This window comes from Actinacidiphila cocklensis, assembly GCF_907177275.1.
GTDB lineage: Bacteria > Actinomycetota > Actinomycetes > Streptomycetales > Streptomycetaceae > Actinacidiphila > Actinacidiphila cocklensis.
The window spans coordinates 1-54810 of sequence record NZ_CAJSLV010000073.1 but is presented as its reverse complement, the minus strand read 5'-3'; the positions used below and the strand labels follow the sequence as shown (position 1 = coordinate 54810).

Here is a 54810-nt window from a genome sequence, read left to right as displayed (position 1 = left end):
CCCAGCTCAACTCGGCGTCGTGCAGGGTCAGTCCGAAACCGTCGACGCGCAGCCGGAAGGGCCTGCGCGACCGCCGCAGGTCCGCCGCGCCGCGGACGGCGCACAGCGCCGCGATCCCGAGGACGCACAGCGGCCCTGCGAGGCCGGACGGCATCCCGCGCACCGCCGTCCACCCGGCGAGCCCGGCGACACCGGCCCCCGCGGTGCACAGCAGCCCGGCGGCCCGTCGCCGCAGCCGCCCTCTGATCGTGAACTCCACTGCCCCGCCCCCTCGTTGACGCCCGGATTCCAGGATGCGCGGGCGCGGACCCGGTGGTCGGGGCCGTACGCCGTCCGGTGCGAGGACGGGACCTGCGTGCGGCGAAACGGTGAAGAAGTGAACGGCGGGCGTCCGACACGTGCGCGGAGCATTGACCACCGACTGACCAGTCAGTAACTTCTGCGGAGCAGCAGCGACTTCATCCGATCTCATCCGATACCCGCACCAAATCCCCGTGTGTCATGGCAGCGTCAAAGGAGACAGCATGTCGATGCGCATCCTCGCCCGGGGCGTGACCGCCGCCCTGGCCGCCGGCACCCTGGCCGTCCTCGGCCTGGGCGCCCCCGCCGCGCAGGCGTCAGCCCAGACGTCACCGCAGACGTCACCCCAGGCGGCGCAGACTTACGTGGCGATGGGCGACAGCTACAGCGCCGGCTCGGGCATCCTGCCGCTCGACCCGGCCGCCTCGCTGCTGTGCGTGCGGTCCACCGCGAACTACCCGCACGTCCTCGCCGCCCGCGCCGGCCTCGCCCTCAAGGACGTCACCTGCGGCGGCGCCCAGACCAAGGACTTCGCCGGGTCCCAGTACCCGGGCGTGGCACCCCAGACGGACGCCCTGAGCAGCAGCACGGGCCTGGTCACGATGACGATCGGCGGCAACGACAACAGCACCTTCATCGACGCGATCCTCGCCTGCGGCTCCGCGGGCGTGGCGACCCTCGGCTTCGGGCACCCCTGCAAGAGCCTGTACGGCAGCACCTTCACCGACCAGGTCGACACCGGCACCTACCAGGCGCTGAAGTCGGCGCTCGCGGACGTACGCGCCAAGGCGCCCAACGCCCGGGTGGCGATCCTCGGTTACCCCTGGATCGTGCCGGCCGCCGCGGTCCCCGGCTGCTTCGCCAAGCTGCCGATCGCCTCGGGCGACGTGCCCTACCTGCGGGACCTGCAGACCCACCTGAACGCGGCGGTGCAGCGCGCTGCCGCCGACACCGGCGCCACCTACGTCGACGTCTCGGGTGTCTCGGAGGGCCACGACGCCTGCCGGCCGATCGGCACCCGGTGGATCGAGCCGATCCTGTTCGGCACCAACTTCGTCCCCGTGCACCCCAACGCGCTCGGCGAGTCCAAGCTCGCCGACCGGACCGCGGCCGTCCTCGGCCTCGGCTGAGGCCCCCCGCAGGGCCACACACAGAGCCCCCCACAGGAAAGAGCCGCCCCGGGGAGACCCCCCGGGGCGGCTCGATGCCGCAACCGGCCGCTCAGCCTTCGAGCTTGGAGATGTCGCGCACCGCACCGCGGTCCGCACTGGTCGCCATCGCGGCGTACGCCCGCAGCGCCGTCGAGACCTTGCGCTCGCGGCCGCGCGGGGCGTAGACACCGCCGAGCGCCTCCCGGCGGGCCGCCAACTCCTCGTCGGAGACCAGCAGTTCCATGGACCGCCCGGGGATGTCGATCCGGATGCGGTCGCCGTCCTCGACCAGGGCGATGGTGCCGCCCGAGGCCGCCTCGGGCGAGGCGTGGCCGATGGACAGGCCCGAAGTGCCGCCGGAGAAGCGGCCGTCGGTGATCAGCGCGCAGGACTTCCCCAGGCCCCGGCCCTTCAGGTACGAGGTCGGGTAGAGCATCTCCTGCATGCCGGGGCCGCCGCGCGGACCCTCGTAGCGGATCACGATGACGTCGCCGGGGGCGATCTCCTTGCGGAGGATCTTCTCGACGGCCTCGTCCTGCGACTCGCACACCACCGCGGGACCCTCGAAGGTCCAGATGGACTCGTCGACGCCCGCGGTCTTCACGACCGCGCCGTCCACGGCGAGGTTGCCGCGCAGCACCGCCAGGCCGCCGTCCTTGGAGTACGCGTGCTCGACGTCGCGGATGCAGCCGCCCGCCGCGTCGGTGTCCAGCGTGTCCCACCGCTCGGACTGCGAGAAGGCCTGCGCCGAGCGGACGCAGCCGGGGGCCGCGTGCCACAGCTCGACGGCCGTCTCGGACGGGGAGCCGCCGCGCACGTCCCAGGTCTCCAGCCACTCCTTGATGGACCGCGAGTGGACGGTGTGCACGTCCTCGTTCAGCAGCCCGCCGCGGTACAGCTCGCCGAGGATCGCCGGGATGCCGCCGGCCCGGTGCACGTCCTCCATGTAGTACGTGCCGCCGGGCGCGACGTTCGGCGCGACCTTGGCCAGGCACGGCACCCGGCGCGAGACGGCGTCGATGTCGGTCAGGCCGTAGTCCAGCTCGGCCTCCTGGGCGGCCGCCAGCAGGTGCAGGATCGTGTTGGTGGAGCCGCCCATCGCGATGTCCAGGGCCATGGCGTTCTCGAACGCCGCCCGGGTCGCGATGTTGCGCGGCAGCACGCTCGCGTCGTCCTGCTCGTAGTAGCGGCGGGTCAGCTCGACGACCGTACGCCCGGCGTCCTCGTAGAGGGCCTTGCGTGCGGTGTGCGTGGCCAGCACCGAGCCGTTGCCGGGCAGGGCCAGGCCCATCGCCTCGGTCAGGCAGTTCATCGAGTTCGCGGTGAACATCCCGGAACAGGACCCGCAGGTCGGACAGGCGTTCTCCTCGATACGGAGGATGTCCGCGTCCGAGACGTTCTCGTTGACGGCGTCGGCGATGGCGTTGATCAGGTCGAGCTTGCGGACCGTGCCGTCGACCAGGGTCGCGCGGCCGGCCTCCATGGGGCCGCCGGAGACGAAGACCGTGGGGATGTTCAGCCGCAGCGCGGCCATCAGCATGCCCGGGGTGATCTTGTCGCAGTTGGAGATGCAGATCAGCGCGTCGGCGCAGTGCGCCTCCACCATGTACTCGACCGAGTCCGCGATCAGGTCGCGGGACGGCAGGGAGTAGAGCATGCCGCCGTGGCCCATGGCGATGCCGTCGTCCACCGCGATGGTGTTGAACTCGCGCGGCACCGCGCCCGCCGCCTTGATCGCCTCGGAGACGATCCGGCCGACCGGCTGGAGGTGGGTGTGCCCGGGTACGAACTCGGTGAAGCTGTTGGCGACCGCGACGATCGGCTTGCCGATGTCGGCGTTGTCCACGCCGGACGCGCGCATCAGCGCACGCGCGCCTGCCATGTTGCGGCCGTGGGTGACCGTACGTGACCTCAGCTCGGGCACGGTGTCCACTCCCTTGGTTTCACTCAGCTCGTACGAAGGCCGCGCTGCGCGGCCGTGCCGTCGAGGGTACGCCCGTCGCCCAGGATCCGGACACCTCGTCCGGATGACGGAACCCGTGTGCTACCCGCCGGCACCAGGGCGGACGTCCGGGTCGGTCAGGTAGCGCTGGATCGTCGGGGCGACCACCGCGACCAGGTCCTCCGCGGCGGCCGAGGCGATCGGCTCCACCTTCACCACGTACCGCAGCATGATGATCCCGACCAGCTGCGCCGCCGCGAGCTGCACCCGGAACTCCGGGTCCGGCACGCTCAGCTCCCCCGCGACCCGCGCCAGCACCCGGCGGCCGACCAGGCCGCGGAAGACCGCCGCGGCCCGCTCGTTGGTCACCGCCGAGCGGACGATCGCCAGCAGCGGCTCCCGGGTGACGGGGTTCTCCCACACACCCAGCATGAAGCGGGCCACCCGCTCCCCCATGCCGTCGGGGCCGCCGGCCGCCAGGGCGCCGGGCAGTTCCAGGGCCGGCCCGAAGGACAGCTCGATGGCGGCCGCGAAGACCTGGTCCTTGGTGCCGAAGTAGTGGTGGACCAGGGCCGCGTCGACGTCGGCGGCCTTGCCGATGGAGCGGATCGAGGTCTTGTCGTAGCCGTGGGCCGAGAACTCCTCGCGGGCCGCGGCCAGGATGCGCTCCCGGGTCCCGGCGGCCGCCCCCGTCCGCGTCCCGGCGGGGCGGCCGCGGCGGCGGCGGGGGGTGCCGTTCGACGTGTCGGAGGACGTACCGGCGGAGGGCGCGTCGCTCATGCGCGGACCGACGGGCGGGCGGGTGAGGCCGCCGCCAGGTGGCGGCGGGTGAAGGCCAGCGCCTCCGCGAGGTCGCCCTCGCGCTCGGCCGCCGACATCGCGCGCCGGGTGTTGACCTCGATCACCACGTGCCCGCGGTAGTCGGTCGCCGCCAGCGACTCCAGCAGCGCCGCACACGGCTGGGTCCCGCGGCCCGGCACCAGGTGCTCGTCCTTCGCGGAGCCGCTGCCGTCCGCGAGGTGGACGTGCGCGAGCCGGTCGCCCATCCGCCCGACCATGTCCAAGGTGGCGGTACGCGACGTCGCCGCGTGCGACAGGTCCACCGTGAAGTGCCGGTAGTCCTCCCGCGTCACGTCCCAGTCCGGCGCGTACGCCAGCATCTCGCGGTCGCGGTAGCGCCACGGGTACATGTTCTCGACCGCGAAGCGCACGTCGGTCTCGTCGGCCATGCGCCAGATGCCGCGGACGAAGTCCCTGGCGTAGTTGCGCTGCCACCGGAAGGGCGGGTGCACCACGACGGTCGACGCGCCCAGCTGCAGCGCCGCCTTCCTGGCCCGCTGCAGCTTCACCCACGGGTCGGTCGACCACACCCGCTGGGTGATCAGCAGGCAGGGCGCGTGCACGGCGAGCACCGGCACGCGGTGGTAGTCCGACAGCCGCCGCAGCGCGTCCACGTCCTGGCTGACCGGGTCGGTCCACACCATGACCTCGACCCCGTCGTACCCCAGCCGGGCGGCGATCTCGAACGCCGTCGCCGTGGACTCCGGATACACCGAGGCCGTGGACAGCGCGACCTTCACGCCGGGTACGCCGCCGGTTCGCTTCCTGGGGTCCACTGGTTCAGCCACGGGAGCCAGCGTACGGCCGGGGGGTGTGCGGACGGCCGAGTCAGCCGTCGCGGCGGGCCACGGTGGCGGCATTACCGCCTCCCGGCGGCCCGAAGTCGGGTGTGGCCTTGGCCACACTGCCGTGCGTGTCGCCCGCCAGGCCGCCGGCGGACGCGGCTCCCGCGGTGTCCGCGGCCATCACGTCGAGCTTGCGGAGGATCACACCCTCGCGCAGCGCCCACGGGCAGATCTCCAGCTCGGTCACCCCGTAGAGGTCCATCGCCCCCTCGGCCACCAGCGCGCCCGCGAGCAGTTGCCGCGCCCTGCCCTCCGACACCCCCGGCAGCCCGGCCCGCCGCTGCGCCGTCATCCCCGCCAGCCGCGGCACCCACTCCTCCAGCGCGCCGCGCCGCAGCACCCGCTGCACGTACAGCCCGTCCGCGCTGCGGGCCGCGCCGGCGATCCTGGCCAGCTGCCGGAAGGTCTTGGACGTGCCCACCACGTGGTCCGCGGGGCCGAGCCGGGCGAACTCCGCGACGGTCCTGGCGATCTCGGCCCGCACGTGCCGGCGCAGGTTCCGCACGTCCTGCGCGGACGGCGGGTCCCCCGGCAGCCAACCGCCGGTCAGCCGCCCGGCGCCCAGCGGCAGCGACACGGCCGCGTCCGGGTACTCGTCCATCCCGTAGCCCACTTCGAGCGAGCCGCCGCCGATGTCCAGCACCAGCAGCTTGCCCGCCGACCAGCCGAACCACCGCCGCACGGCGAGGAAGGTCAGCCGCGACTCGTCCTCGCCCGACAGCACGGTCAGCCGCACCCCGGTCTCCTGCTCGACCCGGGCGAGCACGTCCTCGCCGTTCGCCGCCTCGCGCACCGCCGACGTCGCGAACGGCAGCACGTCCTCCGCGCCCTTGTCCTCCGCGACCCGCAGCGCGTCCGCGATCGTCCCGACCAGCCGGTCGACCCCGTCCGCGCTGATCGCCCCGCCCTCGTCGAGCAGTTCCGCGAGCCGCAGGTCCGCCTTGTGCGAATACGCAGGCAACGGGCGCGCGCCCGGGTGCGCGTCCACCACCAGCAGGTGAACGGTGTTGGACCCCACGTCGAGCACTCCCAGTCGCATGGGGAGCACTTTAGGCCAGCCTCACGAGCCGCCGCCCTCTCCCCGGGCGCCCTCCGCAGCCACCACCTCCCGCATGTGCCGCCGCAGAGCCTCCTCGACCCCCACCCGATCCGCACCCCCGGGAACCGGCCACTCCCGCTCGTCGAGCCCTGCCTCGACCGCGGCGGCCACGACCTGTAAGTCGGCAGGCAGGCCCATCGTCGTCTCCCCCCGCAGAAGTCGCCCGTGGCTTTCAGCGGATGGCCGCAGGAGCGCTGCGCAGCAGGGTCGTGGACGATCGTGCGGGCCGGTGGCCGCATTCGGCGCATTCCGGTCTTACGCTGGGCGCGTGGCAAAGGCGAAGGCCCGCAAGGGCGGACAGCAGGACGGGCCGGCTGCGGCGGGCAGGGGCAGGCAGCGGGGCGTCGCGGTGGCGGCGGACGACGAGGCCGGTCTGGACTTCGCGCGCGCCTGGGTGGAGTTCGCCGACCCCGCAGACGAGGAGCAGGTCTTCAGGTGCGACCTGACGTGGCTGACGTCGCGCTGGACGTGCGTGTTCGGCAGCGGCTGCCAGGGCATCGTGGCCGGGCGCGCGGACGACGGCTGCTGCTCGCTGGGCGCGCACTTCTCGGACGACGACGACGAGAAGCGGGTCGCCGGGCATGTGGCCCGCCTCACCGCCGACACGTGGCAGTTCCACGGCCTGGGCACCGGCACCGGTGGCTTCTGGGCCGAGGAGAACGAGGACGGCGAGCGGCAGACCCGGGTCGTGGACGGCGCCTGCATCTTCTCCAACCGGGCCGGCTTCGCCGGCGGCCAGGGCTGCGCGCTGCACGCCCTGGCGCTGCGGGAGAACCGCGAGCCGCTGGAGACCAAGCCCGACGTGTGCTGGCAGCTGCCGATCCGCCGGACCTTCGACTGGGTCGACCGGCCGGACGACACCCGGGTGCTGGTCGTCTCGATCGGCGAGTACGACCGGCGCGGCTGGGGTCCCGGCGGCCACGACCTGCACTGGTGGTGCACCTCCGCCACCTCCGCGCACGGCGGCGGCGAGCCCGTGTACGTCTCCTACCGCGCCGAGCTGACCGAGCTGATGGGCGAGGCCGGCTACGCGGAGCTGTCCGCCGCGTGCGAGGCCCGCCTCGCCACCGCCCTCCCCCTCCTGGCCCCCCACCCGGCCGACCCCGCCTGACCGAGCCGGCCTGACCGACCCCACCCGGCCGACCCGGCCTGACCGACCCGGCCTGACCGACCCGGCCTGACCGACCCGGCCTGACCGTCAGGCCGAGAGTGCGGCCTGCGCCGACGCCTCCTCTTCCGCGTCCTCGGCGCAGGCGGTGACCAGGACGTCGAGGGACAGGCCCAGCGCGCCCGCGAGGGCTGCCACCGTGAAGAAGGCCGGGGTCGGGGCTCGGCCTGTCTCGATCTTGCGCAGCGTCTCCGCGGACACTCCCGCGGCCGCCGCGACCTCCACCATGCTGCGTTCCCCGCGCGCCTGCCGCAGCAGTGCGCCGAACCGCTCACCGCGCCTGCGTTCCCACGGGGTCAAAGGAGTCCTCACCATGCCTGTGATACTAATACCGGTATAAGAATTGGAGGAGGACCACCATGGTGGAGATCAAGAACGACGCCGCACTGGACGGGATGCGCGAGGCAGGACGGGTCGTCGCCCGGGCGCTGGCCGCGGTCCAGGCGGCCGCGGCCGTCGGGGTGTCGCTGCGCGAACTCGACGAGGCCGCCCGCGCCGTCCTCACCGAAGCCGGCGCCGGCTCGCCCTTCCTCGGCTACCGCCCGCCCTTCGCCCCCACCCCCTTCCCCGCGGTGATCTGCACGTCGGTCAACGACGCGGTCGTCCACGGCATCCCCACCGACTACCGGCTGCGCGACGGCGACCTGGTCAGCATCGACTGCGGCGCGGAACTCGACGGCTGGACCGGTGACGCCGCGACCACCTTCACCGTCGGCACCCCGCGGGCCGCCGACCTCGACCTCATCGAAGCGACCCGGAAGGCGCTCGACGCCGGCATCGCGGCGGCCGTCGCGGGCAACCGCGTCGGGGACATCTCGCACGCGATCGGCCGGGTCGCGCTCGCCGCGCGCTGCGGCATGCCCGCGGACTTCGGCGGCCACGGGATCGGCCGCCGGATGCACGAGGACCCGCACGTGCCCAACCGGGGCCGCCCCGGCCGCGGCTTCCCGCTCCGGCCAGGACTGGCCCTGGCGATCGAGCCGATGCTGATGTCCGGCGGGCGGGACGAGTACGTCACCGCCGCGGACGGCTGGACCCTGCGTACGGTCGACGGCAGCCGGGCGGCCCACATCGAGCACACCATCGCCGTCACCGCGGACGGGCCGCGCGTCATGACGGTGCCGTAGCCCCGCCCCCGCACCCGTCAGCCGAGGCCGCCCGGCACGTCGGGCGGCGCGGCCCGCCCGCGGTCGCCGACCAGGACGCTGCGCGGCGGGGCGCCCGGGTCAGGGCGTCTCGGCGGCGGTGGCGGTGTCGGTCGGGGTGGGCGTCCGGGTCGGGGGCTCGGAGGTGGGTGAGGTCTCGGTCGGCGTCGGGGTGGGGGTCGGCGCGGAGGTCGTGGGAGGAGGCGAGGCCGGGGGCGGCGAGGAGTGCCCGGAGGGCGGGGCCGAGCGGCGGGTCGAGCCGCGCAGGATCACCGTGGCGTCGGCCGGGGCGAAGGACACCGCCGCCGTCCACGAGCCGGCCGGGGCCAGCGCCCGTACGACCGAGATCGTGAGGGTGGCCGACTCGCCGGGGTGCAGCACCCCGGACGTCGCCGACAGCCGCAGCCACCCCGCCTGGGTCGACGCGGACCACCGCACGTCGGCGGTACCGCTCGCCGTGAGGGTGACCAGGGTGCGGCCCGCGGACGGGGCGGCCGCCACCGTCAGATAGCCGGCCCCGGGCGACGCCGGAGCCCCCGAGGGCGTCACCATCACCGCCGTGACGTCGGCGTCGGCGGCTGCGGGGCCGGCCGCCGGTGCGGCCGGCGGCCCGGACGCGGAGGGCTGCGGGCGCGAGGCCCCGGCCTTCTCGTACGGCAGCCCCACCCCGTCGGGCGCCCCGGCCGCCGCCCGCCCGCCGTGCGGCTCGTCGCCGCCCAGCGGCGTCGCCCGGTACGCGGCCCAGATCGCCAGCACGGGCGCGGCGACGACGGCCGCGACGACCGTGGTCGTCACCGCGCGGTGCCGCAGCTGCGCCCGCCGGGCCGCGCGGTCCTTGAGGTCCAGCGGGAAGCCGCGCCGGTCGAAGCGGGGCGTGCACTCGCGGCTGCGGCCGGCCCCGGTCTCCATGGCGTGCAGCAGCGCGGCGCAGGCGACCGCCCGCGGCGCCTCGATGAGGGCGAGCACGGCGGTGGCATCCGCGGTGGCGCCCGGCCACGGCCCGGCGGCGACGGCACGCTCGGCGTCACGGCGGCACACGGTGCACTCGTCCACGTGGCGCACGAGTTCGTCACGCAGCGCCGGGCCGAGCAGGACCCGGGTGTCACCGGCGAGCCGGGCGAGCGCGGCGCAGCGCCCGGTGTCGACGACGGCCAGCGCGGCCCTGGTCCGCTCGACCTCGCACGCGGCGCGGGCCAGCAGCCCGCGGGCGGCGTCCGTTTCGAGCCCGAGGACGGCGGCGACCTCGTGCGGCGGCAGCTGGTGGCGTACCGCCAGCTCCAGCGCCTCGCGCTGCTCGGGCGTGGTGCCGGCGGCCTCCGGCCAGGCCAGGGCGGCCAGTTGGGCGGCCCGCTGCTCGGCGACGGAGGCCGCGGCGCGGGCCGGGGCCAGCGGGGTGCCCGCGGCGAGCCGGCGCAGGCAGGACCAGCGGGCGAGCGCGTACAGCCAGGGGCGCCGCAGGGCGGGGTCGCGCAGCCGGGAGCGCTGGCGTTCGGCGAGCGCGAGGACCTCCCCGAGCGCTCCGGCGGCGGCGTCGTGCTCGCACAGGATGGACAGGCAGTACGTGAACAGGCCGTCGAGATACGGCTCGTAGTGCGCTGGCGGCACCATCGGCAGGGTGCCCTGGGGTCGGCGGCGCACCGCGTCGCCCTCCCGGCCGCCGTCGGCGGTCGAGCGTGCGGCGGCGCGCGCCGCGGAGCGCCCTGGCGCCGACGTCCGGGGCCTGCGGTGCGCGCCGGTCGTCTGCGGGGCGGGGGTGGGGGTCTCCTGCCTGCTCATCACCGGGTGACGGTAGGCCCGCGACCGCCCCCGGCTCAGCCGTCCTCGCGGCCGTTAATCCTTACGGGTAGCGATGCGCACCGAAAGGGGACGCTCCCGCCCCTCGTACGAGTGAATGTGCGCGCGCACGCTCGAAGCCCGCACCGCACGCCCCCGAGTGCGCCTACGGCCGGGCGGAGGTCCGGGGGGACGGCCGGGGCGGTCTGTCGTACCCGACCGCTACGGTGGCGCCATGGCCACCCGTAAGCCCGCCCAGAAGGACCGTCCCTCCTACCGCTGCACCGAGTGCGGCTGGACCACGGTCAAGTGGCTCGGCCGGTGCGGCGAGTGCCAGGCGTGGGGGACGGTCGAGGAGTACGGCGGGGTCTCGGCGGTGCGCACCACCGCTCCCGGGCGGGTCAGCTCGCCGGCCCGGCCGATCGGGCAGGTGGACGGCCGGCAGGCGACCGCGCGCTCGACCGGCGTGCCGGAGCTGGACCGGGTGCTCGGCGGCGGCCTGGTGCCCGGCGCGGTGGCGCTGCTCGCGGGCGAGCCGGGCGTCGGCAAGTCCACGCTGCTGCTGGACGTGGCGGCGAAGGCGTCGAGCGCGCAGAGCCCGGTGCTCTACGTCACGGGTGAGGAGTCGGCCTCGCAGGTGCGGCTGCGCGCGGACCGGATCGGCGCGCTCGCCGACCACCTGTATCTGGCGGCCGAGACGGACCTGTCGGCGGTGCTCGGGCACCTGGACGACGTCAAGCCGTCGCTGCTGGTGCTGGACTCGGTCCAGACCGTGGCGTCGCCGGAGATCGACGGCGCCCCCGGCGGCATGGCGCAGGTCAGGGAGGTCGCGGGCGCGCTGATCAGGGCGTCCAAGGAACGCGGGATGGCCACCTTGCTGGTCGGCCATGTCACCAAGGACGGGGCGATCGCCGGGCCGCGGCTGCTGGAGCACCTGGTCGACGTGGTGCTGAGCTTCGAGGGCGACCGGCACGCGCGGCTGCGGCTGATCCGCGGGGTGAAGAACCGGTACGGCGCCACCGACGAGGTCGGCTGCTTCGAGCTGCACGACGAGGGCATCACGGGCCTGGCCGACCCGTCGGGCCTGTTCCTGACCCGGCGCGACGAGCCGGTGCCTGGCACGTGCCTGACGGTGACCCTGGAGGGCAAGCGGCCGCTGGTCGCGGAGGTGCAGGCGCTGACCGTCGACACCCAGATCCCCTCGCCGCGGCGTACGACGTCGGGTCTGGAGAACTCCCGGGTCTCGATGATGCTGGCGGTGCTCGAACAGCGCGGCCGGATCAAGGCGATCGGCAAGCAGGACATCTACACGGCGACCGTCGGCGGGGTGCGGCTGACCGAGCCGGCCGCCGACCTGGCCGTCGCGCTCGCGCTGGCCAGCGCGGCGATCGACACCCCGCTGCCGAAGAACCTGGTGGCGATCGGCGAGGTCGGCCTGGCCGGCGAGGTGCGCCGGGTCACCGGGGTGCAGCGCCGCCTGTCGGAGGCGGCCAGGCTCGGCTTCACGCACGCGCTGGTGCCGAGCGACCCGGGCAAGGTGCCGGCCGGGATGCGGGTGATCGAGGTCTCCGACATCGGTGACGCGCTGCGCGCGCTGCCGGCCAGGGCGTCCCGGGGACAGGGCACGTCCTAGGACTCTCAGGCGCCCCGGTCAAGGGGGCGCACGCCGGCGATCGGCGGCCCGCGGCGCGGACGACGTAAACTCACTCCAAACCGCACCGACCGGAGGAACGCAGTGGCAGCCAACGACCGGGCAGGCGCCGCCCCGGCCCGCAAGGCAGCGGCGGACTCCGCCAGCAGGTCCGGCACCGGCCAGGACGGCGGGCTGATGCGCGCCTCGCTGAGCGCCGTGGCCCCCGGCACGGCCCTGCGCGACGGCCTTGAGCGCATCCTGCGCGGCAACACCGGTGGCCTGATCGTGCTGGGCATGGACAAGACCGTGGAGTCGCTGTGCACCGGCGGCTTCGTCCTCGACGTGGAGTTCACCGCGACCCGGCTGCGCGAGCTGTGCAAGCTGGACGGCGCGCTGATCCTGGACAAGGACATCACCAAGATCCTGCGGGCCGGCGTGCAGTTGGTGCCCGACCCGACGATCCCCACCGAGGAGACCGGCACCCGGCACCGCACCGCGGACCGGGTCAGCAAGCAGGTCAACTTCCCCGTGGTGTCCGTCAGCCAGTCGATGCGGCTGATCGCGCTGTACGTGGACGGGCAGCGCCGGGTGCTGGAGGACTCGGCGGCGATCCTGTCCCGGGCCAACCAGGCGCTGGCGACCCTTGAGCGCTACAAGCTGCGGCTCGACGAGGTGGCGGGCACGCTGTCCGCGCTGGAGATCGAGGACCTGGTCACGGTCCGCGATGTCACCGCGGTGGCACAGCGGTTGGAGATGGTTCGCCGGATCGCCACCGAAATCGCCGAGTACGTGGTCGAGTTGGGCACCGACGGGCGGCTGCTGTCGCTCCAGCTCGACGAGTTGATCGCGGGCGTGGAGCCCGAACGCGAGCTGGTGGCCAGGGACTACGTGCCCGAGCCGACCGCCAAGCGCAGCCGCACCGTCGCCGAGGCGATGTCCGAGCTGGACGCGCTGCCGCAGAGCGAGCTGATCGAACTCACCACGGTGGCAAGGGCGCTGGGCTACACCGGTTCGCCCGAGTCGCTGGACTCCGCGGTGTCCCCGCGGGGTTACCGGCTGCTGGCGAAGGTGCCGCGGCTGCCGAACACCGTCATCGAGCGGCTGGTCGAGCACTTCGGCGGCCTGCAGAAGCTGCTCGCCGCCAGCGTGGACGACCTCCAGGCCGTCGACGGCGTCGGCGAGGCCCGCGCCCGCTCGGTCCGCGAGGGCCTGTCGCGGCTGGCGGAGTCCTCGATCCTCGAACGGTACGTGTAACCGCCGTACTCCCAGGCGTCCGTGGCGCCCGGCGCCCGTCAGTCCTGCGACAGCACGAACGGCACGCTCTTCGTGCCGTAGCCCGGCAGTTGGGCCTGCGCCAGGTAGTTGCCGGGCGCGGCCTGCGCGCCCTTGGGGGTGGCGCAGTTCGGGGAGCTGGTCCTGCCGTTCCAGCGCAGCGTGTAGGTGGTGCTGCTGTGCGCGGGCACCTGGAGCAGATACGGCTGCGTGCCCGCGCAGTCGTCCGACGCCCACACATGGCTGTCGTCGGGTGTCTGGGTGATGGTGAAGACCGCGCTGCGCGGACCGAAGTCCAGCTTGCAGGTGACGGTGCCGGAGTTGGCGGCGCGCAGCTGGAAGACCGGGGTCTCGCCCGGCGCGTACGCGTTCTGCACGCTGACCAGCGACAGCGAGACCGTACCCGGCGAGCAGCCGGGCAGCGTCGAGCCGGCCGGCACCTGGTCGCCGCTGGTGCCCGTACCGGCGCTCGCCCCGGCGGAGGAACCGCCGGAGGACCCGCCGGTGTCGCCCGCGGACGTACCCGACGACGTCCCCGCGGTCGCGCCGGCCGACGTCCCCGCGGTGTCGCCGGCGGCGGCGCCCGTGGACGTGCCGTCAGAAGTCCCGTCGCCCGTACCGCCGTCGGCGTCGGAGCCGCCGTCGGCCGGGGTGGTGTCGCGGCCGCCCGGGCGGCCGCTGATGTGGGTGCCGCTCGGCACGGGACCCGGGGTGATGCTCGCCACCGGGGAGTGCGAACCGCTGGGCGCGGACGAGCCCTTGCCGCTTCCGCCGCCGCCCGACGTCACCGCCCAGATCACCAGCACGGCGATCAGCGCGACGAGCGCGAACACCACGACGCGCCGCCGCCAGTAGATGGTCGACGGGAGCGGTCCGACGGGATTGCGCAACGAGCCCACACCCGAACTCTAGGGGAGATCACCCGTGTGCCGTCGCAACACCCGCCGCTCGGTGCCCGCTCTTTGCCGATGATCACGTTTACGTCGGCGGCCGATCGCTGTGGGTGGCGTGTGCGAGGATCGCGAGGCGATGAGCACAGACCTCCACCACACCCCCGAGTCCGCTTCCACCACCACCACGCCCCGCGCGGCCGCGCTGCACGACCCGGTCATCGACTGGTTCGACGACCACGCCCGCGACCTGCCCTGGCGGCGCCCCGACGCGGGCGCCTGGTCGGTGATGGTCAGCGAGTTCATGCTCCAGCAGACCCCGGTGGTCCGGGTGCTGCCGGTGCACGAGCAGTGGCTGGCCCGCTGGCCGCGCCCCGCCGACCTGGCCGCCGAGTCGCCCGGCGAGGCCGTCAGGGCGTGGGGCCGGCTCGGCTACCCGCGCCGGGCACTGCGGCTGCACGCCGCGGCCGGCGCGATAGCGCAGCGGCACGGCGGCGAGGTGCCGCGCGAGCACGCCGAGTTGCTGGCGCTGCCCGGGGTGGGCGAGTACACGGCTGCGGCGGTCGCGTCGTTCGCGTACGGGCAGCGGCACATCGTGCTCGACACGAACGTGCGCCGGGTCTTCGCCCGGGTGGCGACCGGTGTCGCCCACCCGCCGAACGCAACGACGGCCGCCGAGCGGCGCACGGCCGAGGGCCTGCTGCCCGCCGACGAGGCGACGGCCGCGCGCTGGGCGGCCGCGACGATGGAACTGGGCGCCCTGGTCTGCACCGCCCGCTCCCCGCAGTGCGGGCAGTGCCCGGTCGCGGCGATGTGCGCCTGGCGGCTCGCCGGCTGCCCCCCGCACGACGGCCCGCCGCGCCGCGGCCAGTCGTACGCCGGCACCGACCGCCAGGTACGCGGCCGCCTCCTCGCGGTACTGCGCGCCTCACCGGGCCCCGTAGCCCAGGCCGCCCTCGACGCGGTGTGGCACGAGCCGGTCCAGCGCGCCCGCGCCCTCGACGGCCTGGTCGAGGACGGCCTGGTCGAGCCCCTCGCCGACGGCGTCTACCGCCTCCCGGTGTGACGCCCGGAAGCGACGAGGCGGCTGGTGAAGCCGCCGCGGACGAGGGAGGCGTACGCGGCACGCACGTCCTGCGGGACGTGCTCGCTAGAGTCGCGCCATGACCGACCCCGTGCCGTTCGCCATTCCCACGCGGTTCGCCGCGGACCCCGACCGGGTCGCTCTGGTCATCCCCGGCATGGGGTACTCGCCGGCGCGGCCGCTGCTGCACTTCGCCACCGCCGCGCTGCTCCAGCGCGGCTGGACCGTGCAGGAGTTGTGGTGGCGTGTTCCCGACGACCTCGGCCGGCTTCCGCTGGCCGGGCGGGCGTCCTGGGTGGCGGAACAGGTCGGGCACGCAGTCGACGCCGAGGGCGGGGCGTGCCGGCTGCTGGTCGGGAAGTCGTTGGGGACGTTCGCGGCCGCGCTCGCGGCCGACCGCTCGCTGCCCGCGGTGTGGCTCACGCCGCTGCTCACCCTCGCGGAGGTCGCCGAGCCGCTCCGCCGGGCGGCAGCCCCCGCGCTGCTCGTCGGCGGCACGAGGGACGACCTGTGGGACGGGCAGGTCGCTGCCGGGCTCCCGCACGAGGTGCTGGAGATCCCCGGCGCCGACCACTCCCTGGAGATGGACGGGGACGTCGTCGGCTCCGCCGCCGCGCTCGGGCAGGTCGTCGCGGCGATGCACGACTTCATCGCCCGGGTGTGACCGGGCGCTGCGGTCACCCCGCCTCGGCCGGCTCCGCGGCGTAGACGGTCATCCACTGGGGGTCGAGGCGGTAGTAGACGACCTCGGTCGTCCAGTCGAAGGCGTCGGCGCCGTAGAAGTCCTTGAGGTAGGCGAGCAGGTCGGGCCAGTCAGGGGAGGGCGCGGCGTCGAGGGGGTTGAGGGGCTCGGCGGTCCCGTGGGTGAAGACGCCGAGGGACTCACCGCGCATGTGGGCCGCGCTGGCGGCGGGGCGGGCGGCGAGGTGGCGGGCCTTGGCCGCGGTGCGGGCGGTGCCGAAGTGCCACCTGCCGTGGAGGAAGTGGCCGTCCACGCCGCTGATCCGCGGCTCGCCCTTCGCCGTCACCGTGGACAGCGCCAGCGTGCACATGCCGGTCAGGGTGGCGGTGAGCTGCTCGGCGGTCAGGGTGCGCTCGGTGGTGACGATCGAGCGGAGGTGGGCGGTGGAGCGGGACAGGGAGGCGTCGAGCAGGGCCTGCAGCTCGCGCATTTCTTCTGGCGTCTCACGCATCGGCCCACTGTAGGCAGAACGCGGCGTCCTAAGCCGCTTTCGGCGCCGCCGGCACGCACCGCCACGCGAGGCCCGCGGCGGTCAGGTAGGCCAGCGCGCCGATGGCCATGCTGTCGCGCAGCCCCGCGGCGGAGCCGGTGGCCGTGGCGAGCAGGCTGCCGCCGAGGGCGACCCCGGTGGCGCTGCCGATCTGGCGGGTGGTGTTGAACAGGGCGGACGCGGCACCCGAGTACGCCGCGGGCGCGGCGCCCATCACGGTGGCCGTCGAGCCGGTGAGGGCGAAGGACGTACCGAAGCCCGCGGCCATCATCGGGGCCACCAGCAGCGGGTAGGCCGCCCCGGCTCCCAGCGCGGCCCAGCCGGCCAGGCCCAGGGCGGCCAGGAGCATGCCGGAGACCACGAGCGGACGGTCGCCGGTACGGCGGCTCAGCCGCCCGGACAGGACGGAGGCGAACATGGTCACCGCGACCGCGGGGAAGAGTGCCAGCCCCGTACCGACGGCGCTGTAGCCGCGCTGGTGCTGGAAGTCCAGGCTGGCGGTGAACACCATGCCGTAGAAGCCGAAGTTGAACAGCAGGCCGATGACGGCTCCGCCGCCCATCGCGCGGGAGCGCAGCAGGCTCGGCGGCAGGACGGGGGCGGCGGCCAGCCGCTCCCGCACCGCGAACGCCGCGGCGGCCAGCAGGGCCAGGCCCAGCCCGGCCAGCACCGCCGGATCGGACCACCCGCGGCGGCCGGCCTCGTTGAGCGCCGCGGTCAGCAGTGCCACCGCCGCCACGACCGCGCACTGCGCCGGCCAGTCCAGGGCGCGGCCGGCGTGCCGGGGTGAGCGGGCCACGTGCCGCAGCGTCAGCGCGAGGCAGGCGACGCCGACGGGCAGGTTGATCAGGAACACCCAGCGCCAGCCCGCCGTGGAGACGAGCAGCCCGCCCAGCAGCGGGCCGGCGGAGGCGGCGATGCCCGCCATCGAACCCCACAGCCCGAAGGCCCGCGCGCGGGCGGCCGGTTCCGGGTAGGCCTGCTGGAGCAGGGCCAGCGAACCGGGCACGATGAGCGCCGCACCGAGCCCCTCCACCAGCCGGGCAGCGACGAGGAAGGGGGCGTCGGGCGCGAGCGCGCACGCGGCCGAGGACACGGTGAACACCGCCACGCCCGAGCAGAAGATCCGCCGGTTGCCCAGCCGGTCGCCCAGCGCGCCGCCGGTCAGCAGGAAACCGGCGAAGACCAGGGTGTAGCCGTCGGTGATCCACTGGATGCCGGTGAGCGAGGTCGACAGGTCCCGGCCGATCACGGGCACGGCCACGTTGATGATCGTCACGTCGAGGATGACCATGAAGTACCCGGCGCACACCGCAAGCAGCGGTGCCAGGGGGCGTCGTCCGGACTCCGGGGCGGGCTCGGGAGCGGGCGCGGCCCCGTCGCCGCCGGCCGGCTCCGCGAACGCCACGGCCCCACCCCTTCTGCGGACATTTGTCAGGAAAAGCCACGGTAAGGGATGAAGAGGGCGGTGCCTCTCAGGGGCGGCCGCTCAGCGCGGCAGCAGCAGTTGCGCGACGGCGCCGCCGCCGTCGGAGAGCGGGGCGTTGCGGAAGGTCAGGCGGGCGCCGAGGACGCGGGCCTGGCCGGTGGCTATGGTCAGGCCGAGGCCGTGGCCGGCGCCCGCGCGGTCGGTCGAGCCGGTGCGGAAGCGGCTGGGGCCTTCCCTGAGCAGGTCGGGCGGGAAGCCGGGGCCGTGGTCGCGGACGCGGAGGAAGGAGCCGTCGACCAGGACGTCGATCGGACCGCCGCCGTGCCGGGCCGCGTTGGCCAGCAGATTGCCCAGGATGCGTTCCAGCCGCCGCGGGTCGGTCTGGACGACGGCGTCCTCGGCCACGGTGACGGTGGCGCCGGGGGCCAGCACCGGCACCCGGCGGGACACGAACTCCGCGAGCACGACCTCCTGGAGGTCGGCCTGCTCCGCGGCGCCGTCGAGGCGTGCCACCTCCAGGACGTCCTCGACCAGGGTGCGCAGCGCGTGCACCCGGTCCCGTACCAGCTCGGAGGGGCGGCCGGGCGGCAGCAGTTCGGCGGCGGTGACCAGGCCGGTCACCGGTGTGCGCAGCTCGTGCGCGATGTCCGCGGTGACCCGCCGCTCCGCCTCAAGACGCAACTGCAGCGCGTCGGCCATCGCGTCGACCGCCCTGGCCAGCTCGTCGGTCTCGTCGCGGCCCCGCCCGCCGATGGCCTCGCGCACCCTGACCTGCGTGTCGCCGTCGGCGACCTTGCGCGCGGCGGTCGCCGCCTTCCGCAGCCGCCGCGACATGCGCCCGCCGACGAGCACGCCGATGGCGGTGCCGCCGAGCACGACGGCGACCGAGCCGAGCACCAGGGTCTGGTCCAGGTCGACGAGCACCGAGTAGCGGTCGGTGAAGCCGGTCTTGAGCGACAGCACCTTGCCGTTGCCCGCCGGTGTCTCGGCCCAGACGACGAGCCCCGAGCTGGTCTGCTGGACGAAGGTGGCGCGCTGGCCCTTGGCGGCGTAGTCCTTCAGCTCGGGAGGCAGCGCCGGGTCGTTGAGCGTGGCGTAGAAGACCAGCCGGCCGTTGGTCTCGTAGATCCGCAGTGCGGACTGGATGCGCTCGTCCTGGACGTCCCTGGCGCTGTTGATCATGCTGACCCTGGCGGCGTTGTGCACGACCAGGCTCAGCGCGACCACGACCAGCGCGGACACCACGGCGATGGCGGCGCTGAGCTTCCAGCGCAGGGTCAGGGTGGGGCGGAATGCCATCGGCGCTCAGGCCCGCAGTTTGTAGCCGAAACCGCGTACGGTCTCGATCCGGTCCTGCCCGACCTTCGCCCGCAGCCGCTGCACGTGCACGTCCACCACGCGGGTGTCGCCGCCCCAGTCGTAGTCCCAGACCCGGGCCAGCAGCCGGTCGCGGGACAGCACGGTGCCGGGCGCCGCGGCGAACTCCAGCAGCAGCCGCATCTCGGTGGGGGTCAGCGCGAGGCGTTCACCGGCACGGGTGACCTCCATGCCCTCCGGGTCGATCGCGATGTCGCCGAAGGACAGCAGGGCGCCGTCGTCCTGCGGGTCGTCGGCGGCGCTGGCGCGGAAGCGGCGCAGCACCGCGCGGATGCGGGCGACGAGCACCGCGCCGTCGAAGGGCTTGGTGACGTAGTCGTCGGCGCCGGCCTCCAGGCCGAGCACGACGTCGATGGCGTCGGCGCGGGCCGAGACCATGATGACCGGCACGGTCGACTCGTCCCTGATCCGCCGGCACAGGCTGACCCCGTCCAGGCCCGGCACCATCACGTCGAGCAGCGCCAGGTCGGGCCGCCGGGCGCGGAAGGCGTCCAGGCCGGTCAGGCCGTCGGGGGCGGCGGTGACCTGGAAGCCGTCGCGCTCCAGGGCGAGCGTGGTGGCCTCGCGGATGACGTCGTCGTCCTCGACGAACAGGACGTGGGTGGCGGCCATCGGCTCAGCGCCCGGCCGCGGGTGCCGACGGCGCCGCGGTCACGGCCGGCAGGTCGGGGTCGAGCGGGTCGGAGTCGGGGCGCGGCGCCGGCTCGGTGGACGTCGGCTCGGGCCGTACGGTCGGGGTGGGCGCGCCGAAGTCGGCATAGTTGCGCGCGACCTGTACGAAGCGGCCGTCGCGCCACGCGTACAGCACCGACTCCTGCCCGGTCGGGTACGACACCGGGTCGTCCACCTTGTACACCTCGTGGATGATCTGCAGTTGCCCGTCCTCGACGCTGCCGTACACCGGGGGGCGCTCGTCGGCGAAGACGTTCTGGTATTTCCCGTTCACCATACGGTAGACGTACGCGGCCACGCCGAGGCCGTCTCCGCAGGTCGTGACGTTGACCACCAGGTCGGGGCCGTCGCCCGCGGTGAGGTCGCCGGTATCCGTGGCCATCGGGTAGTCGTCGCCCGCGCACGGCGTCAGGTCCTCGCGCACACCCTGGCTGACGCTGCTGTCCCGGCGGACCATGGTGGCCAGCGCCTGCGGGTCGCGGGCGATGGCGGGGGCGGGGGCGGTGGCCGGCCTGCGCAGGCTGGGCGAGGGCGCCGGCCCCTCCTTGCGGGCACCGGTGCCGGTCGTACCGCAGCCCGTCACCACGACGCACGCGCAGGTCAGCGCGCCCATCGCTGCGGTGCCGGGTCTTATGCGGCGCACATCGCCTCCTCCGCCTCCGGTCGCGTGTAGCCGTAGCTGCCGTGCTCCAGCTCGTACCGCAGACGGGCGAGCGCCCGGTGCAGCGTGCTCTTCACCGTACCTGTGGACATGCCCAGGACCCGGGCGGTCTCCTCGGTCGTCAGCTGCCCGTAGTGGCGCAGCACCACGACCTGCCGCTGCTTGGGCGCGAGCACCCCCAGCACGTCCCGCAGCATCTCGCGGTCCGCCCGCTGCTCGCTGCCGTCCTCCACGCTGGGCTCCGGCAGTTCCCCGGTGGGCACCTCGTCGAGCTTGCGGTTGCGCCACCACTCGGTCCTGGTGTTGATCATCACCCGGCGCATGTACGCGTCCGCGAGGGTCTTGTCGGCGATGCCCTCCCACCGGGGGTAGGTGCGCACCAGGGCGGTCTGCACCAGGTCCTGCGCGTCGATCGGGTCCGGCACGAGGCGGCGGGCGCTGCGCAGCAGGGCGTCCTGCCGCGTCCTCACGTACTCCTCGAACTCCAACACCGCGCCGCTCGCCGCCATCGTTCCTCCACCCCGAAATCCGCCCACGCGCCGCCGGCGGGAGGTCAGTCCGCCGTGGTCGCGCCCGGGTCTTTCCCCCTGGCTGCGCCGAAGTTACGGACCGGATGTCAGGCTTCCGCGACTGCGAGCGCACAGCGGGCGCACAGCAACCCATCGGTTGTGTAACGGGCGCGGAGGAAACGGGCTAAAGGGGGTGAAGGGCCGCTATCGGGCCACGGCTGCCGCGCCTACGGGTGCCAGGGGTCGGTGAGCTGGTAGCAGTGCCCGCCGGGGTGCCCCGCGTACTGGCAGCAGGCCTCGTCGAGTGGGTCGGGCGCCGGGGCGCCGCAGTCCGGCAGGACGACGGGGCCGGGCGGGCCGTCGTCACGGTCCCACCGGCCCCACACCGAGCCGGTGTCCCGGCCGTCGAGGTGCATGACGTACGCGTGGTGCGCGCCCGCGGTGTGCGCCTGCAACACGCACCGCAGGTCGCGCTCGACGTGCTCCGGCTCCCCGGCGGCGGCCGGCGCCAGCGCCTGTGCGGCGGGCACGAGCCGCTCGGGCAGCGAGCGGCGGGCGCGGCACACGGGGAGGAGGGCGGGGACGAAGTCGGTCACCGCAGTCGCGGGCAGGACGGCCCAGGTGGTCTTCGTACCGTCCGCGTGCGGCATCCAGCCCCAGTCGCGGGCCAGTACGTCCACCAGGGCCAGCCCACGGCCGGTCTCTCCGTACGGATCGGGGTGCGGGTTCATGGCGGGAGGCTTCCGCGAGCCGTCACGTACTTCGAGGAGTACCTCGTCACTGCCCGTGGTCACGGTCAGTTCGGTGATCGAGCTTGGCGCGTGCCGTAAGGCGTTGCCGACGAGTTCGCTGAGCACCAGCAGCACGGAGTCCGCGGCCTCGTCCTGCCGCCAGGCGACCAGGCACTCACGCACTTCGCGGCGTGCGCGGCCGACCTCCGAGAGGTCAGAGCCGAGGCCGAGTGCGACCTGATGCCGTACCCGCATGGACGGCCGGGTGCGGGCAGTGACAGTGGCGCTCGGCATGTGCGATCTCCGATCCGAAAGGAGCCAGGGCTCCGGTGCTTACGGCATCGAGAAAAGCGGACGCCGGTGGGCGATCGCGTGGCCACCGGCATGTAAGAAGCATGCAATTCGCGCATCGGAGTCGCCCTCGACGGGCATGCAGCCTCCAACGCGCCCCCTCAGCGGCTACGTTCGGAACGTCCACGAGTTGTAGCGCCGGAGTCGAGATGACCGCAGACGCCACGCCCAACCCCGTCATCCGCGAGGTGCGCGAAGCGCACTTCCGGATGAGCCGCGACGAGTTCGCCCGCCACATCAACGCCACGGCGGCGGCGATGGGTGAGAACACCGGCTGCACGGCGCGCCTGATCGCCGCGTGGGAACTGGGCACGGTCGCCAGGCCCCGCCCGGTCTACGAACGCGTCCTCCACGAGATCACCGGCCGTTCGCTGGCAGACCTGGGGTTCGCTGCCCGTCGTGCGACACCCGCAACGGCCCCGGCCGCCTTGGCGGAGGCATACCAGCCGTACACGCGAAAGGCGGACGTCACCGAGGTGGAACGGCGCAGCTTCCTTCGGGACGGGGCAGGCTCGGTCACCGGCATAGCCCTGGGCCACCGCCGGCCGGACAGTTCCGGTCGCCGGATGGGCATGCGCGAGGTGCGCAGTGTCGTTGCGTCGACTCAGGCGCTGTACACGCACGACCACGACCACGGTTCCGCTGCTCTGCGCCGGGAGGCCGCAAGGGCGCTCCACACCAGCTACGAATGGCTGAACGAGGGTCGCTTCACCCACGCCACGGGGCGCCTCCTGCGTTCGGCCACCGGAGCCCTCTCCATTGCCGCGGGCTGGTTCTCGTACGACTCGGGGCTGCACGCCGATGCCAGGTCCCTTTACAACGAGGCGCTGGCTGCCGCTCGGCTTGCTCAGGATCCATGGCTGGAAGCACACAGTTTCGGTTGTCTGTCCTTGTTGGCCAAGGCAAGCGGACGCCCACGGGAAGCGGTGAGTGCCGCACAAGCCGCCGGCAGCGCTGCCGCTCCACTCGGTTCTCCCCGCATGCAGGCGCTGTTCGCCATGCGGGAGGCAAGCGGCTGGGCGCTTATCGGAGACAAAGGCGCATGCGATGCCGCGGTCATCACAGCGCACGCCCAATACGCAAAGGGGCCGCGCGACGGTGACCCTGCTTGGCTGGAGTTCTTCACTCCCGCAGAACTGGCCGGCCTCGAAGCTCTCTGCCGTGCCGACTTGGGCCAGCACGAGCGCGCCGCATACGGCGCCGAGCAAGCCGTGCTCCTGTTCGGCAGCGGCTTCGCCCGCAACCGCGCCCTTTACCTCGCCGATGTCGCCGTGCAGAACGCCGTCCGCGACAGACCCGATCTCGATGCCGCCGTGCCCGCCGCGCATGAAGTCCTGACGTTCGTCCCGGACGTGAGGTCTCGCCGCCTACTCGATGCGTTACGTGAGATCGAGACCGCCCTTCAGGGCCACGCGAAGGTCCCTGTGGCTTCTGAATGGCTGGCAAAACACCGAGCCCTGGCTCTTGACGCCGTCTGAGGAGAGGCCTGTGAGACCCACCGAGACAGCCCACGCCCCGGCCGTGGGTGGCGAGATCGTCATACGCGTCCACGCAGTGAGTCAGAGCCAGCCCCTGGTCGACACCCTGGCCGACGTATGGGCCAGCGCCCACCCCGAACTCGCCGCCGGCGGCGAGGACGGCCGCGTGCACGGAGTCGAGTCGCTCCGCCAGCAGATCAACGGCCATTTCCGGCATGCTGGTTTCACCCTTGCCGTCGCCTACGAAGCGGGCACGCTCGTCGGCTTCGGCTACGGATTCCCCTGCACCGCCGAGTATTGGTACGGCGAAGAACTCCTCCCTGATATCCCCGCAGAAGCCCGGGAGGATCTGATGGGCCTGTGCGAGTTGGCCGTCCGCCCCGGGTGGCAGTCACGCGGCATCGGAACCCGCCTCCACGAGCGCCTCGTGCAGGCCGTGGCCCCCCGCTGGACGTCCCTCCTCGTCAGTCCCGCCAACTCCCGCGGCCGTACCCTCTACGAACGTCTCGGCTACCGCTACGCGGGTCCGTACCGGAACGGGGACGATACCTACGACCTACTCATCGCCCGCGCCGGCTGAAGACGGTCGCGGGAGCTCAACGAGGAGTTGCATGACCTACGAGCCAGGGCGGGTCTTCCGCGAAGCGTGGATCACCGGCGTACAAAAGCACTTCCCCGGGGAGCCGAAGGCCGGCTACGTGGCGCCGTGGGAGGAGACGCCGCAGCGGGAGACCGACGCGGACATCTTCGAGGCGGTGCGGGATTCACACTGAACCGGGCAGGGAATCCGCGCTCGCGCCCGCGACCGGGGCGATGACGCTGCTGGCCGCCGCGGTCATCGTGCATGACCTGGAGCGGGAGCGGGTGGTGCTGCTGCGGCGGGGGGCGGGGGCCAAGTACGGGCGGGGGCTGTGGGATCTGCCGATCGGGAAGAGTGATCCGGGGGAGCCGGTCACCGTGACGGCCGTGCGGGAGCTGCGGGAGGAGACGGGGCTGGTCGTCAGGCCCGAGGCGCTGCGGCTGGCGCAGGTCGTGCACGGGGCGTGGGGCGTGGAGTCGCCCAACGGGTTCCTGACCGTCGTGTTCGTGACGCACGAGTGGGAGGGCGAGCCGGAGAACCGGGAGCCGGGCAAGCACACCGAGGTCTGCTGGACGCCGCTGGACGCCGTGCCCGGGGACTTCGTGCCCACGATCGGCATCGCCCTGCACGCCTACCTCTCCGGCGGCACCCCCGGCGTCACCCTCCGAGGGTGGGACTGAGCCCCCAGGGCAGCGATCAGCCCCCGGGCCGGCGAGGGCACGGGGGGCTGAGGGGCAGGGCGGGCGGAACCCGGCCGGAGGGTCAGATCGCGTCGGCCATCAGCGGCTCGTCCTCCAGCGAGGGAGCCTCCTTCGAGGCGGCACCCCGCAGCGGGGTCTCGACGATGAACCAGGCGGCCAGGAAGCCGAGCACCGAGATCACCGCGCCCCACAGGAAGACCGCGTGCGTACCCGAGGCCACCGCGTGGAAGTACGCGTTCTTCACGTCCGGCGGGAACTTCGCGATGGTCGCCGGGTCCATCTGGGCGCCGCCCTTCGTGGCGGCGGCACCGGCGGCGGAGGACTCCATGCCGTGCTGGATCTTGTGCGAGAACAGCGCACCGAACAGCGAGACACCGAAGGAGCCGCCGATCGTGCGGAAGAGCGTCGCGGACGACGAGCCGACGCCCATGTCCCGCATGTCGACGCTGTTCTGCGCGATCAGCATGGTGATCTGCATGATGAAGCCCATGCCCGCGCCCAGGACCGCCATGTAGATGCCGGAGGTGAGGCGGGTGGTGTGGACGTCCATCATCGACAGCAGGACCAGGCCGACGGTGATCAGGCCGCCGCCGATGATCGGGAAGATCTTGTAGCGGCCGGTGGAGGTGGTGACCCGGCCGGCGATCATCGAGACGACCATCATCGCGAGCAGCATCGGCAGCAGCAGCAGGCCGGAGTTGGTCGCCGAGGCGCCCTGGACGGTCTGCTGGTAGAGCGGCAGGAAGGTCATCGCGCCGAACATCGTGAAGCCGACCAGGAAGCCGATCGCCGAGATGAGCGAGAAGTTCGCGTTGCGGAAGATCCGCAGCGGCATGATCGGCTCGGGCGCGCGGGTCTCGGCGTAGACGAAGGCGGCCAGCGTCGCCAGGCCCAGCACCAGCAGGCCGATGATCTGCACGGAGCCCCAGGCGTACTGCGTGCCGCCCCAGGTGGTCAGCAGGACCAGCGAGGTGATCGCGACGGTGAGCAGGGAGGCGCCCCAGTAGTCGATCCGGCCTTCGCTGCGCTTCTTGGGCAGGTGCAGGACGATGGTGACCATCGCGAGGGCGACGACGCCGATCGGCAGGTTGATGTAGAAGCTCCAGCGCCATCCCCAGTTGTCGGTGATGGAGCCGCCGACCAGCGGGCCGCCGATCATGGCGATGGCCATGACGCCGGCGATGAGGCCCTGGTACTTGCCGCGCTCACGGGGCGGGATCATCTCGCCGATGATCGCCATCACGCCGACCATCAGACCGCCGGCGCCCAGGCCCTGGAAGGCCCGGAAGCCGATCAGCTGGTCCATGCTCTGCGCCATGCCGGAGGCCGCGGACCCGATCAGGAACATCACGATCGAGGTGAGGAAGATGCCCTTGCGGCCGTACATGTCGCCGAGCTTGCCCCAGATCGGGGTGGAGGCGGCGGTGGCCAGCGTGTAGGCCGTGACGACCCACGACAGGTGTTCGAGGCCGCCGAGCTCGCCGACGATGGTGGGCATCGCGGTGCCGACGATCATGTTGTCGAGCATCGCGAGCAGCATGGCGATCATCAGACCGACCATCACCACGCGCACGCTGCGCTGGCGCGGACCGTCTCCGGCGCTCCCGCCGGACGGGTCCGGCGACGCCGGCTTGGCTGTTTCGGTCTGGGACATGACCGGTTTCCTCCCCCGGGTGGGGCGGTTTTTTCAGTGGTACTTACTTGCCGCCCGGCTAGCAGATCTACGTAGCAGCAAGGTACGTTGTTTACTAGCCGGGCGTCAAGTAAGTGCGTAGCCTCGGAAGCAGGCCCTACGGTTAGGGCTTCTGGCCGGTCACACTCCCTGAAGTGGAGGTGACGTAGTGCAGCAGGAGAGCGACAAGGCAATGGGCACACCGCAGCAGCACCCGCAGCCGCGCAGAAGCGACACGCGCCGCCGTATCCAGCAGGTCGCCCTTGAACTGTTCGCCGAGCAGGGCTACGAGAAGACCTCGCTCCGCGAGATCGCCGAGCGGCTCGACGTCACGAAAGCCGCGCTGTACTACCACTTCAAGACCAAGGAAGACATCCTCAGCAGCGTCGCCGAGGACCTGGCGCAGCCGCTGCGGGACCTGATCGCCTGGGCCGAGGCCCAGCCGCACTCGCTGGCCACCAAGCAGGAGCTGCTACGGCGCTACAGCGACATCCTGTGGAGCTCCGTCGACCTGTTCCGCTTCATCCAGGAGAACCAGGCGACGGTGCGCGAGCTGACCGTCGGCGAGAACTTCCGCACGAGCATGAAGGCGCTCGGCGAGCTGATCAAGGACCCGGCGGCACCGATCGCCGCGCAGGTCCGCAGCGTCACCGCACTCTTCGCGATGCACGCCGGCATGTTCGTGACGCAGAACGTCGAGGGCGACCCCGAGGAGAAGCGCGCGGCCATCCTCGAGGTCGCCCTCGATCTCGTCGCCCAGGCCGAGGCCGAGGCGAGCATCCTTACGGGTTGACTCGCCCGGCGGCCGGTTGACGCTTTGCGCTGTGCTGCTTACGGGTTCACGCCGTGGGCGCGCAGGAAGTGCAGCGGCTCGACGGAGGAGCCGTAGACCGGGGTGGTGCGGACCTCGAAGTGCAGGTGCGGGCCGGTCGAGTTTCCGGTGGAGCCGGACTTGCCGATCTCCTGGCCGGTGATGACGTTCTGGCCGAGGTGCACACCGATCTTCGACAGGTGGCCGTACTGGGTGTACAGGTGCGCGCCGTGCTTGATCACGATGTTGTTGCCGTACGCGCCGCCCCAGCCCGCCGTCACGACGGTGCCGGTGTGCGCGGCCCGCACCGAGGTGCCGGACGGCACGACGAAGTCCTGGCCGGAGTGGGTGTTGATCCAGTGCGAGCCGACCTGGTGGTAGCCGGCGCCGAGCACGTAGTGGGCGGCCGGGGTCATCCAGCCGGCTATCCGGGCCTTGCGGTCGGCGGCGGCCTTGACGGCGGCGCGCTTCTTCGCGTCCGCGGCGGCCTTCACCTTGGCCTTGGCCTGCGCGGCGGCGTCCTTCTGCGCGGTCGCCTGCTTGGCCAGCACGTCGGCGACGCTGCTGGTGCTCGCGGTGGTGGTGGTCGAGGCGGGAGCCGCCTCGTGCGCGCCGCTCGCGGCGAACGCTGCGGTCGAGCCCAGCGCGAGCGCCGCGACCAGTCCTCCGGTCACCACGGCAGCCCGGCGGCGGTTCACGGACTTCGGGGTGCGGTTCTTCATCGTCGAGTTCTTACGCATGCAGAAAATAACCTCACTGGGTGGGGGTATCGGACCGGTGCGGTCCGTCGCTCCACCTTGGTAACCCGGGCTCGACCGGCCCGGCAAACACCCCTTCTCCTACCCGGGGTCGTAGGTCGGCGGGTCACCCCGCACCCGCGAGAGGCCGCTCAAAACAGCCGAATAGTCCGTTTTCTCCCGCCCGGGAGGGGGTCGGACGGCCACTAATCCCGGTAGTAAGTGGCGCCCGTCACGTGCGGCGCCTCACGCCGGAGGGGCTTCCGCGCCCTCCGGGCCGCCCCCTGCGCTGGGTCGCGGGACCTTCCCCCGGCGGGTGGCTGGTCGCGCGGTTCCGCCCCCGGAGCTTCGCCTGGCGGTACCCCCAGCGCCCTGAGGGGCGGCCTCGCCGGCATGCGAAAAGGCCCCGGCCCCGGACCTCTGATGAGGTCCGGGGCCGAGGCCTTGTTCCTGCGGTACCGCCGGAGGCGTCAGCTCTCCTTGGAGAGGTTCGGGGTCTCGACGGGCGGGGCGTCCGCCACCGTGACCTTCTCCTCGCCGCGGAAGGTGAACGTCGCCGTCTCACCCTCGCCCTCGACCTCCACCACCACGATGTGGCCGGGACGCAGCTCGCCGAAGAGGATCTTCTCGGAGAGCGAGTCCTCGATCTCGCGCTGGATCGTCCGCCGCAGCGGCCTGGCGCCCATCACCGGGTCGTAGCCGCGCTTGGAGAGCAGTTCCTTGGCCTCCAGGCTCAGCTCGATGCCCATGTCGCGGTCGCGCAGCCGCTCGTCCACCGCGCCGATCATCAGGTCGACGATCTGCAGGATGTCCTGCTGGCTGAGCTGCGGGAAGACGATGACGTCGTCCACACGGTTGAGGAACTCGGGGCGGAAGTGCTGCTTCAGCTCGTCGCTGACCTTGTTCTTCATCCGCTCGTAGCCGGACTTCGTGTCGCCCTGGGCCGCGAAGCCCAGGTTGAAGCCCTTGGAGATGTCGCGGGTGCCGAGGTTGGTGGTCATGATGATCACCGTGTTCTTGAAGTCGACGACCCGGCCCTGGGAGTCGGTCAGGCGACCGTCCTCCAGGATCTGCAGCAGGCTGTTGAAGATGTCCGGGTGCGCCTTCTCGACCTCGTCGAAGAGCACGACCGAGAACGGCTTGCGCCGCACCTTCTCGGTGAGCTGGCCGCCCTCCTCGTACCCGACGTAGCCGGGCGGGGAGCCGAAGAGCCGCGAGACGGTGTGCTTCTCGCTGAACTCCGACATGTCGAGCGAGATCAGCGCGTCCTCGTCGCCGAAGAGGAACTCGGCGAGCGCCTTGGACAGCTCGGTCTTACCGACACCGGACGGGCCGGCGAAGATGAACGAGCCACCGGGGCGCTTGGGGTCCTTCAGACCCGCACGCGTACGGCGGATCGCCTTGGACAGCGCCTTGACGGCGTCCTTCTGCCCGATGATGCGCTTGTGGAGCTCGTCCTCCATGTGCAGCAGCCGGGAGGACTCCTCCTCGGTCAGCTTGAAGACCGGGATGCCGGTGGCGGTGGCGAGGACCTCGGCGATCAGGTCGCCGTCGACCTCGGCCACGACGTCCATGTCGCCGGCCTTCCACTCCTTCTCCCGCTTGGCCTTCGCGGCGAGCAGCTGCTTCTCGTTGTCCCGCAGGGAGGCGGCCTTCTCGAAGTCCTGCGAGTCGATCGCGGACTCCTTCTCCCGGCGCACCTCGGCGATCTTCTCGTCGAACTCGCGCAGGTCCGGCGGCGCCGTCATCCGGCGGATACGCATCCGGGAGCCGGCCTCGTCGATCAGGTCGATCGCCTTGTCCGGCAGGAAGCGGTCCGAGATGTAGCGGTCGGCCAGCGTGGCGGCCTGCACCAGCGCCTCGTCGGTGATGGACACCCGGTGGTGCGCCTCGTACCGGTCGCGCAGGCCCTTGAGGATCTCGATGGTGTGCGGCAGCGACGGCTCGGCGACCTGGATCGGCTGGAAGCGGCGCTCGAGGGCCGCGTCCTTCTCCAGGTACTTGCGGTACTCGTCGAGCGTGGTCGCACCGATGGTCTGCAGCTCACCGCGGGCCAGCATCGGCTTGAGGATCGAGGCCGCGTCGATCGCGCCCTCGGCGGCGCCGGCGCCGACCAGGGTGTGCAGCTCGTCGATGAACAGGATGATGTCGCCGCGGGTGCGGATCTCCTTGAGCACCTTCTTCAGGCGCTCCTCGAAGTCACCGCGGTACCGCGAGCCGGCCACCAGGGCGCCCAGGTCCAGGGTGTAGAGCTGCTTGTCCTTGAGCGTCTCGGGCACCTCGCCCTTGACGATCGCCTGGGCCAGGCCCTCGACGACGGCGGTCTTGCCGACGCCGGGCTCGCCGATGAGGACCGGGTTGTTCTTGGTGCGGCGGGACAGCACCTGCATGACCCGCTCGATCTCCTTCTCGCGCCCGATGACCGGGTCGAGCTTGGTCTCTCTGGCGGCCTGGGTCAGGTTGCGGCCGAACTGGTCCAGGACGAGCGAGGTCGAGGGGGTGCCCTCGGCCGGCCCGCCGGCCGTGGCCGACTCCTTGCCACCGGAGTAACCGGACAGCAGCTGGATGACCTGCTGCCTGACCCGGTTCAGATCGGCGCCCAGCTTCACCAGGACCTGGGCGGCGACGCCCTCGCCCTCGCGGATCAGGCCGAGCAGGATGTGCTCGGTGCCGATGTAGTTGTGGCCCAGCTGAAGAGCCTCGCGGAGCGACAGCTCCAGGACCTTCTTGGCCCGGGGGGTGAAGGGGATGTGGCCGGACGGGGCCTGCTGCCCCTGGCCGATGATCTCCTCCACCTGCTGGCGGACCGCCTCAAGAGAAATCCCGAGGCTCTCCAGGGCCTTAGCGGCGACACCCTCACCCTCGTGGATCAGGCCCAGGAGGATGTGCTCGGTGCCGATGTAGTTGTGGTTGAGCATCCGGGCTTCTTCCTGAGCCAGGACGACAACCCGCCGCGCGCGGTCGGTGAACCTCTCGAACATCGTTAATCGCTCCTCAGAGCGGTCGGGCAGTGAGGGGTCGGTCCCCTCCCTGTCCTTCCGCATGCTAGTCCCGCACAGCGGCGCCGCTCACGTATCCACCCCCGCTGCCACGGGGAAAGCTGCGCCACCGGCTGACGTCACTCCCACAACCTCGATGGTGCGAGACGATGTTCCCGCAGGCCAGGCGAATACGTCTTTATCAACTACGCCCGTGGCGAACGCCTGCCGTGCCTGCCGTCACACCAGCCCTTCCCACTAGGTACTTCTTACCCTCAGCGACCGACAGTCCACACCGGATGTCCAACAGGTGTGCGCTACGGGCGAACAACCTTGCGCCAGGGCGAACAGTTCAAGCCGGGCGGCGCTCCCCCGGAATCGTACATTCCGCACACCGTACGTGTTCATTCGTGCGCGATACGTAACCCCGCTGCGATCCCGTAGTTGCAGGGGCATGAGCTGGTACGAGGACGAGCTGGGGTGGCCGCTGTCGGGGGGGCTGCCGCCGGGGCTGGTCACGGGGGTGCTCTTCGACGCGCTGGATGTGCCGGCCACGGTCGGGTACGCGCTGCTGACCCGGTTCCCGCGGCCCGGCGAGCTGGGACCGGTGGCGCTGGACGGGCACCGGGTGCGGCTGCTGGTCGCGGCGGGCACCGCGGAGGAGCTGCCGGGGCTGCTCGAATGGCTGGAGTGGGGCGGCGTCGCACTGGACGTGACCGCACTGGGCAGCGGGCAGCAGATGCGGGCGCCGGCGCACCCCGAGTGGGGCCGCCGGGAGGCCGCATACGACCGGTCGGCACCGGTGTGGCTGCGGCCTCCCCGGCCGGGCGTCGAGGTGGAGGCCACACTGCCTGCGCTGCGGGTCACCGGAGGAGCCGATGGATCGGGGGTCCCCATCGGCCTTCCGACGCTCGTCGCCGCGCTGGCGACGGCCTGCCACCGGATCGCGCTGCGGGCGCGCACCCAGGATCAGCCGTGGGCCTTCTCGTACGCCTCGCGGATCGTGGCCGGCACCCGGCCGCGGTCGTTGACCTCGTAGCCCTTCTCCTTCGCCCAAGCGCGGATCTTGGCGGTGTCGGGACCCGACGCGGAGCCGCCTCGCACGGCCTTCGTACGCCCGCGACCGACCCGGCCGCCGGTCCTGCGGCCACTGTCCGTGTACGGGTTGAGCAGCCCGCGCAGCTTGTCGGCATTCGCCGTGGTGAGGTCGATCTCGTACGTCACACCATCGAGTGCGAACGTCACGGTCTCGTCCGCCTCGCCACCGTCGAGGTCGTCTACGAGAAGGACCTGAACCTTCTGTGCCACCGGCTTCCCTTTCATCGAAAACGGATTAACAGTAAAAGCAAAGCGCCTTTGCGGGAAAAACACAAACCCCTTGCACGAAGCGGTCCGCCCGAGACAGTGCGATCCGGACAAACCGGAACGTCACAGTTGCAGCAGCATGCGGCTGTTGCCCAAGGTGTTCGGTTTCACCCGCTCCAGGTCCAGGAACTCGGCGACTCCCTCGTCATTGGAACGCAGCAGCTCCCCGAACACATCGCCGTCCACAGGCGTGTCCCCGGTCTCGCGGAAGCCGTGCTTCGCGAAGAAGTCCACTTCGAACGTGAGGCAGAAAATTCGACGCACTCCCAGCCACCGTGCCGTCTGCAGCAACTTCGCCAGCAACTGGTGTCCGACTCCCGCACCGCGCAGCAGCGGGTCCACTGCCAGCGTCCTGACCTCGGCCAGGTCCTCCCACATCACGTGGAGCGCGCCGCACGCGACCACGGCCGCGTCCTCGTCCCGTTCGGCCACCCAGAACTCCTGGATGTCCTCATAAAGCGTCACCGTCGGCTTGTCGAGCAGGATGCGCTCGCGCACATACGAGTCCAGCAACCGCCGTACCGCGGGGACATCGGCGGTGCGGGCCCTGCGGATGGTGACGTCATTCGACACGAGGGGCATGCACGGACGCTATCGTCCTTCGTCTTCCGCCGGACCCGAGGGGTCCACGGACTGGATGATGCGCATTGCGTCACGGACCGCTTCACGCTGTTCCGGCGACATCATGCCGAAGAAGTGCACGAGGGCCGCGGCGGGGTTGTCGCTCGCGGCCCAGGCTTCGTTCATCAGTGCGGCCGAGTATGCGGCTCGCGTCGATACCGCCTCATAGCGATAAGCGCGGCCATCGGCCTCCCTGCGCAGCCACCCCTTCTGGCGCAGGTTGTCCATTACGGTCATCACGGTGGTGTAGGCGATGGTCCGCTCCCGCGCCAGGTCCTCAAGAACCTCACGAACGGTGACCGGCCGGTTCCACTCCCACACCCGGGTCATGACGGCGTCTTCGAGGTCTCCCAATGGCCGGGGCACACTCGGAATACTAAGCGCTGGTAAGGCTAAATGCCCGGAATGCGAACCCCTCGGGGATTCGGGGGCTCAGTTGTCCTTCGCCGCGGCCTGGCGTGCGGCCTCCGCCTGGGCGAAGGCGGCGTCCACCGCCGCGTCCTCCCTGGCCTTGTTGGCGCCGCCCTGGTGCTTGATCATCGTGATGATCACGCAGACGAAGAAGACCGCCATCACCAGCGGCGGCACGATCGCGGAAAGGTAGTCCATCCGGCCAGCCTAACGACGCCTCTGCGACACCTTGCCTTCGGGTGCCCCGGCGAACTGCCGGGGCACCCGAAAGGCTGAACGGAAAGGCGGGCCGGCCCCTTCAGCAGGCCGGGCGCAGGGCCGTGGCGGCGCCCATGGCGTCGTCGCCGTCGGGGCGGGGCGCGGGGCGGCGCCCGGGCGGCCAGATCTCGGCAGGCGTCGGCGTACGGCGGCCCGGGTCGGGCGCCCCGGGCTTCGGGGCGGGCGGGGACGCGGGGGCCGGCTTGGGCCTGGGCTTGGGGGCGGGCTCGGCGTCGGGTCCTTCGCCGGCTGACGTGCCGGGGAGTGGGAGGGCGAGCAGGCGGCGCGGCGCGGGCATATGGGCCTCCAGACGCAGTCGTACGTCGTTGTCTGCCAGGTCTTCGCAGTGGCGGCAGCAGTGCCTTACGCCGGTGGCGCTCCGGGTGGCGTAGACATGCCTGGACCTTAAGTGCTAAGCCGACAATTACGCCGCAATTGGGTGCCCCCGGGTGTGTTCGCCCCCGCGGGCGCCGGGAGCCGTCAGGTCGTCGAGACGTTGCGCTCGTAGACCAGGCGCAGCCCGATGAGGGTCAGCCAGGGCTCGTGCGTGTCGATGATCGACGCCTCGTTCAGGACCAGCGGCGCCAGCCCGCCGGTGGCGATGACCGTGACGTCGTCCGGGTCGGCGGCCAGCTCGCGGGCCATGCGCTCGGCGATGCCGTCCGCCTGGCCGGCGAAACCGTAGAGGATGCCGGACTGCATGGCCTCGATCGTGTTCTTGCCGATCACGCTGCGCGGCCTGGCCAGCTCGATCTTGCGCAGCTGGGCGCCGCGCACGCCGAGCGCGTCCACCGAGATCTCGATGCCCGGCGCGATGGCGCCGCCGATGTACTCGCCGCGGGCCGAGACCGCGTCGAAGGTGGTGGCGGTGCCGAAGTCCACCACGATGCACGGGCCGCCGTAGAGGTGGACGGCGGCCAGCGAGTTGATGATCCGGTCGGACCCGACCTCCTTGGGGTGGTCCACCAGGATCGGCACCCCGGTCTTGACGCCCGGCTCGACCAGGACGGCCGGCACGTCGCCGTAGTACCGGCGCGTCACCTCGCGCAGCTCGTGCAGCACCGAGGGCACCGTCGAGCAGATCGCGATCCCGTCGATGCCGTCGCCGAGGTCGCCGAGCAGCGGGTGCATGCCCATCAGGCCCTGGAGCAGCACCGCCAGCTCGTCGGCGGTGCGGCGCGCGTCGGTGGAGATCCGCCAGTGCTCGACGATCTCCTCGCCGTCGAAGAGCCCCAGGACGGTGTGGGTGTTGCCGACATCGATGGTGAGCAGCATCCGCGTCTACGCTTCCGCTCGCAGGTCCAGGCCGATGTCCAGGATCGGGGAGGAGTGGGTCAGCGCGCCCACCGCCAGGAAGTTGACGCCGGTCTCGGCGTACGCGCGGGCCGTCTCCAGCGTCAGCCGGCCCGAGGACTCCAGGAAGGCCCGGCCGCCGACGATCGCCACGGCCTCCGCAGTCTCGGCCGGGGTGAAGTTGTCCAGCAGGATCAGGTCGGCGCCGGCGTCCAGCACCTCGCGCACCTGGTGCAGGGTGTCGACCTCGACCTCGATCGGCACGTCGGGGAACTCCTCCCGCACCAGCTTGAAGGCCTGGGCGACACCGCCGGCGGCCACCACGTGGTTGTCCTTGACCAGGGCCGCGTCCGACAGCGACATGCGGTGGTTGGCGCCGCCGCCGCAGCGGACCGCGTACTTCTCCAGCGCCCGCAGGCCGGGGGTGGTCTTGCGGGTGTCGCGCACCTGCGCCCTGGTGCCCTCCAGCAGGTCCGCCCAGGCGCGGGTGGCGGTCGCGATGCCCGACAGCCGGCACAGCAGGTTCAGCGCGCTGCGCTCGGCCGTCAGCAGGTCGCGGGTCCTGGTGCGCACGGTCAGCAGCTTCTGGCCCGCGGCGACCCGGTCGCCGTCCTCGACGTGCCGCTCGACCTCGAACTCGTCGGTGCACACCACCGACAGCACCGCCTCGGCGACCCGCAGGCCCGCGACCGTACCGGCCTCGCGGGCGGTGAAGTCGCCGACCGCGAGGGACTCCTCGGGGACCGTCGCCACCGTGGTGATGTCGACGCCCTGGTCGAGGTCCTCCTCGATGGCCATGTGCGCGACGTCCTCGACCTGGACCGGGTCGAGGCCGGAGTCGGCGATCAGCTGGGCCAGGTCGGGGTCCAGGCCGCACTCCAGCGGGTCGACCTCGTAGTCCGCGGCCTCCGCGCCGCAGCCGCAGCCGTCGCCGCAGCCACCGCCGCCGCTCGCCTCGTCCGGCGGGCCGATCTTCGGCAGCGGGAGGGCGACGGGCTGCGGGCGGTCGGGGCTGGTCACTGGTGCTCCTTCTGAGGCGGTGCCTGGCGGTACGGGTACGGCGGGTGCCGCGGGCGGGCGGCGGGGCTACGGGCGGGTGCCCCCGGCCCCATCATCCCCGACGACGGCGGCCGCCCGCGCGGCACGGACCGGCGGGAAGTCCGGCCCCTGCGTCGTACGGACGTCGAGCGTGCGGTGCGGGGTGAGGCGTACGACGAGGTGGCGCCGCCAGTCGCGGTCGTCCCGCTCCGGCCGGTCCTCGCGCCAGTGGCAGCCGCGGGTCTCCTCGCGGCGCCGGGCGGCGGCGACCAGCACCCGGGCGACCAGACTCAGATTGGTGGACTCCCACGTCTCCACGCAAGGCTCCGCGGTCTTGCCTTCCCTGTCGTACGCCTCCACGGCCGCGGTGTTCAGCCGCTCCAGGGCGCCCGCCGCCACCGTCAGGGACTCCGCGCTGCGCAGCACGCCCGCGCCCGCGCTCATGATGCGCTGCACCTCGAAGCGGGCCTCCGAGGCCAGCAGCGGGGCGCCGCCGGGCGCCGGGATCACCGGCTCGGCGGGCGGCTCGGTACGGTCGGCGAGCACGTCGGCGGCGATCCGCTCGGCGAAGACCAGGCCTTCGAGCAGCGAGTTCGACGCCAGCCGGTTGGCGCCGTGCACCCCGGTGCAGGCGACCTCGCCGCACGCGTACAGGCCGGGCACCGTCGTCCGCCCGTGCAGGTCGGTGCGGATGCCGCCCGAGGCGTAGTGCGCGGCGGGGGCCACCGGGATCAGCCCGGTCACCGGGTCGATGCCGTGGGCGCGGCAGGCGGCCAGGATGGTCGGGAAGCGCTCGGCCCACATCGTCGCGCCGAAGTGCCGGCCGTCGAGGTACATGTGACTCGCGCCGGTCTCCTGCATCCGCCGCATGATGCCCTTGGCCACGATGTCCCGCGGCGCCAGCTCGGCCAGCTCGTGCTGCCCGACCATGAAGCGGGTGCCCTCGGCGTCGACCAGGTACGCGCCCTCGCCGCGCACCGCCTCCGACACCAGCGGCTGCTGGCCCTCGGCGTCCGGGCCGAGCCACATGACGGTCGGGTGGAACTGCACGAACTCGATGTCGCTGACCTCGGCGCCCGCGCGCAGCGCCAGGGCCACGCCGTCGCCGGTCGACACCGCGGGGTTGGTGGTCGCGGAGAACACCTGGCCCATGCCGCCGGTGGCCAGCACCACGGCGCGGGCATGGACCGCGCCGACGCCGTCGCGGCGGCCCTGGCCCATCACGTGCAGGGTGACGCCCGCGGTGCGGCCCTCGGCGTCGTTCAGCAGGTCCAGGACCAGCGCGTTCTCGATGAGCTCGATGTCTGCTGCCCTTACCGCGCCGATCAGGGCGCGGGAGACCTCCGCGCCCGTCGCGTCGCCGCCCGCGTGCGCGATACGGCTCCGGTGGTGGCCGCCCTCCCGGGTCAGCAGGATCTCGCCGCTGGCCGGGTCGGTGTCGAAGCGGGCGCCGGTGGCGATCAGCCGCCGTACGGCGTCGGGCCCCTCGCTCACCAGGGTGCGGACCGCGTCCTCGTCGCACAGGCCCACGCCGGCGACCAGGGTGTCGTCCAGGTGCTGCTCCGGGGTGTCGCCCTCGCCCAGGGCGGCGGCGATGCCGCCCTGCGCCCAACGCGTCGACCCGTCGTCCAGATGCGCCTTGGTCACCACCGTGACCTTGGCCCCTGCCGCCGCGCACCGCAGCGCCACGGTGAGCCCGGCGACGCCGGACCCCACCACGACCACGTCGGCGCTGATCGCCCAGCCGGGCGCGGGGGCGTTCAGGCGTATGCCGGTGCTGCTGCCGGCTCCAGATGCGTTCATTGCGCGGCTCCGAATTCCAGCGGGATGTTGTCGATCAGCCGGGTGGCGCCGACCTTCGCGGCCACGGCGAGGACCGCGGGTCCCGTGTGGCCGGGCGCGGCCTCGGTGAAGTCGGCGGGGTCGATGAGGGCGAGGTAGTCGGCGCTCAGGCCCGACGCGGCGGCCTCGGCCAGCGCCGCCTCCCGTACGGCCTGCGGTCCGTGGGCCACCCTGTCGCGGCCGGCGAAAAGCGCCCGGGACAGCGCGAGGGCCTGCGTGCGGTCCTCCGCCGTGAGGAAGCGGTTGCGGCTGGACAGCGCCAGGCCGTCCGGCTCGCGCACGGTCGGGGCCGCGGCAATGTGCACAGGGAAGTTGAGATCCGTGGCCATGCGGCGGATCAGCGCGAGCTGCTGCGCGTCCTTCTGGCCGAAGAGGGCCGCCTCCGGCCGGGTCAGGTGGAGCAGTTTGGCCACGACGGTGAGCATCCCGTCGAAGTGCCCCGGGCGGGACGCCCCCTCGTACCGCTCCCCCATCGGCCCCGCGCTGATGCGGACCTCCGGCCGGCCGCCGGGGTAGACCTCGTCGACGTCCGGGGCGAAGACCACGTCGGCGCCCTCGCGGGCGGCGATCTCGACGTCGGCGTCGAGGGTGCGGGGGTAGCGGTCCAGGTCCTCGTTCGGCCCGAACTGCAGCGGGTTGACGAAGACCGTGACCGTGACGGTGCCGGTGCCGGCCAGGGCGCGGGCCTCGCGGATCAGCGAGGCGTGGCCCTCGTGGAGCGCGCCCATCGTCATCACCACCGCGCCGCAGGGCGCCAGGTCCTTGGCGTGGTGGACGAGCTCGGTCATGCGATGCCCCCGTCTCTCTGGCTGGGCTCGTCGGACAGGGCGCCGAGCAGCGCCTCGGCGTACTCGGCCTTGAGCATGCCGTTGGCGAGGGCGCGGTCGGCGGTGGCCCGGGCCATCGCCACGTAGGAGGGCACCGTCTCGGGTGCGTGGGCGCGCAGTTCGCGCAGGTGGGCGGCGACGGTACCGGCGTCGCCGCGGGCCACCGGGCCGGTGAGGGCGCCGTCGCCGGACCGCAGCGCGTTGTCCAGGGCCGCGCCGAGCAGGGGGCCGAGCATGCGGCCCGGCTCCGTCACGCCCGCTTCCCGCAGCAGGTCCCTGGCCTGGGCGACCAGCGTGACCAGGTGGTTCGAGCCGATCGCCAGGGCCGCGTGGTAGAGCGGGCGGGCCGACTCCTCGACCCACTCGGGCTCGCCGCCCATCTCGATGACCAGGGCCTCGGCGGCCAGCCGCAGTTCGCCAGGGGCGGTCACCCCGAACGAGCACCCGGCCAGCCGCTGCACGTCCACCGGCGTACCGGTGAAGGTCATCGCCGGGTGCAGCGCCAGGGGCAGCGCGCCCGCGCGCAGGGCGGGGTCGAGCACGGCGGTGCCGAAACGGCCCGAGGTGTGGACGAGCAGTTGCCCCGGGCGGACGGCGCCGGTCTCCGCGAGGCCTCTGACAAGGTCGGGCAGGGCGTCGTCGGGGACGGTCAGCAGGACGAGGTCGGCGGCGGCCATCACCTGGCCCGGCTCCAGCATCGGTACGCCGGGCAGCACTGCCTCGGCCCTGCGCCGGGACGCCTCCGAGACACCCGAGGCGGCGACGGGGCGGTGCCCCGCCATTCCCAGTGCGGCCGCCAGTGCGGGTCCCACCCGCCCGGCTCCCACGACGCCTACGGTCAGACGGCCGGGCCGTTCCTCCACCATTACGCCTCCCGCTGCGGGCCACTTCTCGTCAATCCTACGCGAACTCCTTCTTCTTGCGCCCGTGACGCAGCCCACGCTGCCCCTCGCGGTGGCCCGCGCGCCTTCCCCCGGGGGAGAACTGCGCGGTCAGCCACGACGGCGGGAAAGTAAGCAACGCCACAGCAAGTGGCAACCCCGGGAAGCGCACCGCAAGATGCATGGCCCGCAGGGGGTTGTCCACCTTGCGGCGTAGGGGGAGATCGCTCCCGGGGCTGACCCCGGGACGGGTTGCGGTGCCTACGCTGGGTTATGTGCAGCGCGTCTACGAATTCCTCCGCAAACACCCGACGTGGGTCGACAGCTTCTGGGCCGTCGTCCTGCTCGCGGTGTGCGCGGTGTGGATCGCGGCCGACCACAGCCCCTCACCGGCGGCGCGCGTCGCCGCCGTACCGGTGTCGCTCGCGCTGGCCGCCGTCGTGGCGCTGCGCCGGCGCGCGCCGGAGAAGATGCTGCTGCTCGCGATCGGGACGGGCGCGGCCCAGCTCGTGCTGGACGTGCAGGCGCCCAATCCCGGCGACGCCGCGATGCTGGTGATCATCTACACGTGCGCGTCGAACGGCGCGCGCTGGTCCTCGCGGCTGGCGCTGACCGCGGGGCTGCTGGCGACGCCGCTCGCCATGGTGCGGTGGCCGCCGCACGAAGAGGGCTCGACGATCTGGACGACGCTGCTCCAGACCTTCTTCCTGACGGTGATCTTCGCGTTGGCGTGGGTGGTCGGCGACCGGCTGCGCACCCGGCGGGCGTATTACGCGCAGCTGGAGGAGCGGGCCGAGCGGCTGCACCGGGAGCGGGAGGCGCAGTCGAAGGCGGCGGTCGCGGCCGAGCGGGCGCGGATCGCGCGGGAGCTGCACGACGTGGTCGCGCACAACGTGTCGGTGATGGTGGTGCAGGCCGACGGCGCCGCCTACGTCCTGGATGTGGCGCCGGACCAGGCCAAGCAGGCGCTGAGCACGATCTCCAGCACCGGCCGCCAGGCGCTGGCCGAGATGCGCAGGCTGCTGGGGCTGCTGCGGGCCGGGGACGACGCCGGCGGGGAGTACGTACCGCAGCCGGGGGTGGACCAGCTGGCGGATCTGATCGACCAGGTGCGCGGGGCCGGGCTGCCGGTGCGGTTCGAGGTCGCGGGGCAGGCCAGGCCGCTGTCGAGCGGCGTCGAGCTGACGGCGTACCGCATCGTGCAGGAGGCGCTGACCAACGTGCGCAAGCACGGTGGGGACGGGGCCAGCGCCAGCGTGATGCTGGGGTTCGGGGACGCGGCGCTGGACCTGCTGATCGAGGACGACGGGCGCGGCGGGCGGGACGGCCTGTACGAGCAGGGCGGCAGGGACGGGCTCGGGCAGGGCCTGATCGGCATGCGGGAGCGGATCGGCATGGTCGGCGGCACGCTGAACGCCGGCCCGCGCCCGGAGGGCGGTTTCCGCATCAGCGCGGTACTGCCGCTGACCGCGGCGGGCAAGTGAGCGAGGAGAGGGATCTGATGGCGATCCGCGTCATGCTGGTGGACGACCAGGTGCTGCTGCGTACCGGCTTCCGTATGGTGCTGGCCGCGCAGCCGGACATGGAGGTCGTCGCCGAGGCGGGCGACGGCGCGGAGGCGCTGGAGGTGCTGCGCGCGACCCGGGTCGACGTGGTGCTGATGGACGTGCGGATGCCGCGGATGGACGGCGTCGAGGCGACCCGGCGGATCTGCGGCGCGGAGGGCGAGGGCGGCCCGCGGGTGCTGATCCTGACGACGTTCGACCTGGACGAGTACGCGTTCGCCGCGCTCAAGGCGGGGGCGGCCGGCTTCATGCTCAAGGACGTGCCGCCCGACGAGCTGCTGGCCGCGATCCGCGCGGTGCACAGCGGTGATGCGGTCGTGGCGCCGAGTACGACCCGGCGGCTGCTCGACCGCTTCACGCCGATGCTGCCCACCGCGGGCTCCGAACCGCGGCACCAGGAGCTGAACAAGCTCACCGACCGGGAGCGCGAGGTGCTGCTGCTGGTGGCGCAGGGCCTGTCGAACGGCGAGATCGCCCGCAAGCTGGTGCTGTCGGAGGCGACGGTGAAGACGCACGTGGGGCGCATCCTGACGAAGCTGGACCTGCGCGACCGGGTGCAGGCGGTGGTGCTGGCGTACGAGTCGGGCCTCGTGCGGGCGGGCGGCGGCGGGCTCTGACGGCGGCGCCGTTACGCCTCGGGCTCCAGGCCGGGATCGGGGTCCGGTCGCAGGACGAGGTCGAGCAGGCCGGGGAAGCGGGCGTCGAACTCGGCCCTGCGCAGCCGGTTGAGCCGCCTCGGCCCGGCGTCGCGCTGTTCGACCAGGCCGGCGGCCCGCAGGGTGGCGAAGTGGTGGCTGAGCGCCGCCTTGCCGACCGGCACGTCGAAGGAGCCGCAGGTGCGCTCCCAGTCGGCCGATCCGGCCAGTTCGCGTACGAGTCCCAGGCGTACGGGGTCGGCGAGAGCACTAAGCGCCGCCAGGAGGGGTACGTGGTCTGGGTGGGTGTGATCCGGGGCGGCCCGGTGTGCCCGCGGTGCGGTCATGACGTCCTCCCGGAAGTCGGTGCCGAGTCAAACCGAGTTGCAGAGTGTTCGACCAGAACCATACACTCATCGGTGTTCGCTTTTCATTGAACAGCAAGGGGGAAGCGCCATGCGCGCAATGATCTTCGAGGAGTTCGGCGGACCCGAGGTACTGCGCCTGGTGGACGTGCCGGAACCGACGCCGGGACCGGGCGAGGTCACCGTCGAGGTCGCCTACGCGGGCATCAACTTCGCCGACGTGCTGGCCAGAGCCGAGGGCTACCGCGTCGACGCGCTCCCCTTCCGCCCGGGCCTCGAAGTCGCCGGGAGGGTGCTCGCCGTCGGCGAGGGCGTCACCGCCTTCGCTCCCGGACAGGAGGTCACCTCCTTCATGTCCGGCGGGGGTTACTCGGAGATAGCCGTCGCCCCCGCGGCGACGACCTTCCCCGTCCCGCACGGGCTCGACCTGCGCACCGCCGCGACGCTGCCGAGCGTGCTGCCCACGGCCTACGCACTGCTGCACGACGTCGCGCGGCTGCGCGAGGGCGACACGGTCCTGGTCCACGGGGCCGCCGGGGGCGTCGGCACGGTCGCCGGACAGCTCGCCCGGCTGGGCGGGGCCAGTGCGGTCTACGGGGTCGTCTCCACCTTCGACAAGGCGCCGCACGCGCTCAAGTCCGGTTACGACCAGGTCTTCCTGACGCCGACCTTCGACGCGGACGTGCTGGCCGCGACGGGAGGGCGGGGCGTCGACATCGCCCTCGAACCGGTGGGCGGCGACAACTTCCGCCGTACGCTCGCGGTGACGGCGCGCTTCGGGCGGCTCGTCTCCTTCGGCAACTCCGGCTCGGCCGCGCCCTGGCAGATCGGCCCGGCCGACGTCTACCCCGCCGGGCTCACCGTCTCCGGCTTCTCCCTGCTGGGCCTCGCCGCGGCCGACCCGGTACGCCTCCAGCAGCTCGCCGACGCGGCTTTCCGTGCGGTGACGGACGGCGGCGTGGAGCTCCCCGTCACCGCCGAGTTCGCCCTCGCGGACGCGGCCACCGCCCACGAACTGGTCGAAAGCCGCTCGACCACGGGCAAGCTCCTGCTTCGCGTGTAGGGGAATTGCCACGTGCGGTGGCGCCGCTCCCTCCCCGCCATCGTGGCTGGTCGCGCAGTTCCCCGCGCCCCTGAAAAACGCTCACCCTCTCCGCAGAGGGCAAGCCGTCAGGGGCGCTGGGGGTACCCCCGGGTGAAGCTCTGGGGGCGGAACCGCGCGCGCAACCCACCACCGGGGGAAAGACGCGACGCCACCGCAAGGGGCAATCGCCCAGGGGCGCGTGGGGGTACCCCCAGGGCGAAGCTCTGGGAGTAGAGCGGAGCGACGAGCCACGACGGCGGGAGAGGCGAAGAGCCCGCCGCATGGGGCGGGCCAGGGCCGGCTGAGGCCAGGATCAGCCGGCGCGGCGGTGGTTCGGCCGGGGGGAGGAAGAGCGGCTGCGCTTCTCCACGTACATGCGCTGGTCGGCGGAGTGGAGAACCTCCTCCGCCGTCATGCCGCAGCCGGCCCAGCCGATGCCGAAGCTCGCCCCGACGCGGACGGCGCGGCCGTCGACCCGGATGGGCGGGATGATCGCGTTGCGCAGCCGCACCGCGAGGTCGGCCGCGTCGGCCGGGGCCAACCCGTCGGCCAGGACGACGAATTCGTCGCCGCCCAGCCGCGCGACGGTGTCGCCGTCGCGCACCGCGCCGGTCAGCCGGCGGGCCACCTCGATGAGCACGGCGTCACCGGTGTGGTGCCCGAAGCGGTCGTTGATGGACTTGAAGCCGTCCAGGTCGCAGAACAGGACGGCGAGCCCCTTCGCCGGCGCCGGGTCGTTCTCGTCGGGCGCGACGGTGTGGACGTGCGAGTCGTAGCCGAGGGCGCCCAGCGGCGCGGCCAGCTCCTCGGGGCCGTAGCCGTAGCTGAAGGCGAACTCGTCGGGGCCTTCCGCCTCCGCGGCGAGCGCGGCCGCGTCCTTGTCCAGCGGGCGGGAGCAGAGCCGCGCGGAGAGCCGGGTGCGCAGCTCCGCGCTGTTGGGCAGGCCGGTGAGCGAGTCGTGGCTGGCGCGGTGGGCGAGCTGCAGCTCGCGGCCCTTGCGCTCCTCGATGTCCTCGACGTGGGTGAGCAGGAAGCGCGGCCCGTCCGCGGTGTCGGCGACGACGGAGTTGCGCAGCGAGACCCACACGTACGAGCCGTCGCGGCGGGCCAGCCGCAGTTCGGCCCGGCCGCCCTCCGCCGAGGTGCGCAGCAGCAGGCCGACGTCCTCGGGGTGGACGAGGTCGGAGAAGGAGTAGCGCCGCATGACCGAGCTGCTGCGCCCGAGCAGCCGGCACAGCGCGTCGTTGGCGCGCAGCAGCTTGCCGTGCTGGTCGCCGCCCATCTCGGCGATGGCCATACCGCTGGGCGCGTACTCGAAAGCCTGCCGGAAGCTCTCCTCGCTGGCCCGCAGCGCCTGCTGGTCGCGCTCCAGGCGGACCAGGGCGCGCTGCATGTTGGCGCGCATCCGGGCGTTGCTGATCGCGATGCCGGCCTGGAAGGCGTACATCTGGAGGGCTTCGCAGCCCCACGGGCCAGGGTGGCGGCCGGTGGAGGGGCGGTCGACGGAGATCACGCCGATCAGCTCGCCGCCGCCGTTCTGGGAGGACTGCATGGGGGCGTAGAGGCGGTCGCCCGGGTGCCACTCGTCGGCGAAGCGCGGCAGCGGTCCCTCGGTGTGCCACTGCGGCACGTCGTCGTCGATCAGGACCCAGCCCTCGGTGTGCGGGATGAAGCGCAGGGTGCCCCAGCGCTGCCCCATGCTGAGCCGCCGCTCCCAGGACGCGCGCGGGCCCACCTTGCCGGAGAGCAGGGCCTCGCCCGCGGTGCTGCCCGCGAAGGCGGCGACGACGAGGTCGCCGTCGGGCCGGACCAGGTTGACGGCGGCCAGGTCGTACCCCAGCCCCTTGACCACCCCGTCGGCCACGGCCTGCAGGGTGTCGGCAAGGCTGCGTGCCGTGTTGAGGTCCGCCACGACCTGGTGCAGTTGACGCAAGGTCGCGAGGCGGACATACGGCTCCGACTCGGTATCCATGCCCCTCTCCGCGCCCTCGACAACAACTCCCGTGATCTCTGCGATACATCCGATGACATCGATGACACCGGTCTCCATCGGCCACTGAATCACAGCGAGCTGTGCGGTCGGTACACAGGGTCAACAATTACTGCTTCTTGTGACTCAAGTCACATCATCTGGTAAGCACATGGATACGGAGGGTGCGGGAGTGGTCCTAGGACCCGGTCGGCGTATGACTGCGACCACAGCCCGATCCGCATCCTCGTACCGACCCGTAACGTGAGGAGCGTGCTTCACACTTCGCCAGACCGGCATCCTGGGACCACCATGGCTCAGACCGTCGACACCGATGCCTTCCGCGCCGCGATGACCCGCCTGTCCGCGGGCGTCGTCCTCATCACCGCGCACGACCCGGACGACGGGCCGCGCGGCGAGGACGTCGGCATGACCGCGACCGCCTTCATGTCCGTCTCCCTCGAACCCCCGCTGGTGCTGGTGAGCCTGCGGGTCGGGTCCAGGATGGACGAGCTGCTCGAACGGCAGCCCCGCTGGGCCGCCTCCGTGCTCAGCGAGAGCCAGCGGCACATCGCCGGGCGGTTCGCGCTGCGCGGGCGGATCAGCGACCGGCTGCTCTTCGAGGACATCCCCTACTACCGGGGCGAGCACTCCGGCGCCCCGATCCTGGGCGGCGCCCTGTCGATACTGGAGTGCGAGACCACGCAGCGCGTCCCCGCCGGCGACCACACGCTCGTCGTCGCCCGGGTGCTCGCCGCCCGCACGCCCAGTGCCGACGGCGGGCCGCTGACGTACTTCCGCGGTCGCTACCGCTTCCTGCGGTAGGAGCGGCAGGAGCCCGGTAGCAGCCCGGTGGCAGCAGGGGCGGGTCAGTCCCAGCCTCCGCCGCTGCGGCCGCGCTTGGTCTCGCTGCGGCGCTTCTTGACCCGCAGCCGGCGCTCGTTGATGCCGCGCGGGATCTTCGTGGCCCGCCGCACCTTCGGCGGCGGGGCCGTCGCCTCGGCGAGCAGCGCGGCCAGCCGGGCCGCCGCGGCCTCCCGGTTGCGCCACTGCGAGCGGTGCTCCGACGCCCGTACCGCGATCACACCGCCGGTCAGCCGCCCTTCGAGCCGCTCCAGCGCCCGGCGCTTCCACACCGGGGGCAGCGCCTCGGTCGCGGCGAGGTCGAAGCGCAGCTCGACCTGGCTGTCGGTGGTGTTCACGTGCTGGCCGCCGGGACCGGAGGAGCGCGAGAAACGCCACTGGAGCTCCGCCTCCGGCACGGAGACGGAACCGCGGATGACAAGTGGCCCGGACATGATCCTATGATCCCGCGCCGACCGCCCCGGCGTCACGGGATTTACCCCGAATACGGAACCAGCGCATCCCCCGTCCGCGTTCAGTCCGGTGAGGGTAGTTTCGACGGCAACACCTACGACCAAGACATAAGGGGACTTCCCATGGCGGTAAGCCTGTCCAAAGGCGGCAACGTCTCGCTCACCAAAGAGGCGCCCGGACTGACGGCAGTGACGGTCGGCCTCGGCTGGGACGTCCGTACCACCACCGGCACGGACTTCGACCTCGACGCGAGCGCCATCGCGGTGAACGCGGGCGGCAAGGTCTACTCGGACGGACACTTCGTCTTCTTCAACAACAAGCAGACGCCCGACCAGACCATCGTGCACACCGGTGACAACCGCACCGGCCAGGGCGAGGGCGACGACGAGGCCATCAACGTCAACCTGGCCGGCCTGCCCGCCGATATCGAGAAGATCGTCTTCCCGGTGTCCATCTACGACGCCGAGACCCGCAGCCAGAACTTCGGCCAGGTCCGCAACGCCTACATCCGCATCGTCAACCAGGCAGGCGGAGCCGAGATCGCCCGCTACGACCTGAGCGAGGACGCCGCCACCGAGACCGCGATGGTCTTCGGCGAGCTGTACCGCAACGGGGCCGAGTGGAAGTTCCGCGCGGTCGGCCAGGGCTACGCCTCCGGCCTCGTCGGCATCGCCACCGACTTCGGCGTCTCGCTCTGACCCGGACCCGTCCGACGCCGGCCGGCCGCGGGACCTGCGGCTGATCCGACGCGCCCCCGCCCGGCCCGGGAGACCGGCCGGCGCGGGGGCTTCGCGGGATCTGGCACGATCGCCGGGTGATCGACCTCGGCTACGCCCTCTCCCGCCGCTTCCCCGACCCGCCGCAGACGGACTACCGCACGGCGGACGTCCGGGCGCTGCGGCACGACCTCTTCTGCGGCGACGTCTACCTGGCCGAGGGCGAGCGGGAGCTGTCCACCGCGTGGGGGTGGGTGCCGGTGCTGGACTTCGCGTGGGCGCTGTGCGACATCGCCGAGCAGCTGGACCGCGACCCGGCGGGCGGCCGGGCGGCCCGGCCGCAACACGCCGAGTTCGACTTCACCGAATCCACCGACCGGCTGCGTTTCGTCCGCCGCTTCGGCTTCGTGGACGTGACCGCCGACTGGCTGCCCGACGAGCCGCCGCTGCCCGTCAGGCACGCCGAACTGCGCCGCGAGGCAAGGGACTTCCTGCACGACGTGGTCGCCGACCTCACCGACATGCACGAGGGTCTTGAGGGCAATCCCGCGGTGTGGGCGCTGCTGTCCCGCTTCCCCCGGGTCTGAGCCGGCGGCGGCCCGCGCGGGACACCCCGGTGGCGAGCGCTACGGTCGGCTTGGGAACTCCTTTACGCTCCGGAAGAGTTCTCAGACCGTAACGACCGCCTGTGCGAGGAGACCCCCGATGGCCCTGTGGGACCGTTTCAAAGAGTCCGCGAGCAATATGCAGAACCAGCTCAACGCAAAGAAGAACGACCTGAAGAGCGGCGCATTCCGGGACGCCAGCATGGCGATGTGCGCGCTGGTCTCCGCGGCCGACGGCACCATCGACCCCGCGGAGCGGCAGCGGGTCGCCGCGCTGATCGGCACCAACGAGGTGCTGCAGAACTTCCCGGCGCTGGACCTGCAGCGCCGCTTCGAGGACTACCTCGGCAAGCTCACCGCCGATTTCGCTTTCGGCAAGGTGGCGATCCTCCAGGAGATCGCCAAGGTGCAGAAGAAGCCGACGGAGGCGCGTGCGGTGATCCAGATCGGCATCGTCATCGGCGGCGCCGACGGCGACTTCGACAAGGACGAGAAGGCCGTGGTGCGCGAGGCGTGCTACGCGGTGGGGCTCAACCCGCAGGAGTTCGACCTCTGACAGCCCGCCGGTCGGGCCGACCGGCCGCACCGGTGGGAAGCATGCCCGGGACGCCCGTCCGCGTCCCGGGCATCGTCATATGCCCAGAAAACGCCGCAGGAGCTGTCACCGGCCGGTCGCGCGTTGGCAATACCCGGTACGTTCGGCTCCGTTCGCGGGTAATACTTGCGTGACAGTCTGTGGCAGGCGCAGATACTTGAGGTTCGGGGAACCTCGGGCGCGGGGGCGCCCTCCGGTATCCGAGTGGCCGCCGGATCACCAATGGAGGAAGGCACATGCTTCCCGTACCGAGTGAGGACGCGTGCCCGAAGGGGTCGGCGGGCACGTCGGGCGGAGTCAGCACCCAGCGGGACGAGGACGCGGCGCTCGCCCTGTACGAGATGCTGCGTACCAAGGGCGGGGGCCACGGCGGAGACCTCTACCCCGCTCTCGACCCTGACGACGCGCAGGGCGGCCGGGGGTGGCGCCGGCTGCGGGAGCTGGGCCTGGTGCAGGTGCGCGACGGCGTCGCCGAGGCGGTCGACCCCGACGCGGCGCTGGCCAGGGCCATGGACGACTACCAGGCCAACGCGGCCGAGCAGCTGCGCAGCGGGGTGCGGCTGCAGCGGGTCACCGAGGCACTGCTGTCGGTCTACCGGCCCTCGGTGCAGCGCGAGACCAGCGAGGTCGCGGTGGAGTTCATCACCGACCCGCGCCGCAAGCAGCGCACCAGGCTCGACCTGTCGGACGCGGCCCGCGGGACGTGCGGCTCGATGCACCCCGGGCCGATGCCGCCGATCGAGGTGCTGGAGGCCTCACTCGACCACGACCGTACGATCATGGCCCGCGGGGTCCGCAGCCGGGCGATCTACCCGATGTCCTGCCTGCACTCCCCCAAGTACGCCCGCTACCTGCACGACCTGGCCGACGCGGGGGTGGAGCTGCGGCTGGTCGACCACGCGCCCTTCGACATGCTGACCTTCGACGAGGACGCCGCGGTGCTGGCCGCCGACCCCGACCGCCCGAGCGACGCGGTCATCGTGATCCGCGGCGCCGCGCTGATGCGCTCCTTCCTCGCGGTCTACGAGGACTGCTGGCTGCGCGGCCTGACGCTGGCCAGGGCGTCGGTGACCAGCGCGGAGGACAGCGAGATCACCTCGCAGGAGCGGGTGATCATCCGGCTGATGGCGTCCGGGCTGAGCGACGACCAGATCGCCCGCAAACTGGGCGTGCACCGCCGCACCGTCCAGCGGGCCATCGCCAAGCTGATGGAGCGGCTGAACGCGAGCAGCCGGTTCGAGGCCGGGCTGAAACTTGCCAACGACGCGGAGTTCGCGAAGACCTTCGTGGTGCAGTGAGGGGGGTGGCAATGGTGGTTGCCGACGCGGGCGGGCGGGACGAGGATGCCGCGCTCGCCCTCTACCGGGAGTTGCGCAGGGACGGCGGGAGGTCGGCCGAGCAGTTGCGGGCGGCCGCCGGCCTGGACGAGGCACGGGCGGCGGCCGGCTGGCACTGGCTGGAGCGGCTCGGCCTGGTGCGGGCCAGGGACGGCGGCCCCGCCAAGCCGGTGGAACCGCATGCGGCGATCCTCGGGGCGATGGAGGCGTACCAGTCGGCGGCGGCCGAGCACGAGCGCAGCACCCGGGAGATGCAGCGGGTGCTGGAGTCGCTGATGACGGTCTACGAGCCGGTCGTGACGCAGGACGACGCGGTGGGCGTCGCGGTGCGCTTCCTCGGCGGCGACGCGCACAAGAAGCAGATGATGATCGACCTGAACGAGTCGATGCGCGTCAGCTGCGACTCGCTGCACCCCGGGCCGATGCCGCCGATGGAGATCCTGCACTCCTCGCTCGATCGGGACCGGGCGATGCTGGCGCGCGGGGTGCGGGTGCGCTCCATCTACCCGCGCTCGTGCCTGCACACCCCGAAGTACCTGCGCTACCTCCAGGACATGGCGGCCATGGGCGCCGAGGTGCGGCTGATCGACCACGCGCCCTACGACCTGCTGCTGTTCGACCGGCACACCGCGCTGCTCGCGGCCGACCCCGACGACCCGGGCCAGTCCCTCGCGGTGGTCGTCGGTACGGTCCTGGTCAAGTCCTACATCGCGCTCTTCGAGGACTTCTGGCTGCGCGCGGTGAAGCTCGACGCGCCGCAGCCGGCGGCCGTCGGCGCCCATCCCGAGGTCACCGCCCAGGAGCGGGCCGTCATCCGGCTGATGGCCGAGGGGCTCAGCGACGACCAGATCGCCCGCAAGCTCAGCGTCCACCGCCGCACCGTCCAGCGGGCCATCGCCAAGCTGATGGAGCGGCTGGACGCCGACAGCCGCTTCGAGGCGGGCCTGAAGCTCGCCGCCGACGCGGAGTTCGCCGCCCTGCTCACCAGCCCCTGACGCCGCCCCGGCCGGCGGCCGGCAGGTGGTCGGCCAGCCGGCGCAGCAGCGCCGCGATCGGACCCGGCATCGCGGGGAAGGTCGAGATCAGCAGGTGCACCAGCGCGTAGCCGAGCGGGGAGGACTGGCCGGGGCCGGTGCGCAGCCACGCGGAGACCGCGAGGCGCACCACCCGCTGGGCGTCGGGCGAGCCCTGGGCGTGCAGCCGGGCGGCGGCGACCGTGGAGTAGTGGGTGGCCGCGTCCCAGTCGCCGTCCAGGGCGGCGTCCTGCGCCGCGCGCATGACCGCCGCGGTGGCCTCGGGACCCGCCTCGGCCGCGCACACCTCGTGCGCCAGGCCCGCCGGGTCGCCCCAGCAGGGGTCGGGCGGGCATCTGCCGGGCACCGGCAGCAGGGTGCCGTCGACGGGGGTCGCGGTGCCGTCCTCGGCTACCAGGTGGGTCTCGACGCGGCCGTCGGGGTGGCCCACGGCGACCCGGGTGGGCCGGCCGTTCTCGCGGGCCTGCCAGGCGGCGGCGGACCAGGCCGGGTGCGTGTCGTCCGCGAGGTCGGCGGCCTGCGACATGACGGTGCCCCAGGTGTGCACGGTCCCGCCGGGCAGGACGGCGACGCTCACCGGGGTGACGGCGCCGCCCCGGGCCGCGCCGGACCGCGGCGCGAACCAGTCGCCCGCCCAGTACGACGTCGCCGGCGGGATGATCGGCACCGATACCGGGATCAGCCACTCCGCTCCGGTGCCGCCCGGGCCGGGTAAGGCGCCCGCGTGCCGCCCGGCCACCTCAGCCGTCCCGCTGGGAAGCGGCCACGGCGGCGGTAAGGCTCCCGCCGGGCACAGGACGGTGCGAAGGGCCGGTCGGCAGCGCGGTCCCCGTGTCCAGGTCGCGGCACAAGGCGTCGACCGTGGCACGGGTCAGCGGCGGCAGCACGGTGAGCCGGGCGTGCGGGCCGTCGGTGGCCAGCCGCCAGCGGGTACAGACCGCGGCGGCCGGGCGGGGGAAGCGCAGGGTCAGGCCGTACCCGGCGCGGGTGGTGCGGAAGCCGGCCTCGGCGAGGTGGTCGGCGGCGTAGCGGGCGGTGTCGTAGCAGTCGTGGACCAGCGCGCGCAGCCCGTCGTAGCCGCGGTCCCGCAGCGCCGCCCACAGCAGGGCGACGGCCAGCGGGTTGGGGGTGGAGCCGCGGCCTCTGAGCGGCCGGGTGCGTGCGGTGCCGGCCAGCACCACCCCGCAGGGCACCGGCAGGCCGAGCAGCCGGTGGGCGGTCAGCGACAGGCTGTCCGCGCCGTCCCGCAGGTCCCACAGCACGGGGTGCGGGGAGAACGGGGCGAGCAGGCCGTTGTCGCCCGCGTCGACGTGGATGTGGACGGGTCCCGCCGGGGTGGCGGCGGCCCGTATCCCGGCCAGGTCGTCGTCGCCGCCGTCCTCGGCCGCGGTCCCGCCGAGGGTGGCCAGCACGACGGCGCCGCCGGGCCGTTCCGCGGCCAGCAGCCGCAGGGCGTCGGTGTCCATGGCGCCGCCCGCGCCATAGGGGACCTCCACGACGTCCATGCCGAGCTGCCGCGCGTGGTCGCGGGCCGAGTGGTGCACGGCGGCCGAGACGTACAGCGGGGCGCCGGGCAGCGCGTCGCGGCCGGCCCGCAGCCCGACGAGCAGGGCCTCGGAGCCGCCCGCGGTGACGTAGCCGTGGGTGTGGCGGCGGTCGCCGAGCGCCAGGTCGGTGCAGAAGTCGACCACGGCCCGCTCGAAGGCGAGTACGGCCGTGCCCGCGCCGGCGGGATCGGCGGCGGCGACGGCGTCGTCGACGTCCGTGTCGTCGTCGAGGTCGGTGAGCACCGCCAGCATCTCGGCGTAGTCGCCGTGGTAGGAGGCGGGGAAGTCGTCGAGCAGCTCGGGTGCGTGCCGTTCCGCGGTCCGCAGTGCGGCGACCAGGGCGGTGAGCTGCCGCCGGGTGTCGTCCGGGGCGGACGCGGCGAAGCCGATGAGCCGGCGCGGCTCGGGCGCGACGGAGAAGACCGCGGTGCCGCCGGCCGGCGGCGCTTGTGCGGGCAGTGCGGCGAACGGCAGGTACGCCATGACGACCTCCGGGACGGCAGTGCTGGGGTGGCGGGGGGTCGACGGGCCGGGCCGGCCCCCCGCTCACCGCCGAGGGCTCCCCCCCGGAACCGGGCGGAGCGGGCCGGTGGCCCTCGGCGGACCCGGTCGCAGCGACTCGGGGAGCCGCGACCGGGAGCAGTGATGGTGTCGGCACCCGCCTCGGCGAGATTTTCGCCGCGGTGAGTACCGCCGCGAGAATTGGTACCGGAGGTCGGGTGCCTCCCGCTACGAACCCAAAGGTGCGTAATCCGGGCTGCAAGCTGCTGTTTTGGCGTACGCGGCCGCCCCTAGCTGGCACTTCACCCGCGGGCGCGGGCGGTTGTCCAAAATGGGACACGTACCAATGTGGACAGACCCATTGAGCGCGATGGCGCAAGTACGCCAATTCAGCCCCGGTGGCGCATACTTCCTGGTGGGTGGCGCGATGTGGCGCCGCGCTTGGCCCGCCGTTCTTTCCCCATTGCTCAAACGAGGCTCAAATCCGCAGGTCAATGGGGGGACCTGGGCATTGGTTGACAGTCATCGGGCCGACCCAAGACCATCCAATGGCCAGTATTGGAACGGTGACGCGCTCGCATCACCTCGGCCGGATCTCGGGGGAGATGCCCATGGCACCGCACCACGGGGATTCCCCGCCACTGATCCACGGCTTCCTCCGCCAGGCCCGCAAGCACCACAGCGGCCCCGCGGACCGCGCCGCCCACCTGGCAGCGGGAAAGCGCCGCAGCGGGTTGAGCCAGCAGGACGTGGCGCAGTACATGGGCGTGTCAACCCGGCTGTACCAGGACTGGGAGGGCGGTGTCCGGCCGATTCCGCTGCATCGGCTGGACTCGCTCGCCGAAGCGCTCGGCCTGGACTCGGCCCGCCGCGACGAGCTGTGGTTCATCGCCAGCGGCGGCTTCCCGCCGCGCGGCCCGAGCCGCCCCGACCCGGACGCGGTCACCGGCTGGACCAGCTATCTGCGCGCCCTGCCGGTCCCCTCGCTCGCTGTCGACGCCGGCTGGCGGATCGAGGAGAGCAACACCGCCTGGCAGCGGCTCTTCCTGTCGGCGGGCGAGCCCGAGCCGGCCAACCTGCTGCGGTTCGTGCTGTTCAACCCCTACGCCCGCCGGCTGTGCGGCGAGTGGGAGGACGGCTGGGCCACCTCGTACCTGCGCCAGCTGCGGCTGGAGGCGGAGACCACCCGCAGCGCGGAGCTGCGCCGGATCATCGACGAGCTCCAGGACCACCCGGAACTGGCCGAGCTGTGGCGGGCGGTGGACCAGTCCAGCCGGATCACGCTGCACAACGACGGGCAGGTCCGCATCATCGTGCCGCCGGTCGGCGGCCACCCGCAGCACGTCCGCACCCTGGTCTCCTCGCCGGCCCACGACCCGCGCCGCCGCATGGTGACCTTCCTGCCGACGCACACGTCGGACGCCGCGTAAGGCGCGTCCGGCGCCCCTCCCCGGCAACTCACCGGCCGCACAGGCCGCACAGGCCCTGACGCGGTACGGCCTGACGCGGCGTGGCTGACGCGTGTGGCTGACGCGTGTGGCTGACGCGTGTGGCTGACGCGTGTGGCTGACGCGGCGACGCCCCGTGCCGCGCGGCCTGCCGGCGTAAACCCCTGTGCAGTAAGCCTGGTGCCGTACGCCCCGATGCCCAACGCCGTTACGTGCTAAGGGCTGGGGCCTGTTGGGCGTGGGTATGTTGCACTGCCGCATGGTGCGCGGGGGCCTGTTGTGCTTCACCGCACCGCCGCTTGGCAGAATCTGCCGGAATTCCGGTGAACCCCGGTAATCGCGCCCGGAAATGGCGCTTGCCCGCGCCCGCGCGTGCCCGGAATCGCCCGCCCCGGCGCGGCCGCCGTCCCGGCCGCGAAGGCACCGCGTCCCGGGCCTCAGGACCTCGCGTCCCGCCGCCCCCGCCGTGCGCGGCCCGCCGCCGCGGCCCCGGGC

General features: G+C 72.8%; 56 protein-coding genes (1 of these 56 only partly in view). 23 read left to right on the top strand and 33 right to left on the bottom strand.

The genetic code is table 11. The features are described 5' to 3' along the window. Positions 1-259: the 5' portion of a hypothetical protein gene (locus NFU81_RS27320; protein WP_251495162.1), read on the bottom strand. 863 nt of this gene lie to the left of the window's left edge; 259 of the gene's 1122 nt are visible here — the first part of the coding sequence; its start codon is at positions 257-259; the stop codon falls past the left edge of the window. Between the two features lie 265 nt (positions 260-524). Between NFU81_RS27320 and NFU81_RS27315 the strand changes: the two genes are divergently transcribed. Further along, positions 525-1430 (top strand): SGNH/GDSL hydrolase family protein, encoded by a 906-nt coding sequence (locus tag NFU81_RS27315; RefSeq protein WP_251495160.1) that lies wholly within the window; start codon positions 525-527, stop codon positions 1428-1430. Between the two features lie 91 nt (positions 1431-1521). On the opposite strand, the gene ilvD is transcribed toward NFU81_RS27315, so the two are convergent. The 4 genes from ilvD to NFU81_RS27295 form a co-directional block, all read right to left on the bottom strand. Continuing rightward, positions 1522-3375 (bottom strand): dihydroxy-acid dehydratase, encoded by a 1854-nt coding sequence (ilvD, locus tag NFU81_RS27310; RefSeq protein WP_251495157.1) that lies wholly within the window; start codon positions 3373-3375, stop codon positions 1522-1524. 120 nt (positions 3376-3495) lie between these two features. Further along, a complete protein-coding gene (locus NFU81_RS27305; RefSeq protein ID WP_251495154.1) occupies positions 3496-4173 on the bottom strand; it encodes a TetR/AcrR family transcriptional regulator in 678 nt (225 codons plus the stop codon). Further along, the gene (locus NFU81_RS27300; RefSeq protein ID WP_251495151.1) at positions 4170-5021 is read right to left on the bottom strand and encodes a sugar phosphate isomerase/epimerase family protein; all 852 of its coding nucleotides are present in this window, start codon (positions 5019-5021) and stop codon (positions 4170-4172) included. The genes NFU81_RS27305 and NFU81_RS27300 overlap by 4 nt, the downstream gene beginning before the upstream one ends. Before the next feature lie 40 nt (positions 5022-5061). Further along, on the bottom strand, positions 5062-6117 hold the full coding sequence (locus NFU81_RS27295; protein WP_251495148.1) for a Ppx/GppA family phosphatase: 1056 nt from the start codon (positions 6115-6117) through the stop codon (positions 5062-5064). A 328-nt stretch (positions 6118-6445) separates the two neighbouring features. Between NFU81_RS27295 and NFU81_RS27290 the strand changes: the two genes are divergently transcribed. Continuing rightward, positions 6446-7288, top strand: a complete 843-nt coding sequence (locus tag NFU81_RS27290; protein ID WP_422665297.1) for a DUF3109 family protein — start codon at positions 6446-6448, stop codon at positions 7286-7288. Between the two features lie 87 nt (positions 7289-7375). Here the strand turns inward: NFU81_RS27290 and NFU81_RS27285 are convergent, their stop codons facing one another. Next, positions 7376-7660, bottom strand: coding sequence for a helix-turn-helix domain-containing protein (locus NFU81_RS27285; RefSeq protein ID WP_251495145.1), 285 nt, complete (start codon positions 7658-7660; stop codon positions 7376-7378). Positions 7661-7704: 44 nt separating this feature from the next. Here NFU81_RS27285 and map point away from each other — a divergent pair, with 44 nt between their 5' ends. Continuing rightward, the gene (map, locus tag NFU81_RS27280) at positions 7705-8472 is read left to right on the top strand and encodes a type I methionyl aminopeptidase (protein ID WP_251495142.1); all 768 of its coding nucleotides are present in this window, start codon (positions 7705-7707) and stop codon (positions 8470-8472) included. Between the two features lie 99 nt (positions 8473-8571). Here map and NFU81_RS27275 read toward each other — a convergent pair whose 3' ends face one another. After that, a complete protein-coding gene (locus NFU81_RS27275) occupies positions 8572-10266 on the bottom strand; it encodes a BACON domain-containing protein (RefSeq protein WP_251495233.1) in 1695 nt (564 codons plus the stop codon). A gap of 232 nt (positions 10267-10498) precedes the next feature. Between NFU81_RS27275 and radA the strand changes: the two genes are divergently transcribed. Both radA and disA read left to right on the top strand, forming a co-directional pair. After that, positions 10499-11896 carry a DNA repair protein RadA gene (radA, locus tag NFU81_RS27270; RefSeq protein WP_251495130.1) on the top strand — a complete coding sequence of 466 codons (1398 nt, stop codon included), beginning with the start codon at positions 10499-10501 and terminating at the stop codon, positions 11894-11896. 102 nt (positions 11897-11998) lie between these two features. Beyond that, complete coding sequence (disA, locus tag NFU81_RS27265; protein ID WP_372441370.1) at positions 11999-13150, top strand: DNA integrity scanning diadenylate cyclase DisA; 1152 nt, start codon at positions 11999-12001, stop codon at positions 13148-13150. A gap of 38 nt (positions 13151-13188) precedes the next feature. On the opposite strand, the gene NFU81_RS27260 is transcribed toward disA, so the two are convergent. Beyond that, the gene (locus NFU81_RS27260; RefSeq protein ID WP_251495128.1) at positions 13189-14067 is read right to left on the bottom strand and encodes a hypothetical protein; all 879 of its coding nucleotides are present in this window, start codon (positions 14065-14067) and stop codon (positions 13189-13191) included. Positions 14068-14197: 130 nt separating this feature from the next. On the opposite strand from NFU81_RS27260, the gene NFU81_RS27255 reads away from it, so the two are divergent. Together NFU81_RS27255 and NFU81_RS27250 are read left to right on the top strand one after the other, a co-directional pair. After that, positions 14198-15124, top strand: coding sequence for an HhH-GPD family protein (locus NFU81_RS27255; protein ID WP_251495125.1), 927 nt, complete (start codon positions 14198-14200; stop codon positions 15122-15124). Positions 15125-15221: 97 nt separating this feature from the next. Further along, on the top strand, positions 15222-15806 hold the full coding sequence (locus NFU81_RS27250) for an alpha/beta hydrolase (protein WP_251495123.1): 585 nt from the start codon (positions 15222-15224) through the stop codon (positions 15804-15806). 13 nt (positions 15807-15819) lie between these two features. Here NFU81_RS27250 and NFU81_RS27245 read toward each other — a convergent pair whose 3' ends face one another. From NFU81_RS27245 to NFU81_RS27215, 7 genes are all read right to left on the bottom strand, one after another. Beyond that, positions 15820-16335, bottom strand: a complete 516-nt coding sequence (locus NFU81_RS27245; RefSeq protein ID WP_251495120.1) for a pyridoxamine 5'-phosphate oxidase family protein — start codon at positions 16333-16335, stop codon at positions 15820-15822. A gap of 28 nt (positions 16336-16363) precedes the next feature. Further along, positions 16364-17782, bottom strand: a complete 1419-nt coding sequence (locus NFU81_RS27240; RefSeq protein ID WP_251495117.1) for an MFS transporter — start codon at positions 17780-17782, stop codon at positions 16364-16366. An 81-nt stretch (positions 17783-17863) separates the two neighbouring features. Further along, positions 17864-19102 carry a sensor histidine kinase gene (locus NFU81_RS27235; protein WP_251495114.1) on the bottom strand — a complete coding sequence of 413 codons (1239 nt, stop codon included), beginning with the start codon at positions 19100-19102 and terminating at the stop codon, positions 17864-17866. A 6-nt stretch (positions 19103-19108) separates the two neighbouring features. Then, entirely contained in the window at positions 19109-19792 is a 684-nt protein-coding gene (cseB, locus tag NFU81_RS27230) for a two-component system response regulator CseB (protein WP_251495111.1), read from the bottom strand. A gap of 4 nt (positions 19793-19796) precedes the next feature. Then, positions 19797-20495: a hypothetical protein gene (locus tag NFU81_RS27225; protein WP_251495109.1), complete on the bottom strand. Its 699-nt coding sequence runs from the start codon at positions 20493-20495 to the stop codon at positions 19797-19799. Next, positions 20483-21022, bottom strand: a complete 540-nt coding sequence (locus NFU81_RS27220) for a SigE family RNA polymerase sigma factor (RefSeq protein ID WP_251495106.1) — start codon at positions 21020-21022, stop codon at positions 20483-20485. The genes NFU81_RS27225 and NFU81_RS27220 overlap by 13 nt, the downstream gene beginning before the upstream one ends. A gap of 227 nt (positions 21023-21249) precedes the next feature. After that, entirely contained in the window at positions 21250-22047 is a 798-nt protein-coding gene (locus NFU81_RS27215; RefSeq protein WP_251495103.1) for an ATP-binding protein, read from the bottom strand. Positions 22048-22253: 206 nt separating this feature from the next. Here NFU81_RS27215 and NFU81_RS27210 point away from each other — a divergent pair, with 206 nt between their 5' ends. The 4 genes from NFU81_RS27210 to NFU81_RS27195 are packed head-to-tail and all read left to right on the top strand — an operon-like array spanning position 22254 to position 24842. Beyond that, positions 22254-23582 (top strand): NsdA family TPR-like regulatory protein, encoded by a 1329-nt coding sequence (locus NFU81_RS27210; RefSeq protein WP_251495101.1) that lies wholly within the window; start codon positions 22254-22256, stop codon positions 23580-23582. A 10-nt stretch (positions 23583-23592) separates the two neighbouring features. Continuing rightward, positions 23593-24162: a GNAT family N-acetyltransferase gene (locus NFU81_RS27205; RefSeq protein WP_251495098.1), complete on the top strand. Its 570-nt coding sequence runs from the start codon at positions 23593-23595 to the stop codon at positions 24160-24162. 31 nt (positions 24163-24193) lie between these two features. Then, complete coding sequence (locus NFU81_RS27200; protein ID WP_251495242.1) at positions 24194-24355, top strand: hypothetical protein; 162 nt, start codon at positions 24194-24196, stop codon at positions 24353-24355. A gap of 40 nt (positions 24356-24395) precedes the next feature. Further along, positions 24396-24842, top strand: a complete 447-nt coding sequence (locus tag NFU81_RS27195; protein WP_251495095.1) for an NUDIX domain-containing protein — start codon at positions 24396-24398, stop codon at positions 24840-24842. Positions 24843-24924: 82 nt separating this feature from the next. Here NFU81_RS27195 and NFU81_RS27190 read toward each other — a convergent pair whose 3' ends face one another. Next, positions 24925-26517, bottom strand: coding sequence for an MDR family MFS transporter (locus NFU81_RS27190; protein ID WP_422665296.1), 1593 nt, complete (start codon positions 26515-26517; stop codon positions 24925-24927). A 211-nt stretch (positions 26518-26728) separates the two neighbouring features. On the opposite strand from NFU81_RS27190, the gene NFU81_RS27185 reads away from it, so the two are divergent. After that, entirely contained in the window at positions 26729-27328 is a 600-nt protein-coding gene (locus NFU81_RS27185) for a TetR/AcrR family transcriptional regulator (protein ID WP_251495226.1), read from the top strand. Positions 27329-27366: 38 nt separating this feature from the next. Here NFU81_RS27185 and NFU81_RS27180 read toward each other — a convergent pair whose 3' ends face one another. Then, positions 27367-28086 (bottom strand): M23 family metallopeptidase, encoded by a 720-nt coding sequence (locus NFU81_RS27180; RefSeq protein WP_251495092.1) that lies wholly within the window; start codon positions 28084-28086, stop codon positions 27367-27369. Between the two features lie 467 nt (positions 28087-28553). Next, positions 28554-31064 carry an ATP-dependent Clp protease ATP-binding subunit gene (locus tag NFU81_RS27175; RefSeq protein WP_251495090.1) on the bottom strand — a complete coding sequence of 837 codons (2511 nt, stop codon included), beginning with the start codon at positions 31062-31064 and terminating at the stop codon, positions 28554-28556. Between the two features lie 451 nt (positions 31065-31515). Here NFU81_RS27175 and NFU81_RS27170 point away from each other — a divergent pair, with 451 nt between their 5' ends. Then, entirely contained in the window at positions 31516-32100 is a 585-nt protein-coding gene (locus NFU81_RS27170) for an SCO3374 family protein (RefSeq protein WP_251495087.1), read from the top strand. On the opposite strand, the gene NFU81_RS27165 is transcribed toward NFU81_RS27170, so the two are convergent. The 10 genes from NFU81_RS27165 to NFU81_RS27120 form a co-directional block, all read right to left on the bottom strand. Then, positions 32031-32369, bottom strand: a complete 339-nt coding sequence (locus NFU81_RS27165; RefSeq protein ID WP_251495084.1) for a histone-like nucleoid-structuring protein Lsr2 — start codon at positions 32367-32369, stop codon at positions 32031-32033. The two genes, NFU81_RS27170 and NFU81_RS27165, sit on opposite strands and share 70 nt — an antisense overlap. Positions 32370-32489: 120 nt before the next feature. After that, on the bottom strand, positions 32490-33008 hold the full coding sequence (locus NFU81_RS27160) for an amino-acid N-acetyltransferase (RefSeq protein WP_251495081.1): 519 nt from the start codon (positions 33006-33008) through the stop codon (positions 32490-32492). 9 nt (positions 33009-33017) lie between these two features. Next, positions 33018-33413: a BlaI/MecI/CopY family transcriptional regulator gene (locus NFU81_RS27155; RefSeq protein ID WP_251495078.1), complete on the bottom strand. Its 396-nt coding sequence runs from the start codon at positions 33411-33413 to the stop codon at positions 33018-33020. Positions 33414-33479: 66 nt separating this feature from the next. Next, complete coding sequence (locus NFU81_RS27150) at positions 33480-33656, bottom strand: hypothetical protein (RefSeq protein WP_251495075.1); 177 nt, start codon at positions 33654-33656, stop codon at positions 33480-33482. A gap of 100 nt (positions 33657-33756) precedes the next feature. Further along, entirely contained in the window at positions 33757-34014 is a 258-nt protein-coding gene (locus tag NFU81_RS27145; protein WP_251495072.1) for a hypothetical protein, read from the bottom strand. A 182-nt stretch (positions 34015-34196) separates the two neighbouring features. After that, positions 34197-34991 (bottom strand): type III pantothenate kinase, encoded by a 795-nt coding sequence (locus NFU81_RS27140; RefSeq protein ID WP_251495069.1) that lies wholly within the window; start codon positions 34989-34991, stop codon positions 34197-34199. A gap of 6 nt (positions 34992-34997) precedes the next feature. Beyond that, positions 34998-36029 carry a carboxylating nicotinate-nucleotide diphosphorylase gene (nadC, locus tag NFU81_RS27135; protein WP_251495067.1) on the bottom strand — a complete coding sequence of 344 codons (1032 nt, stop codon included), beginning with the start codon at positions 36027-36029 and terminating at the stop codon, positions 34998-35000. Positions 36030-36095: 66 nt separating this feature from the next. Beyond that, positions 36096-37850 (bottom strand): L-aspartate oxidase, encoded by a 1755-nt coding sequence (locus NFU81_RS27130; protein WP_251495050.1) that lies wholly within the window; start codon positions 37848-37850, stop codon positions 36096-36098. Continuing rightward, positions 37847-38677: a pantoate--beta-alanine ligase gene (gene panC / locus NFU81_RS27125; RefSeq protein ID WP_251495047.1), complete on the bottom strand. Its 831-nt coding sequence runs from the start codon at positions 38675-38677 to the stop codon at positions 37847-37849. The genes NFU81_RS27130 and panC overlap by 4 nt, the downstream gene beginning before the upstream one ends. Further along, on the bottom strand, positions 38674-39582 hold the full coding sequence (locus NFU81_RS27120) for a Rossmann-like and DUF2520 domain-containing protein (protein ID WP_251495044.1): 909 nt from the start codon (positions 39580-39582) through the stop codon (positions 38674-38676). The genes panC and NFU81_RS27120 overlap by 4 nt, the downstream gene beginning before the upstream one ends. 290 nt (positions 39583-39872) lie before the next feature. Between NFU81_RS27120 and NFU81_RS27115 the strand changes: the two genes are divergently transcribed. Both NFU81_RS27115 and NFU81_RS27110 read left to right on the top strand, forming a co-directional pair. Next, a complete protein-coding gene (locus tag NFU81_RS27115; RefSeq protein ID WP_251495041.1) occupies positions 39873-41081 on the top strand; it encodes a sensor histidine kinase in 1209 nt (402 codons plus the stop codon). Positions 41082-41098: 17 nt separating this feature from the next. Beyond that, positions 41099-41779 carry a response regulator transcription factor gene (locus NFU81_RS27110; RefSeq protein WP_251495039.1) on the top strand — a complete coding sequence of 227 codons (681 nt, stop codon included), beginning with the start codon at positions 41099-41101 and terminating at the stop codon, positions 41777-41779. A gap of 11 nt (positions 41780-41790) precedes the next feature. Here the strand turns inward: NFU81_RS27110 and NFU81_RS27105 are convergent, their stop codons facing one another. Beyond that, positions 41791-42144, bottom strand: a complete 354-nt coding sequence (locus tag NFU81_RS27105) for an ArsR/SmtB family transcription factor (RefSeq protein ID WP_251495036.1) — start codon at positions 42142-42144, stop codon at positions 41791-41793. 109 nt (positions 42145-42253) lie between these two features. Here NFU81_RS27105 and NFU81_RS27100 point away from each other — a divergent pair, with 109 nt between their 5' ends. Beyond that, a complete protein-coding gene (locus NFU81_RS27100) occupies positions 42254-43225 on the top strand; it encodes a quinone oxidoreductase family protein (protein ID WP_251495032.1) in 972 nt (323 codons plus the stop codon). 334 nt (positions 43226-43559) lie between these two features. On the opposite strand, the gene cdgB is transcribed toward NFU81_RS27100, so the two are convergent. Then, a complete protein-coding gene (cdgB, locus tag NFU81_RS27095) occupies positions 43560-45218 on the bottom strand; it encodes a diguanylate cyclase CdgB (protein WP_251495029.1) in 1659 nt (552 codons plus the stop codon). Positions 45219-45527: 309 nt separating this feature from the next. Between cdgB and NFU81_RS27090 the strand changes: the two genes are divergently transcribed. Next, positions 45528-46040: a flavin reductase family protein gene (locus NFU81_RS27090; protein ID WP_251495026.1), complete on the top strand. Its 513-nt coding sequence runs from the start codon at positions 45528-45530 to the stop codon at positions 46038-46040. Positions 46041-46084: 44 nt separating this feature from the next. Here the strand turns inward: NFU81_RS27090 and arfB are convergent, their stop codons facing one another. Further along, positions 46085-46513, bottom strand: coding sequence for an alternative ribosome rescue aminoacyl-tRNA hydrolase ArfB (gene arfB / locus NFU81_RS27085; protein ID WP_251495023.1), 429 nt, complete (start codon positions 46511-46513; stop codon positions 46085-46087). A 141-nt stretch (positions 46514-46654) separates the two neighbouring features. Here arfB and NFU81_RS27080 point away from each other — a divergent pair, with 141 nt between their 5' ends. The 5 genes from NFU81_RS27080 (at position 46655) to NFU81_RS27060 (ending at position 50780) form a co-directional block, all read left to right on the top strand. Further along, positions 46655-47230, top strand: coding sequence for a TerD family protein (locus NFU81_RS27080; protein ID WP_251495019.1), 576 nt, complete (start codon positions 46655-46657; stop codon positions 47228-47230). 116 nt (positions 47231-47346) lie between these two features. Then, the gene (locus NFU81_RS27075; RefSeq protein WP_251495016.1) at positions 47347-47835 is read left to right on the top strand and encodes a hypothetical protein; all 489 of its coding nucleotides are present in this window, start codon (positions 47347-47349) and stop codon (positions 47833-47835) included. A 118-nt stretch (positions 47836-47953) separates the two neighbouring features. Next, complete coding sequence (locus tag NFU81_RS27070) at positions 47954-48409, top strand: tellurite resistance TerB family protein (RefSeq protein ID WP_251495013.1); 456 nt, start codon at positions 47954-47956, stop codon at positions 48407-48409. A gap of 275 nt (positions 48410-48684) precedes the next feature. Further along, entirely contained in the window at positions 48685-49746 is a 1062-nt protein-coding gene (locus NFU81_RS27065) for a helix-turn-helix transcriptional regulator (protein ID WP_251495011.1), read from the top strand. An 11-nt stretch (positions 49747-49757) separates the two neighbouring features. Continuing rightward, on the top strand, positions 49758-50780 hold the full coding sequence (locus NFU81_RS27060) for a helix-turn-helix transcriptional regulator (protein WP_251495223.1): 1023 nt from the start codon (positions 49758-49760) through the stop codon (positions 50778-50780). Here the strand turns inward: NFU81_RS27060 and NFU81_RS27055 are convergent. Beyond that, entirely contained in the window at positions 50767-51486 is a 720-nt protein-coding gene (locus tag NFU81_RS27055) for a hypothetical protein (RefSeq protein WP_251495008.1), read from the bottom strand. The two genes, NFU81_RS27060 and NFU81_RS27055, sit on opposite strands and share 14 nt — an antisense overlap. 73 nt (positions 51487-51559) lie before the next feature. Further along, the gene (locus tag NFU81_RS27050) at positions 51560-52849 is read right to left on the bottom strand and encodes a pyridoxal-dependent decarboxylase (RefSeq protein WP_251495005.1); all 1290 of its coding nucleotides are present in this window, start codon (positions 52847-52849) and stop codon (positions 51560-51562) included. Between the two features lie 629 nt (positions 52850-53478). Between NFU81_RS27050 and NFU81_RS27045 the strand changes: the two genes are divergently transcribed. Next, the gene (locus NFU81_RS27045; protein ID WP_251495002.1) at positions 53479-54297 is read left to right on the top strand and encodes a helix-turn-helix domain-containing protein; all 819 of its coding nucleotides are present in this window, start codon (positions 53479-53481) and stop codon (positions 54295-54297) included. Positions 54298-54810: the final 513 nt, after the last annotated feature.

What these genes read in the sequence shown, in the direction of transcription:
- NFU81_RS27315 (WP_251495160.1), top strand. Translation starts at nt 525, where the DNA reads ATGTCGATGCGCATCCTCGCCCGGGGCGTGACCGCCGCCCTGGCCGCC.
- NFU81_RS27045 (WP_251495002.1), top strand. Translation starts at nt 53,479, where the DNA reads ATGGCACCGCACCACGGGGATTCCCCGCCACTGATCCACGGCTTCCTC.
- cdgB (WP_251495029.1), bottom strand. Translation starts at nt 45,218, where the DNA reads ATGGATACCGAGTCGGAGCCGTATGTCCGCCTCGCGACCTTGCGTCAA.
- NFU81_RS27285 (WP_251495145.1), bottom strand. Translation starts at nt 7,660, where the DNA reads ATGGTGAGGACTCCTTTGACCCCGTGGGAACGCAGGCGCGGTGAGCGG.
- radA (WP_251495130.1), top strand. Translation starts at nt 10,499, where the DNA reads ATGGCCACCCGTAAGCCCGCCCAGAAGGACCGTCCCTCCTACCGCTGC.
- NFU81_RS27065 (WP_251495011.1), top strand. Translation starts at nt 48,685, where the DNA reads ATGCTTCCCGTACCGAGTGAGGACGCGTGCCCGAAGGGGTCGGCGGGC.
- NFU81_RS27090 (WP_251495026.1), top strand. Translation starts at nt 45,528, where the DNA reads ATGGCTCAGACCGTCGACACCGATGCCTTCCGCGCCGCGATGACCCGC.
- NFU81_RS27130 (WP_251495050.1), bottom strand. Translation starts at nt 37,850, where the DNA reads ATGAACGCATCTGGAGCCGGCAGCAGCACCGGCATACGCCTGAACGCC.
- NFU81_RS27200 (WP_251495242.1), top strand. Translation starts at nt 24,194, where the DNA reads ATGACCTACGAGCCAGGGCGGGTCTTCCGCGAAGCGTGGATCACCGGC.
- NFU81_RS27170 (WP_251495087.1), top strand. Translation starts at nt 31,516, where the DNA reads ATGAGCTGGTACGAGGACGAGCTGGGGTGGCCGCTGTCGGGGGGGCTG.
- NFU81_RS27255 (WP_251495125.1), top strand. Translation starts at nt 14,198, where the DNA reads ATGAGCACAGACCTCCACCACACCCCCGAGTCCGCTTCCACCACCACC.
- arfB (WP_251495023.1), bottom strand. Translation starts at nt 46,513, where the DNA reads ATGTCCGGGCCACTTGTCATCCGCGGTTCCGTCTCCGTGCCGGAGGCG.
- NFU81_RS27100 (WP_251495032.1), top strand. Translation starts at nt 42,254, where the DNA reads ATGCGCGCAATGATCTTCGAGGAGTTCGGCGGACCCGAGGTACTGCGC.
- NFU81_RS27235 (WP_251495114.1), bottom strand. Translation starts at nt 19,102, where the DNA reads ATGGCATTCCGCCCCACCCTGACCCTGCGCTGGAAGCTCAGCGCCGCC.
- NFU81_RS27070 (WP_251495013.1), top strand. Translation starts at nt 47,954, where the DNA reads ATGGCCCTGTGGGACCGTTTCAAAGAGTCCGCGAGCAATATGCAGAAC.
- NFU81_RS27150 (WP_251495075.1), bottom strand. Translation starts at nt 33,656, where the DNA reads ATGGACTACCTTTCCGCGATCGTGCCGCCGCTGGTGATGGCGGTCTTC.
- NFU81_RS27145 (WP_251495072.1), bottom strand. Translation starts at nt 34,014, where the DNA reads ATGCCCGCGCCGCGCCGCCTGCTCGCCCTCCCACTCCCCGGCACGTCA.
- NFU81_RS27160 (WP_251495081.1), bottom strand. Translation starts at nt 33,008, where the DNA reads ATGCCCCTCGTGTCGAATGACGTCACCATCCGCAGGGCCCGCACCGCC.
- NFU81_RS27195 (WP_251495095.1), top strand. Translation starts at nt 24,396, where the DNA reads ATGACGCTGCTGGCCGCCGCGGTCATCGTGCATGACCTGGAGCGGGAG.
- cseB (WP_251495111.1), bottom strand. Translation starts at nt 19,792, where the DNA reads ATGGCCGCCACCCACGTCCTGTTCGTCGAGGACGACGACGTCATCCGC.
- NFU81_RS27180 (WP_251495092.1), bottom strand. Translation starts at nt 28,086, where the DNA reads ATGCGTAAGAACTCGACGATGAAGAACCGCACCCCGAAGTCCGTGAAC.
- NFU81_RS27080 (WP_251495019.1), top strand. Translation starts at nt 46,655, where the DNA reads ATGGCGGTAAGCCTGTCCAAAGGCGGCAACGTCTCGCTCACCAAAGAG.
- NFU81_RS27140 (WP_251495069.1), bottom strand. Translation starts at nt 34,991, where the DNA reads ATGCTGCTCACCATCGATGTCGGCAACACCCACACCGTCCTGGGGCTC.
- NFU81_RS27185 (WP_251495226.1), top strand. Translation starts at nt 26,729, where the DNA reads ATGGGCACACCGCAGCAGCACCCGCAGCCGCGCAGAAGCGACACGCGC.
- panC (WP_251495047.1), bottom strand. Translation starts at nt 38,677, where the DNA reads ATGACCGAGCTCGTCCACCACGCCAAGGACCTGGCGCCCTGCGGCGCG.
- NFU81_RS27295 (WP_251495148.1), bottom strand. Translation starts at nt 6,117, where the DNA reads ATGCGACTGGGAGTGCTCGACGTGGGGTCCAACACCGTTCACCTGCTG.
- NFU81_RS27050 (WP_251495005.1), bottom strand. Translation starts at nt 52,849, where the DNA reads ATGGCGTACCTGCCGTTCGCCGCACTGCCCGCACAAGCGCCGCCGGCC.
- NFU81_RS27105 (WP_251495036.1), bottom strand. Translation starts at nt 42,144, where the DNA reads ATGACCGCACCGCGGGCACACCGGGCCGCCCCGGATCACACCCACCCA.
- NFU81_RS27120 (WP_251495044.1), bottom strand. Translation starts at nt 39,582, where the DNA reads ATGGTGGAGGAACGGCCCGGCCGTCTGACCGTAGGCGTCGTGGGAGCC.
- NFU81_RS27210 (WP_251495101.1), top strand. Translation starts at nt 22,254, where the DNA reads ATGACCGCAGACGCCACGCCCAACCCCGTCATCCGCGAGGTGCGCGAA.
- NFU81_RS27060 (WP_251495223.1), top strand. Translation starts at nt 49,758, where the DNA reads ATGGTGGTTGCCGACGCGGGCGGGCGGGACGAGGATGCCGCGCTCGCC.
- NFU81_RS27110 (WP_251495039.1), top strand. Translation starts at nt 41,099, where the DNA reads ATGGCGATCCGCGTCATGCTGGTGGACGACCAGGTGCTGCTGCGTACC.
- NFU81_RS27275 (WP_251495233.1), bottom strand. Translation starts at nt 10,266, where the DNA reads ATGAGCAGGCAGGAGACCCCCACCCCCGCCCCGCAGACGACCGGCGCG.
- NFU81_RS27305 (WP_251495154.1), bottom strand. Translation starts at nt 4,173, where the DNA reads ATGAGCGACGCGCCCTCCGCCGGTACGTCCTCCGACACGTCGAACGGC.
- NFU81_RS27190 (WP_422665296.1), bottom strand. Translation starts at nt 26,517, where the DNA reads ATGTCCCAGACCGAAACAGCCAAGCCGGCGTCGCCGGACCCGTCCGGC.
- NFU81_RS27245 (WP_251495120.1), bottom strand. Translation starts at nt 16,335, where the DNA reads ATGCGTGAGACGCCAGAAGAAATGCGCGAGCTGCAGGCCCTGCTCGAC.
- map (WP_251495142.1), top strand. Translation starts at nt 7,705, where the DNA reads ATGGTGGAGATCAAGAACGACGCCGCACTGGACGGGATGCGCGAGGCA.
- NFU81_RS27215 (WP_251495103.1), bottom strand. Translation starts at nt 22,047, where the DNA reads ATGCCGAGCGCCACTGTCACTGCCCGCACCCGGCCGTCCATGCGGGTA.
- NFU81_RS27250 (WP_251495123.1), top strand. Translation starts at nt 15,222, where the DNA reads ATGACCGACCCCGTGCCGTTCGCCATTCCCACGCGGTTCGCCGCGGAC.
- NFU81_RS27175 (WP_251495090.1), bottom strand. Translation starts at nt 31,064, where the DNA reads ATGTTCGAGAGGTTCACCGACCGCGCGCGGCGGGTTGTCGTCCTGGCT.
- NFU81_RS27220 (WP_251495106.1), bottom strand. Translation starts at nt 21,022, where the DNA reads ATGGCGGCGAGCGGCGCGGTGTTGGAGTTCGAGGAGTACGTGAGGACG.